The following is a 54,553-nucleotide window of genomic DNA, read 5'->3' on the forward strand; positions in this document are numbered from 1 at the left end:
TCATCACGTAGCATTAGCCGAGGCATAGATCACCGAAAAATGCTGATATTCTAAATCAGCCCGATCTCCATCAGCAATTGTTAACGCACCCTAGGTCACTGGCGTTGGCTTAGCCATTCATAAAGCCCCAGCAACCGCCAGCGCCTGGACTAGTCGGCAGCAGAGGGGTCAGGCCCCGTGGTAGCCATCCTCTTCGGGGTTCTCGTGGGCGCCGGTGGGCAGCTCGGCGGCCCAGGCCATGGCGGCGGCGTGGTCGCGCAGGGGAAAGGTGCGGATCTCCACCGCCTTGAAGAGACGCTCCTCGAGATGGGCAATATGCTCGATCCACGCCTGGTCGGTGACCACGGCAGCGCGGTGGTAGCGCTCGAGGTCGCCGAGCTGGGTCAGGCCGTAGCCGACGTCCTTGAGCAGGGCGGTCAGGGTCAGGAAGCGCAGGTTGTCGATCTCGACCACCAGGCTGATCACCGGATGGTCGCGTTTGGCGACCTCGATGGCATCGATGGCGCGCTGCAGCTCGGGGCCTGTCACCACGCCCCCCACCTTTATCGCCACGACGTGCTCGGCCGAGTGAGGGATCAGATCCAGCATGGGCACTCTCCTTGGGTCCGTGGAGCCACAACGGCTCGTTCGCCTTCAGCATAGCGTGCCTCTCTTCCCGCCGATGCTTCAACGCGAGGAAGGCATCATGGGATCGTCACAATGGCACGCCAGCATGGGTGAAATGCTCAGGAGAGTCCCACCGCATGCCTCGAAAAGCGCGCAAGCCGCTCAGCGAAGCGGAGATCGATCAGCTGATGTTGCTGGCTCGCGGCAACGCCATGGCCCGTCAGCTCCGTGCCGAGCGTGCCGCGGCGCCCACGTCGCGCCACCTGGCCTGCCACCGAGGGGGCGACGCCACCCTGAAGATACTGATGATCTCGGACGTCTACTTCCCTCGGGTCAACGGTGTCTCCACCTCCGTCGCCAGCTTTCGGGATGCCCTGGAGCGCCTGGGCCATGCGGTGGTGGTGCTCTGTCCGGACTATCCGGTCGGCCAGTTGGAGGAGCCGGGCGTGCTGCGGATCGCGTCCCGCGGCGTGCCGGGAGATCCCGAGGATCGCATGATGCGCCTCGGGGAGCTGCTCGCCCTGGGGCCGGAGCTGGAAGAGGCGGGGTTCGACCTCATTCACGTGCAGACGCCCTTCGTGGCTCATGTGGCAGGCATTCGGCTGGGGCGGCGCCTGGGCATTCCGGTGGTGGCTACCTACCACACCCTCTTCGAGGAGTACCTGCACCACTACGTGCGCTGGCTGCCGCAGCGCTGGCTGCGCTTTCTCGCCCGGCGCCTGGCGGTTCACCAGTGCCATCAGCTCGATGCCCTGGTGACACCGTCCCACGCCATGCGCGAGGCGCTTCTCCGCTACGGCGTCACCGCGCCGATGACGGTCATTCCCACCGGCCTGGCCCTGGAGTCCTTCGCTCAACCGGCGGAGGCATGCGACTTTCGCAGCCGCTACGACCTGCCCGCCAACGCTCGCCTGCTGCTCTACGTGGGTCGTACGGCCTTCGAGAAGAACATCGGCTTTCTGATCGAGATGCTGCCCCGGGTGCTGGCAAGGCACCCGGAGGCTCGCCTGGTCATTACCGGCGAAGGCCCGGCACGGGAGGCCCTGGCCCGCCAGGCCCGGGAGGCCGGACTGGCCGATGCCGTGATCTTCCTCGGCTACCTGGGCCGCGACGGCCCCCTGCAGGCGGCTTACCGCGCCGCGGACCTGTTTGTCTTCGCCTCGCGCACCGAGACCCAGGGGCTGGTGCTGCTGGAGGCCATGGCCCTGGGCACGCCGGTGGTCTCGACCGCGGTGATGGGCACCCGGGAGGTGCTCGTCGAGGGCGAAGGCTGCCTGATCGCCGAGGAGAGCCACCCCGACTTCGCCGCCAAGGTGAATCGGGTGCTGGCCGACGACACCCTGCGCCGCCGACTGGCCGAGCGGGGCCGCGTCCATGCGGCGGGCTGGCACGAGGATGCTAAGGCGGCAGAACTCGTCATGCTCTACCGGAGGCAGAGCCTTTCTGTACCGGAATAGCGGGGCAAGGCGGCTCCCTACCAGGCCCCACTGCCCCTGGCCTCAGCGAGCGCGGGCGGCTACCACTTCGATTTCGACCAGCCATTCGGGGTTGGCCAAGTCGGCCACCCCCACCACGGAGCGAGTCGGCAAGTTAGGCTGCTCATCCGTGCCGAAATACTGGGTGTAGCCATCCATGAACCCCGAAAAATCGATGCGGCCCGTCTCCTCGGTCGGCACCAGGAAGACTGTCATCTTGACCACGTCACCGAGGTCAAGTCCCCGGCTCTCCACGGTGGCCTTGATACGCTCCAGCACGGAAACGGTCTGGGCCTCGGTATCGCCGAACTCGCCATCCTCACCGGCCCGCGGCACAGTCCCACTGAAGTAGGTCAACTCGACATTTTCCAGGGTAACCGCCTGCAGGATGGGAAAGTCAGAATCGGGAATTGGGTGACGCTCGATATTGCTGTCGTGAGCCATGCTACTCAGCGCAGTCATCATCAGGGCAGCGCCCGCAAGGTAACGAATTTTCATGTCAGTCCTCTCGTGCCATTCTGGCGGTAGATGCCACCTTGACGGCGGCAATGTCATCGGCCGTCAGCCGGGTGGGTGTCGCGTTGAAGTGCTCGCGTATGTAGGTAACGATGGCAGCCAGGGCATCTGGAGATAGCTCGTCGCCAAAGGCCGGCATGCCGGCCCGACCATAGACCACGATTCGCAGTACCTCAGCGGCATCTCCTGCCACAAGGCCGTTACCAGCCAAGGCGGGAAAAGCACCGGGAATTCCCTGGCCGTTGGCCATGTGGCAAGCCGAACAGTTCTGCTGATAGCCGGCTTCCCCGGAGATATCGGCCAGGGCGGTGGCGGCAGTACCGGCCGCCATGAGTCCGGCGGTGAGCAGCACCGCTCTCAGTGCTGCCCGCGGGCAGATGCCAAGAGATTCACGAATCATGCGGCCTCCATCGCCAACTCGTGGAGCTTCTCGATCTGCAGCCAGGAAGATTCGATGGCGCCCGCCATCCAGCCCGTCATGTAGCTGAGATGCTCGCCGGCCAGCAGCACGCGCCCCTGGGGCTGATTGAGGAGCGGATAGCTTTCCTCCCGCGCCTCGCTGGACCAGCTGGCCCAGCCGCCCAGGTTTTCCGGCACTAGATGCCAGGCCGTGCTGAAGGCGGTCTCGAAGTCCCGGCGATAGCCGGCATGGATCCTCTCACCCACGCTCAGGGCCTTCTCGATACGCTGTGCCTTATCGAGGGCGCTGAACTGGGCGGCATTGGAGCCGAAGTTGTAGACACCCTGAAGTATGCCCTTCTGCCCCTGCCATCCGGTGGAGGGGTAGCTAATGTTGCCGGTCTCGCTGTTATGGGTGAAGGAGTGGCCGCCGAAGACATGGTCCTCGACTTCCCAGAAGCGGCTTCTCATCTGCAGTGCCAACTTGCAGGTCGGTGTGTAGCTGACAGCCTCCATGGCCCCCTTGAACTCGGGCGTAAAGTCATTCTCGATGCCACGCAGCACCGACAGCGGAATAGTACAGAGGCAGTAGTCGGCCTCCACCTGGTGGCTTTCACCGGTCGTCCGGCTGCGGTAGTCGACCAGAACCCGCTCCTCGTTCTGCTGCAGGCGGGTGACCTGGGCCCCATAGGTGATGACCTCCCCCAGCACCTTCTCGAAGGCTTTGGGAATCCTGTCCATCCCTCCAATGGGCTGGAACATGGTCTTCTGCTGGGTGAAGCCACTGACGGAGCTTACGATGCCATGAAGATCGGACTGCAGGAGTGCCGACAGGCCATGAGGGAGGGAGGCCTCACCGGGGTTGAGCCCTGCGCCGGGCTCCCGAAGGTAGCCCCTTCCCCCCGTGCCAAGATAGTCCAGGCTGCTGCGCTCCAACTGCCCCTCCCCCACGAGAAACTCGAGAAACTTCTCGCGTTCCTCCTGGGTCAGGGGCAGTTCCAGGGCATCCTGGTCGACGTGCTTGGCCAGGATTTCCGCCGCATGCCCGCGCATGTCGGCAATGATCTCCTTCTGCCGCACGGCCTTCCCGCTCAGCGGCCCGGCCGCCTCCCGATAGACGAACGCCGCCTCGTTGTGGTTGACGAAGATTTCCAGGGGAATCCCGAACTCTCGGGTGTAGTGCAGGGTGGAGCGATGGTGGTAGGGGATGCGCCAAGGGCCATGGTTGAAATATTCGCCCTCGTCGAAGTCACAGACCTCATCTTCCTGGCCCAGCTGCGGCAACACAAACCCGGAACGCGCAGTCTGCACCCGTCCCCCAGCATGACTTCTCGCCTCGAGAACCTGACACCGATACCCCTTCTTGCCCAGCTCATAGGCCGCGACCAGTCCGGCCAGCCCTGCGCCGAGAATGATCACGCTTTTACCATTGCCCTCTCCTCTCAAGGTGGGCGGCACATCCTGGGCAGAGGCGATACCAATGCCGAATGCCGAAAGACCCGACATCATCATGCCAGCGCCTCCGACTGCACCTAGCGCCTGCAGGAAGTGGCGCCGCGTCAATGGTAGCGAGGAACCCGAATCGTGCACATCCATGAATGTCTCTCCCGTGGTTGACGGGAGAGACACTGCATTCACCATGCCTAATTCAGACTATTCCCAGATAAACCAGAGAGTTGGCCCCACCAGCTACCCATGGCCTCGAGGCCTCAGCGGCAGCCGGCATCGGATCACGCCCGCCTACGGTGCAGCGCAGGCCGACTCATCCCGGCCCAGGCGCCCGGTCGGTGCAACGCTGATCGACTACCAGGGCAGCGGCTCGCCGTTGCTGTGCCAGAAGGTGCCGGTGGTCGCGAGGCTCAGGGCCGCGATGCGCTCGGCGATGCCGGCGGCGGCCTCCTCGGGGGTGATCAGGCCCCCGAAGTTGACCATGCGGGTCTGCACGTAGCCCGGGTGGAGCTGGGCGACGGCGATGCCGCGGGGCTTGAGGTCCATGGCCAGGGACTTGCCGAAGGCGTTGAGTGCCGCCTTGGAAGCGCGGTAGCCGTAGCGACCGCCGGAGTCGTTGTCGGCGATGGAACCCATGCGGCTGGTGATGTTGGCCACCTTGCTGCCCTCCCCCAGGCAGCCGAGCAGCGCCTCGGTGACGCGCAGGGGCGCATAGGCGTTGACCTCCATCTGGGCGCGGATGGCGTCGAAGTCGAGCTCGCCCAGACGCTCGTCCTTGAGCAGGCCGGCGTTGTTGATCAGCAGGTCGAGGCGCCGACCCTCCAGTTCCACGGCGAGCCGGGCGACGTCCTCGGCGCGGGTCACGTCGATACCCTCGATGACCCGGGCGGCCACCTGCTTGAGCTCGGCGGTGTCATCGCCGCTGCCGCGGCAGACGCCGATCACCTCCCAGCCCGCAGCGTGGTAGTGGCGGGCCAGGGCGAGGCCTACGCCGCGGTTGGCGCCGGTGATCAGTACGGTGGAAGCCATGCGATCTCCTGTTCGGGAAGGTACCTGCCAAGACAGTGCCCCAGGGGGGAGGCGACATCAACCCGACAGCGTTGCGTGAAAGTGGACCCTTTCGGTACTATTTTGCATTGCAGCGGCTCCGCCGGGGCCGCTGCCCTAGCCCATCGACCACGCCGCCCGAGGCCTGGCACCATGTCGAGCACCGAACACAGCCCTGCCCTTCATAAGGCTCAGGAAGCCCGCCGCGTCACCCTGCTGGCCATCTGGGTCGATGCCATCGTCGGCCTGGTCAAGCTGATCACCGGCATCATCGTCGGCTCTGCGGCCCTGGTGGCCGATGGCATCCACTCCTTCTCCGACCTGGTCACCGACGGCTTCGTGCTGGCGGCCACCCACTATGGCAGCCAGGACCCGGACCATGACCACCCCTACGGCCATGGGCGCATCGAGACCCTGGCCACCCTCTTCCTGGGCAGCGTACTGATCTTCGTGGCCGGCGCCATCGCCTGGTCGAGCATCGAGCGGCTGGTGGCCGGCGCCGAGATCCCGCCGCCGGGCCTCTGGGCGATGCTCATCGCGCTGCTGGCGCTGCTGGCCAAGGAGGCGCTCTTCCGCCTCACCATGCGGGTGGCGCGCCGGCTGCGCTCGAAGCTGCTGGAGGCCAACGCCTGGCACTCGCGCTCCGACGTGCTCTCCACCGGCGTGGTGCTGGTGGGCCTGGTGGGCACCCAACTGGGCCACGGCTGGCTCGACACCATCGCCGCCGTGATCGTCGGCCTGCTGGTGGGCAAGGTGGGCTGGGACCTGCTGTGGGAGTCGGGCCGCGAACTGGTGGACACCGCCCTGCCGGTTCCCCAGCAGGAGGCGATGCGCGAGGTGGCGCTCTCGGTGCCCGGGGTGGCGGGGGTCCACGACCTGCGCACCCGCCAGTCGGCCGGGCACACCATGCTCGACCTCCACGTGGTGGTCCCGCCGCGCATCAGCGTCTCCGAGGGCCACGAGATCGGCAACGAGGTGAGCCGACGCCTGCGCCAGGCGTTTCCGGCGCTCACCGACCTGACCTTCCACATCGACCCCGAGGACGACGCCGGCGAGGGCGACCCCAGCCGCCTGCCGGGCCTGCCGCTGCGCCCTGCAGTGGAGGCGGCGCTGACCGAGCGCTGGGCCGGGCTTCCCGAGTGGCCCTGGATCCTCGACCTGGAGCTGCACTACCTGGAGGGAGCGGTGACCGTGGTGGCCTGCCTCGACGAGCACTCGCCGCTGGAGAGTGCCGCGACGGCCCGGCGGCTGGCGCGCGCCGCCGACGACCTCGAGTGGTTCGCCCAGGTGGAGATCCGCCGCCTGGCCGCCCTCCCCTCGCCGACCCGCTGAGCCCAGACCCCATGGGTGACATCGCCGCCCCGGGCGGCGACAATGGCCGCCCCTTTCTCCACGACCCTGGCGGCGACCTGACCGGCATGAGCGACCCCTTGCGGATACTCCATCGCGACGAGCACCTGGTGGCCGTGCACAAGCCCTCGGGGCTGCTGGTGCACCGCACCGCCCTGGCTCGCGGCGAGCGCGAGTTCCTGCTGCAGCGGCTGCGCGACCAGCTCGGCCAGCGGGTCTACCCGGTACATCGGCTCGACCGCCCCACCTCCGGGGTGATGGTGCTGGCGCTCTCTCCAGGCGTCGCCACCCGGCTCACCGAGGCCTTCACCGAGCGCCGGGTGGCCAAGCGCTACCTGGCGGTAGTGCGTGGCATCGGCCCCGAGGCCGAGCGGCTCGAATACCCGCTGCGCGAGGAGGACGGCAGCCGTCCCAAGGCCGAGATGCCCGCCCTGGAGGCGGTGACCGATATCCGCCGCCTGGACAGCGTGGAGCTGCCGGTGCAGGTGGACCGCTACCCGAGCAGCCGCTATTCGCTGATGGAGGCGCGCCCGCTGACCGGGCGCCGTCACCAGATCCGCCGCCACCTGTCGCAGCGGGGCTATCCGATCATCGGCGACGCCAAGCACGGCAAGGGCAACCACAACCGCTTCTTCGCCGAGCACCTCGACGCCCCGCGCCTGCTGCTGGCCGCCACCGAGCTTTCCTTCGTGCACCCGGTCACCGGGCAGCCGCTGCGCCTGACCTGCGCCCTGGATGCCACCATGAGCGCGCTCTTCCGGCGCTTCGGCTGGGCCGGCCACCTGTCGGTGGACGCCGTGGACGCTACCCGCACGCCCCTCCAACCCGCCGCCATCGACTGACCGACACCTGCCATGACCGACCTGCCCTTCTCCTCCCCCGCCGTCGTTCCCCAGGAGAGCGTCGATACCGACGACCACGCCCTGCGCTTCGGCGGCATCCGCCGGCTCTACGGCACCCGCGCCGTCGAGCGCTTCCGCACCGCGCATGTGGTGGTGGTGGGCGTCGGCGGCGTGGGCAGCTGGACGGTGGAGGCGCTGGCGCGCTCGGGCATCGGCAAGCTGACCCTGATCGACCTGGACGACGTCTGCGTCTCCAACGTCAACCGCCAGCTCCACGCCCTGGACGGCACCATCGGCCGCCCCAAGGTGGAGGTGCTGGCCGAGCGCTGTCGGGCCATCCAGCCGGGCATCGAGGTGGTGGAAGATATCGCCTTCGCGACCCCTACCAACCTGGCCGAGCGGATCCCCGAGGACGCCGACCACCTGGTGGACGCCATCGACAGCGTGGTGGCCAAGGCGGCGCTGATCAGCTGGTGCAAGCGGCGCAAGCTGCCGATCACCGTGACCGGGGCCGCCGGGGGCCAGACCGACCCCACCCGCATCCGGGTGGCGGATCTTGCCCGCACCGAGCACGACCCGCTGCTCGCCAAGGTGCGCGCGCGGCTGCGGCGCGACTTCGGCTTCTCACGCAACCCCAAGCGGCGCTTCTCGGTGGAGTGCGTCTACTCTGACGAACAGCTGGTCTACCCGGGCAGCGACGGCGAGGTCTGCTTCGCCAAGCCCGCCAGCGGCGAGTCGACGCGGCTCGACTGCGCCTCGGGCTTCGGCGCCGCCACCTTTGTCACCGGCAGCTTCGGCTTCGTGGCCGCCTCCCGGGTGCTGGCACGGCTGGCCAAGAAGGCCGCGGCCGAGACGACGCCCTGAGCGGGGCCCCGCGCCCTGACACCCCAACCCCCGACACCTGCCTTCGGAGCCCGCCATGACCCACTCCCTTCCCGTCCCCGGCATCTACGCGCACTACAAGGGCAACCGCTACGAGGTGCTGGGCGTGGCCCACCACAGCGAGACCGAGGAGCCCCTGGTGGTCTACCGTGCCCTCTACGGCGAATACGGCCTCTGGGTAAGGCCCCTTGCGATGTTCACCGAACTGGTCGAGGTCCAGGGCGAGCCGGTCCCTCGCTTCGAACTCGAAAAGGCGTTCTGAGGCACGCTATCGGCCAAGGGAAGGCCGCTTAGCGCTGCCCGCGGTGGGCCCAGGCCGTCATGCGCTTCTCGAGCAGCGCGAAGAGCTCGTACATCACCATGGCCATGGCGCTGATCACGATCAGTCCGGCGAACACCAGCGACATGCGCATCTGGGAGCCGGCGCTCATCATCAGGTAGCCGATGCCCTGGTTGGAGGCCACCGTCTCCGACACCACGGTGCCCACGAAGGCGAGCGTGATGGCGATCTTCAGCGAGGCGAAGAAGTAGGGCAGCGAGCGCGGCAGCCCCACCTTGAGCAGCACGTCCAGGCGCCGCGCCCCCAGCACCCGCAGCACGTCCTCCATCTCCGGCTCCAGGGTGGCGAGCCCGGTGGCCACATTGACCACGATGGGGAAGAAGCAGATCAGGAAGGCGGTGAGGATCGCCGGCACCGAGCCGATGCCGAACCACACCACCAGGATCGGCACGAAGGCCACCTTGGGAATGGCGTTGAAGCCCACCAGCAGTGGGTAGCAGGCGTGGTAGAGGAAGCGCGAGGAGCCGATGATAAAGCCCAGCAGCAGGCCCACCGCCACCCCCAGGCCGAAGCCCGCCATGGTAGTCCAGAAGGTCTGCCAGGAGTGCACCCCGATGGGGCCGGCGAAGGTGACCAGGGCCTGAGCGGTGGCCGAGGCGCTGGGGAAGATGAAGGGCGGCACGTTGAAGAGCCTGACCGTGGCTTCCCAGATCAGGATCAGCGCCAGCACGGCGATCCAGGGGGCCAGGCGTTCGAGCAGCCGATTGTGCTTGGACATGGGGACTCCTCAGCTGCCGCGGATCGTGCCGATCCGCGCGCGCAGTTCCTGCACCAGGCCGGTGAAGGCGGGTTCGAAGGTCATTTCCAGCGACCGCGGGCGCGGGAAGTCGATCTGGCGCCGCTCCAGGATGCGCCCGGGACGGCGGCTCATGACGTAGACGGTGTCGGCCAGGAAGGCCGCCTCGCGCAGGTCGTGGGTGACCAGCACCACCGTGAAGCGCTGCGCCTCCCAGAGGTCGCGCAGCACGCACCAGAGCTCCTCCCGGGTGAAAGCGTCCAGGGCCCCGAAGGGCTCGTCGAGCATCAGCAGCCGCGGTCGATGGATCAGGGCGCGGCAGATGGAGGCGCGCTGCTGCATCCCGCCGGAGAGCTGCCAGGGGTACTGCTCCTCGTAACCCTCGAGCCCCACGGTGCGCAAAAGCTCCCGGGCCCAGCCCTCGAACTCGGCCCGGCGCTTGCGGAACTGGGCGCGGTAGGGCTTCACGATCTCCAGGGGCAGCAGCACGTTGTCCAGGGTGGTGCGCCAGGGCAGCAGGTTGGCGCTCTGGAAGGCCATGCCGCAGATCTTCAGCGGCCCGCCCACCGGCTGGCCATCGACCCGCACGCTCCCCGCGGTGGGGGCGTGCAGGCCGGTGCAGAGCTTCATGAAGGTGGACTTGCCGCAGCCCGAGGGGCCCACGAAGGCGACGAACTCCCCCTCCTCGATGGTCAGCGATACCTCCTCGATGGCGTTACCCGTCTCGTCATAGGCCAGGCTGACCTGGTCGAAGGCCACGAAGGGGGCCGCCCCGGCGCGCGTAGCGCCCTCCGGGGTCAGGGTGGCGGGTGCCGTCATGCTCAGTCTCCCTGCGCCGGGAAGATCATCCGCGCCTCCTCCGCGGGGAGGTAGCGGGAGGTGAAGACCCGCTCCGTCGCCGGCACCTCGGGCAGGTCGTAGGCGTCGGCCACCAACTGGATAGCGTTGGCCAGACGCGCCTCGTCCACCGCGCCGGCCCCGTGGGCGCGGGCATCCGGGGTGTCGATCACGCTCTCGATGGCGAGCTTGAGGCGGCGCGTCTCCAGCTCCACGTCGATCAGACCGTCCCGGGCCAGCACGTAGTCGATGGCCCCCTCGGGGTCGGCCAGGGTCTCGGCCAGGGCCCGGTTGAAGGCGCGCAGGAAGCCCTCCACCGCCTCAGGGTTGGCCTCGGCGAAGGCCTCGCTTGCAATGATGGCGTTGCCGTAGAGCGGCACCCCATACTCCGGGAAGGGCAGGATGGTCAGCTCCTCCTCGCCCATGCCGCGCCCTTCAAGGTTGAGCAGGCTGGTGAAGTAGAAGCCGGTGATGGCGTCCACGTCGCCGCGCACCAGCAGGGTCTCGCGCAGGGTCGGGTCGACGTTCTGCCACTCGACGCCGTCGGCGTCGAGGTCATTGGCGGCGGCGAAGATTCCCCAGGCGCGGTAGCCGGTGTCGAAGGCGGGCGCGGCCAGCGACTTGCCGACCAGGTCGGCGGGGGACTCGATGCCGCGATCCTTGCGGGCGAAGACCGCCGCCGGGGAGCCGTCATAGACCACGTAGACCCCCTGAATGCCGGGGCCGTCGGGGTTCTCGGCCAGGAACTCCACCAGGGCGTTGAGATCGCCGAAGCCCATCTCGTAGGCCCCGGAGGCGACCCGGTTGATGGCGCCGGCGGAACCGCTGCCGGAGTCGACCTGGACGTCGAGCCCCTCCTCGGCGAAGTAGCCGCGCTCCACGGCCATCAGGAAGGGGGCCGAGGGGCCCTCGAAGCGCCAGTCGAGCTGGAAGCGGATGCGGGTCTCGTCGGCCAGGGTGGCACTGGAGAGGGTGGCGCCGGCCAGCAGCAGGCCCATCATGCCGAGCGGCAGCCCGGCCCTGGAGAGGAGGTGACGACTCATGAAGTTGCCCTCGCGCGGATCGTGTTGTGGTCCACCGACCTGAAGGGTGGTGGCATTGTTCTTCTTTGCTTTGCAGGAAGCCTGCCAGATTGGCGGCCTGACCTGTCGGTCAAGGCAGGCGCGCCATGGCAGGGCATCCCCGCCGCCGGCATAAGCACCGCGATGGCGCACCGCCCCGCGCCGCGGCGGGGGCTATGCACCAGCGTAGAACATCGCGTCGCTCAGGAGGGGGGCTGCCCCAAAACGCCACCGGCGCCACGAGGGCGCCGGTGAGGGGAAGCAGACAGAAGGAGGGAAGGCGAGTTACTCCTCGCCGGCCATCTGCATCTGCTTGAGCATGTAGTTCTCGATGCCGACCTTGTCGATCAGGCCGAGCTCGGTCTCGATATGGTCGATGTGATCTTCCTCGTCGGCGAGGATGTCACGGAAGAGGTCGCGGCTGACGTAGTCCTTGACCTGCTCGCAGTAGGTGATCGCCTCGATGTAGTCGGCGCGCCCCTCGTGCTCGATCTTGAGGTCGCACTCCAGCATCTCACGGACGTTCTGGCCGATATTGAGCTTGCCGAGGTCCTGCAGGTTGGGGATACCCTCGAGGAAGAGGATGCGCTCGATCAGCTTGTCGGCGTGCTGCATCTCCTCGATGGACTCGTCGTACTCCCACTTGGCCAGCTTCTGCAGGCCCCAATCCTTGTACATCTTGGCATGCAGGAAGTACTGGTTGATCGCCACCAGCTCGTTGCCCAGCGCCTTGTTGAGATGCTCGATGACCTTGCTGTCGCCTTTCATGGATTCACCTTGTGGCTGTCGTCAGGGAAATGTGACTGCAGCTTGGCATGCCAGGGGCGACATTGCCAGGCGCTGCTTGCCAGTCTAGCGAATTCTGGCGAAAAACCAATGAAATCAAGAGGATGATAACGAAAGCGAGAATGATCTCGATTCCGTCAGACGGCGTAGGCAAGGTCCTCGGCACCCACCATCAGCTCGGCCTTCACCGCCTCGCGGGTGATGACCTTGCCCTGGCAGGCGCACTTGCCGCACTGGGTGCCGCAGCCCGTCTCGCGCTGGACGTCGCGCCAGCTGCGGGCGCCGTCCTCGACGGTCTGGCGGATCTGGTGGTCGGAGACCCCCTTGCAGAGACATACGTACATCGACATCACCTCGCTGACGACTGCTGAGGTAAATGTAAATGATTCGCATAGCCCCCTGCAAGCGGGAATCGACAAATGTCTGATCCGGATCAACCCCGCGCGGCTCGCCCCCTACTTCGCCGGCTTGGGCAGTGCCACCACCCGGGTGCCAGAGGCGATATCGGACCAGCTGCGCCGCTCGGCATCGAACAGGATCCACAGGTAGCCGAGGCCGAAGGCGGCGATCGAGAGGCAGGCCACCACGAAGCGCACCGCCGCCTGGGCCAGGGTGATGGAGCGGCCGTCAGGGGTCTGCACCCGCAGCCGCCAGGCCTGCATGCCGAGCGTCACGCCGCCGCGGGTCCAGAAGAAGGCAAAGAAGGCAAAGGCCGAGAGCAGCAGCAGCAGCTGCAGCGACAGCACCCAGAACGGCCCGTCCCCCACCTGCTCGGCGGAGATCCCCAGCAGCTGGCGTCCGATCGTCAGGTGCAGGCCGGCCACCAGGATCCAGATGGCGGCCACCAGGAAGCTGTCATAGACCATGGCGCCCAGCCGGCGGGCGAACCCCGCCGGCCAGACGTCATCGAGGTTGCCGAAACGTCGTTGCATGGAAGTTCCTTGCTCAGGCGGTTCGCCGCAGCAGGTAGAGTCCCACCGCGGCACAGATCAGGGTCGGCGCCAGCACGGCCCAGGCGGGCGAGAAGCCGAACACCATGGAGGCCGGCGCCAGCAGGTCCTGCAGGTACTTGAAGACCAGGCCGGTGACCACCCCGTAGAAGACTCGGGTACCCGCCGCCACGGTGCGCAGCGGGCCGAACACGAAGGAGGCGGCCACCAGCACCAGGGAGCCCATGGTCAAGGGCATCAGCATCTTCTGCCAGAAGTGCAGCAGCGGCTGGGTGGCCGCCTGCCCCTGGGCCTGCAGGTAGCGGGCATAGGCCCAGAGCTCGCTGGGCGCCTGGCTGTTGATGGGGCGCAGCAGGCGGTTGAGCTGCTCCGGCGTCAGGCGGGTCTCCCAGGGCAGGGTCTCGTGCTGCTCCGCCTCGGTGTACTCGTCATGGAAGCGGGTGACCTCCACGCCCTCGAGCCGCCAGCTGCCGTCGCGCCAGGCGGCGCGCTCGGCGCTGGCGGCCTCCACCAGCCGCTGCCCCTCGAAGCGGTAGCGGGTCAGGTCGAGCACGGTGTCGTCGGCGCGGATGGCACCGAAGCGGTAGAAGCTGTCGCCCTCGCGCTGCCAGCCGCCCCGCTCGGTCACCACGGCGCCGGCCCCCTGGATCTGCTCCAGTCGCCAGGCATTGGCGAACTGCTCGGTGCGCGGCGCCACGTACTCGGCCACCAGCAGCACCGCCACGATCACCACGATGATCGGCTTCATCGCCCCCCAGAGGATCCGCGTCAGCGAGCGCCCCGCGGCGCGAATCACGGTGAGCTCGTTGCTCGAGGCCATGCTGCCCAGGCCAATCAGCGCGCCGATCAGCACCCCCACCGGGGCATACTGGTAGAAGCGCCAGGGCAGGCGCATCACCAGGTAGAGCAGCACCTGGAAGGCGCCATAGTCGCCCTCTACGTCGTCCAGGTCGTTGATGTAGGTGATCACCAGGTCCAGGCCCAGCAGCACCACCTGCACCACGATGATGGCCCCCAGCACGTTGCGCGCCAGGTAGCGGTCGAAGCGATCGGCAATCATCCGCTCATCCCCTTGCGTTGGGCGCGCATCATCATCACCAGGCCCAGGGCCAGAAAGGCGCCGTGGATCGGCCACATGCCCACCACGGCCGGCAGGGCGCCGCGGCCGATGGCATCCAGCGCCGCCAGCAGCAGGCTCAGGTAGGCCACGTGCAGGAAGATCGCCGGCAACAGCTTGGCGAAGCGACCCTGGCGCGGATTGACCCGGGAGAGCGGCATCGCCAGCAGGGTCAGGATGAAGACCATCAGCGGCAGCCCCAGGCGCCACTGCAGTTGGGCCTGGGCGCGGGTCGAATCGTCGCCGAACAGCGCCGCGGTGGTGGCGTACTCGGGCGAATCGAGCTCCCGCATGTCGTCGGCCTGGGAGAGGCGCACCGCATAGGTGTCGAACTCGAGCCGTTCCGCCTCGAAGCGCCCAGGATCGACGCTGTAGCGTTCGCCATCGGCCAGCACCAGAAAGCGGCTGCCGGTCTCCCTATCGAGGGTCTGGTAGCCGCCCTCGGCACGGGTCACCGCCGTCTCCGGGGTGCCGTCCCGGCGCCGCTGGCGCTCGCTGATGAAGACGCTACGCATCTCGCTGCCGTCATCGCTGAGCCCCTCCATGTAGGCGGTGCGGCCGCTGCCGAACTCCTGGAAGCGCCCCGGCGCCAGGGCCGAGAAATCGATGCGGCTGGGCTGCTCCTCGAGCATCACGGCGTTGTGCAGGGCGCCGGCCGGGGTCAGCCACAGGCTGCACAGTCCTACCAGGATGGCGACCAGGGTGGCCGGCACCAGGCTCACCTTGAGCAGCTTGTTGGGGCTGGTGCCGCAGGCCACCAGCACGGTGATCTCGCTGTTGAGGTAGAGCTGGCCGTAGGCGAGCAGGATGCCGAGGAAGAAGGCCAGCGGCAGGATCAGCTCGAGGAACCCCGGCAGGTGGAACAGCATCAGGGTGCCGAGGATGCTGGCCGGGATGTCCCCCTCGGCGGCGTCGGCGAAGTAGCGGATGAAGCGACTGCCCATGATCACCAGCAGCAGCACGCCGGCGACGGCGGCCATGGTCAGCAGGATTTCGCGGGTCAGATAACGGAAGATGATCATGCGGCGTCTGCCATGCAATGGGGCCATGCCTTGGGTACACTGGTGCGACACGGCGACGTGCCGGCATTATCCAGAATCCCCCTGCACTTGTAACCCTAACGCCTGCAACCAATACGCTTGTCTGTGGAGACGCCATGGAATTTCCTGTCAAGACGGGTAACCCCGCCAAGGTCGAGACCGCCTGCCTCGTGATCCCGGTGTACCAGGGGGGCGAGCTCTTGCCCGCCGCCGCCCGCCTGGACGACGCCAGCGAGAAGCTGATCGGCCAGCTCATCGAGCGCGGCGACTTCGACGCCAAGCTGGGCCGTGTGCAGCTGATTCCCTTCGCCCCGGGCCTCTCCGCCGAGCGCCTGCTGCTCGTGGGCCTGGGCAAGCGCGAAAAGTGCCAGGAGGCCGCCTTCCAGAAGGCCCTGGAGGCCGCCTTCACGGCGCTGGCCGAGCTGCCGGTGGACGACTGTGCGGTGGCCTTCACCGACGTGCCCCTGGCGGAGCGCGGCACCGACTGGAAGGCGCGCATGGTGGCCGAGGCGACCCATCGCGCCCTCTATCGCTTCGACGAGTTCAAGTCGGAGAAGGCGCCCGCCTCGCGCCTCGCCCAGGTGACCCTGCTGGTCAGCGAGGATGGCGAGGCCGGCGCCGCCCGCGAGGGCGCGCGCATCGGCGATGCCGTGGGCCAGGGCATGAGCTTCACCCGCACCCTGGGCAACCTGCCGGGCAACATCTGCACCCCGAGCTACCTGGCCGAGCAGGCCGAGGCGCTGGGCAAGGCCTCCGGCGGTGCGCTAGCCGTGGAGATCCTCGACGAGGAGGCCCTGGAGGCGCTGGGCGCCCACAGCCTGCTCTCGGTGGGCCGCGGCAGCGAGCAGCCCTCGCGGCTGATCGTGATGACGTACCAGGGCGCCGAGAATCCCGAGGAGGCCCCCCACGTGCTGGTGGGCAAGGGAATCACCTTCGACACCGGCGGCATCTCGCTCAAGCCCGGCGAGGCCATGGACGAGATGAAGTTCGACATGTGCGGCGCGGCCAGCGTGTTCGGCACCGTCAAGGCCGTGCTCAGCATTCGCCCGAAGGTCAACCTGGTGGCCATCGTCGCCGCCGCCGAGAACATGCCCGACGGCCGCGCCACCAAGCCCGGCGACATCATCAAAACGCTGAAGGGCCTCTCCGTGGAGGTGCTCAACACCGACGCCGAAGGCCGCCTGGTGCTGTGCGACGCCCTCACCTACGCCGAGCGCTTCGAACCGGCCAGCGTGGTGGATATCGCCACCCTCACCGGCGCCTGCATCATCGCCCTCGGCCACCACGCCACCGGGCTGCTGTCCAACGACGACGACCTGGCCCTCGACCTGCTCGACGCCGGCGAGGCGGCCTGGGACCGCGCCTGGCACCTGCCGCTGTGGGACGAGTACCAGGAGCAGCTCGACTCCAACTTCGCCGACCTGGCTAATATCGGCGGCCGCCCGGCGGGCACCATCACCGCCGCCTGCTTCCTCTCGCGCTTCGCCGACAAGTTCCCCTGGGCGCACCTGGACATCGCCGGCACCGCCTGGACCTCGGGCAAGCAGAAGGGGGCCAGCGGCCGTCCGGTAGGCCTGCTGACCCAGTACCTGCTGGATCGCGAGAGCGACGCCATCGTGGAAACCTGAGTGGAAACCGAGGCGGAATAGCGGCGCGGGCTTGCGTTTTTTCCGCGTCGCCTTTCTCATGTGGGACTGACGATAAATCCACGACCCGGGCCGGCCCTTGCCGGCCCGAGCTTCCAGTATCACCCCGGGGCTGGCACGCCCCGGGCGTAGCGGAGACCCCTTGCCGTGTCGACTGCCAGCTTCGAACTGCTTCCCAACGCCACCCCCACCGCCGACACCATCCGGGCAGGGATCCTCGAGAACCCCGGCTTCGGTGGCTACTTCACCGACCACATGGCCCACATCCGCTGGACCCTGGATGCCGGCTGGCACGGCCGCGAGGTGCGTCCCTACGGCCCCCTGACCCTGGATCCCGCCGCCGCCGTGCTGCACTACGGTCAGGAGATCTTCGAGGGCATCAAGGCCTACCGCCACGCCGACGGCTCGGTATGGACCTTCCGCCCGGAGAAGAACGCCGAGCGCTTCCGCCGCAGCGCCCGCCGCCTGGCCCTGCCGGAGCTCTCCGACGAGGACTTCATCGGCTCGCTCAAGGCGCTGCTGGCCCAGGACCACGGCTGGGTGCCGACGCCGAACAGCGAGGCCGACGAGTGCAGCCTCTACCTGCGCCCCTTCATGATCGCCAGCGAAAGCTTCCTCGGCGTGCGCCCGGCCCATGAGGTGGACTACTACGTGATCGCCTCGCCGGCCGCCGCCTACTTCAAGGGCGGCGTCGAGCCGGTCTCCATCTGGCTCTCCAGCCACTACAAGCGCGCCGCCCCCGGCGGCACCGGCTTCGCCAAGTGCGGCGGCAACTACGCCGCCTCCCTGGCTGCCCAGAAGGAGGCCAGCGCCCACGGCTGCAGCCAGGTGGCCTTCCTGGATGCCGTCGAGAACAAGTGGATCGAGGAGCTGGGCGGCATGAACCTGTTCTTCGTCTTCAAGGACGGCCGCATCGCCACCCCGCGCCTGACCGACACCATCCTCGAGGGCGTGACCCGCGACTCGGTGCTGACCCTGGCCCGCGACGAGGGCCTCACCCCCGAGGAGCGCCCGATCAGCATCGACGAGTGGCGCGAGGCCGCCGCCTCCGGCGAGCTGACCGAGGTGTTCGCCTGCGGCACCGCGGCGGTCATCACCCCGGTGGGCGAGCTGGTCACCGAGGAGGGCGCCATCTGCCTGAAGGAGGAGAGCGGCAACCCCATCGCCAAGCGCCTGCGCAGCAAGCTGCTCGACCTGCAGTATGGCCGCGCCGAGGATACCCACGGCTGGCTGACGCGGCTGGTGTAATCGCTTCGCCGGCAAACCGGGCTCCCACAAAGGCCGATGAGTGGCGCCATTGGCAACTGTGGGAGCCCAGCTCTGCTGGGCGAAGGTGCCGCAGGCACCCCGGCGGCGCTGCTGGAGTCGGCTCTTGCTACCCGGGAGCCCTGCGGTCTCCATTCGCCGGGCGTAGCCCAGCTCCCACAGAGCCCCAGGCGACATGCCCTCCCGCAGGAGCGCAGTCCAGTTTGGACAGAGTCTCATGACCCAGATCGATTTCTACGTCCTCCCCGATACCACCCTGGAGGCGCGTCTCGACTTCGCCTGCCGGCTGGCCGAGACCATCCAGCGCAAGGGCTATCGGCTGCACCTGCACGCCGAGGACGAGGCCATGGCCCGGGCGCTCGACGACCGGCTCTGGACCTTCCGCCCCGACGCCTACGTGCCCCACGCCCTGCTGGACACGCAGGCGGCGGCCGAGCTGGATGAACGGGTGCCGGTGACCATCGGCTGGGCCACCCCGCCCTCCCCCGACCTGGCCGTCCAGGCGCTGCTCAACCTCGCCCCGGACATTCCGGAGTGGTTCTCCCGCTTCGAACGGGTCGCCGAGATCATCAACCAGCACCAGGAGGTGCTCACCGCCAAGCGCGAGTGCTGGCAGACCTACAAGAAGCGCGGCTACCCCGTGAAGGCCCACCAGCTGCGCGGCCAGTCCGGCTGACGCCGCGTGCCTCCCCGGGCTATAATCAGCCCCATTTTCATCGCCCTCTCCTGCCGTCCGACCCCCGGGTCGGCGGTGCTCATTTCTGGACCCGGAACGCCCATGGACAAGACCTACCAACCCGAGCAGATCGAATCCCGCTGGTACGAGCGCTGGGAGGCCGATGGCCGCTTCGCCCCCTCCGGTGAGGGCGAGCCCTACTCCATCATGATCCCGCCGCCCAACGTCACCGGCAGCCTGCACATGGGCCACGCCTTCCAGGACACCATCATGGACACCCTGATCCGCTGGCGGCGGATGCAGGGCCGCAACACCCTGTGGCAGGTGGGCACCGACCATGCCGGCATCGCCACCCAGATGCTGGTGGAGCGCAAGATCGCCGCCGAGGAGGGCAAGAGCCGCCACGATCTCGGCCGCGACGCCTTCATCGACAAGGTGTGGGAGTGGAAGCACGAGTCCGGCGGCCATATCACCCGCCAGCTGCGCCGCATGGGGGCCAGCGTCGACTGGTCCCGCGAGCGCTTCACCATGGACGACGGCTTCTACAAGGCGGTCCAGGAGGTCTTCGTGCGCCTCCATAAGGAGGGGCTGATCTACCGCGGCAAGCGTCTGGTCAACTGGGACCCCACCCTGCACACCGCCATCTCGGATCTCGAGGTGGAGAACCGCGACCAGCAGGGCCAGTTCTGGCACTTCCGCTATCCGCTCGCCGACGGCGTTACCACCGACGCGGGCCTCGACCACCTGGTGGTCGCCACCACCCGTCCGGAGACCCTGCTGGGCGATACCGGCGTGGCGGTGAACCCCGAGGATCCTCGCTACGCCTCCCTGGTGGGCAAGTTCGTTACGCTTCCGCTGGTCGGCCGTCGCATCCCCATCGTTGCCGACGAGCACGCCGACATGGAGAAGGGCTCCGGCTGCGTGAAGATCACCCCGGCCCACGACTTCAACGACTACGAGGTGGGCAAGCGCCAGGGGCTGCCGCTGATCAATGTCTTTACCCAGGACGCCGCCATCCTGTCCGAGGCCGAGGCCTTCGACATTCAGGGCCGGCCGCTGCCCGATATCGACACGAGCCTGCCCGAAACCTACGCCGGGCTGGACCGTTTCGAGGCGCGCAAGCGGATCGTCGCCGACATGGAGGCCGCGGGGCTCCTCGAGCAGATCGAGACCGTCAGCAACACCCTCCCCTACGGCGACCGCTCCGGTGACGTCATCGAGCCGCTGCTCACGGACCAGTGGTTCGTCGCCGTGGAGAGCCTCGCCAAGCCCGCCATCGAGGCCGTCGAGAAGGGCGATATCCAGTTCGTGCCGAAGAACTACGAGAACATGTACTTCGCCTGGATGCGCGACCTGCAGGACTGGTGCATCTCCCGCCAGCTGTGGTGGGGCCACCGCATTCCTGCCTGGTACGACGCGGACGGCAACGTCTTCGTGGCTCGCAACGAGGTGGAGGCCACCCGCGACTACCTGGTCGAGCTGGCAGGCTTCATCGAGCACGAGCAGGGCGACTTCGACACCGCCATGCGCCTGCGCGGCTTCAACCAGCTGCTGGGTGGCACCACCGAACTGACCCCCGACGCCCTCAAGACCATGGAGAAGCTGGGCGTGCCGCGCCTGACCCAGGACGAGGACGTGCTCGACACCTGGTTCAGCTCGGGCCTCTGGACCTTCGGCACCCTGGGCTGGCCGGAGCGCACCCCGGAGCTCAAGACTTTCCATCCCTCGAGCGTGCTGGTCACCGGCTTCGACATCATCTTCTTCTGGGTCGCCCGGATGATCATGCTGACCCTGAAGTTCACCGGCGAGGTGCCCTTCAAGCAGGTCTACGTCCACGGCCTGGTGCGCGACGGCCAGGGCCAGAAGATGTCCAAGTCCAAGGGCAACGTGCTCGACCCCATCGACCTGATCGACGGCATCGCGCTGGATACGCTGGTGGAGAAGCGTACCGGCAACATGATGCAGCCCCAGAAGGCCAGGGCGATCGAGAAGGCCACCCGCGGCGAGTTCCCCGAGGGGATCGAGCCCCACGGCACCGATGCGCTGCGTTTCACCTTCCTCTCCCAGGCCACCACCGGGCGCGACATCAAGTTCGACATGGGGCGCCTGGACGGCTACCGCAACTTCTGCAACAAGCTGTGGAACGCCTCGCGCTACGTGCTGATGAACGCCGAGGGTGAGGATTGCGGGGCGGCCGGTGGCGACGTCGAGCTGTCGCTGGCCGACCGCTGGATCCTTTCGCGGCTGCAGCAGACCGCGGCCCAGGTGACGAAGGCGATGGAGGAGTTCCGCTTCGACCACGCGTCGCAGGCGCTCTACGAGTTCGTCTGGAACGAGTACTGCGACTGGTATCTGGAGCTCTCCAAGCCGGTGCTGTGGGACGAGGACGCAAGCCGGGAAGCCAAGCGCGGCACCCGCCGCACCCTGGTGCGGGTGCTGGAGGCGATCCTGCGCCTGGCCCACCCGATGATGCCCTACATCTCCGAGGAGATCTGGCAGCGCGTGGCGCCGCTGGCCGGCACCCGCCAGGGCGAGGGCGACTCCATCATGGCCCAGCCCTGGCCCACCGCCGATGACGCGCTGCTCGACGACCAGGCGACCCGCGACATCGAGTGGCTGAAGGGCGTGATCGTGGCGGTGCGCAACATCCGCGCCGAGATGAACATCGCCCCGGGCAAGCCGCTGGAGGTGCTGCTCACCAAGGGCGGCGCCGCCGACCGCGAGCGCCTCGAGGCCAACCGCCGCTTCCTGGCCAAGCTGGCCAAGCTCGAGAGCGTCACCTGGCTCGACGACCCGGCCGCGGCACCGCTCTCGGCCACCCAGCTGGTGGGCGAGATGGAGGTGCTGGTGCCCATGGCCGACCTGATCGACAAGGACGCGGAGCTCGCGCGCCTGGCCCGCGAGATCGAGAAGCAGGAGAAGCTGATCGGCGGCATCGAGAAGAAACTCTCCAACGAGGGCTTCGTGGCCAAGGCCCCGGAAGCGGTGGTGGAGAAGGAGCGCGCCAAGCTAGCCGAGTTCCAGTCCGCTCACCGCCTGCTGGTGGAGCAACGCGACAAGATCGCCGCGCTCTGAATCGGCTGCGTCACCTCACGCAAGCGGCCCGCCATCGGCGGGCCGCTTGCGTAGGGTCAGCGGCGGCACCTAGGGCCACCCCTGACCCATCGGTGTGACGCCCCTGTTAAGGAACACTGTTCTACCAAAACCTCATCGCCTAGAATGGGCCGGGACACTTACCGACTCGCGACGCTGCCATGCCTCAGACCCACCCCTCCCTCGCCATCGGGCGCCTGCTGCTGTTCAACCTGCTGGGTGCGCTGCTGATCTTCTCCTGGCTCTCGCCGGACCTGCTGTTCTGGACGGAGATCGACGACGCCGTCTTCTTTACCACCAACGGCTGGCTTACCGAGGAGAACGACGCCTGGGTGTGGCTGGTAGCGGCCACCAACGCGCGACTCTTCGACGTGGTAAGCCTGCTGATCCTGCTGGTGATCTACCTGTGGGCCATCTCCCGGGATCCGCTGCGCGAGCAGCGCATGCTGCGCTGGGGCGGTATCGGCGTCACCATGCTGCTGGTGGCGGTGTTCATGGCCCAGGGCGTACGCATGGTGATCGACTACTCTCACCCCAGCCCCACCCTGGTCTACCAGGAGGTCAACCTGATCACCGAGATGGTCGACTTCTCCACCAAGGACAGCTCGGGCTCGAGCTTTCCCGGCGACCACGGGGTCAACCTCTTCCTCTTCGCCGCCTTCATGTGGCGCTTCGCCGGGCTGAAGGTGATGCTGGTGAGCCTGGTGGCCGCGGTTATTCTCAGCGCACCCCGCATCCTGAGCGGAGCCCACTGGTTCAGCGACGTCTACTTTGGCGCCATCGCCATCAACCTGATCATTGCCCCCTGGTTCCTGCTCACCCCGGTGGGGCCGGCCATGGCCCGCGGCATCACCGCGGGCATGGCCAGGATTCAGGCGCTGCTGCCGGTGAGATAACAGCCTTCCGCGAAGAAAGCGCGTAGTCGCGTCACGAGCGAAGATAGGCTGGCCGCCGCCGGAACGGAGCAACCGGAGTTGACTAGCTGCTCAATGAGGATTGTGAGTACCGCCGGCGGCCAGGATATCGAGCGCAGTAGCGAATCCGCGCTTTCATCAGTTGGCCTTGCGCCAGCCGCCCAACACTCGCTGATCGGGGCCGAAGAAGACCAGCCGGTCATGGTCGATCAGGTAGCGGTAGGCGGTCTCCAGCATCCCCTTCACCCGCGCCGCGTCCTCGCCCTGAGGGCAGGCGCGCCGGGTCGTGGCCAGCTGCGAGAACTCGATGCGCTGGTTCTCGCCGAGATTGGCGCGTCCCATCAGCTGGTTGCAGCCGTCGCTGCCGGTGACACTCCCGTCCGCCGCGATGCGAAACCAGGCGGGCTCGGGCAGGGAGAGCCGCTCGTCGGTGCCGACCAGCAGCAGGTTCCAGCGCTGTTCCACCACCGGCCCCGAGAGGCCCACCTCGCGCTCCGGCGGCGCATCGGGGCGGCTGCCACAGGCCGCCAGCAGGACAGCGGCGGCCATCACCAGGCCCAGGCGGGCCACAACTGTCATCTTCATGGGTCGTCGTTCTTCCTTGTCGCGTGGCCGGCCGCCTACCAGCTGCCGGTGTTGTCCATGGAGGCCCAGGGCTCCCGGGCGGGGAGCGGGTCACCCTTCTGCAGCAGCTCCACCGAGATGCCGTCGGGGCTTCGCACGAAGGCCATGTGGCCGTCCCGGGGCGGGCGGTTGATGGTCACGCCATTCGCCTGGAGCTTCTCGCACAGGGCATAGATGTCGTCGACCCGATAGGCCAGGTGGCCGAAGTTGCGCTCGCCGGTGTACTCCTCGGGGTCCCAGTTGTAGGTAAGCTCGAGCTCCGGGGCCTTGAGCTCGGCGGAGCGCGCCTCGTCCTCGGGGGCGGCCAGGAAGACCAGGGTGAAGCGCCCCTTGTCGTTCTCCTTGCGGCGCACCTCCTTGAGGCCCAGCAGGTCGCAGTAGAAGCGCAGCGAGGCATCGAGGTCGCTGACGCGCACCATGGTGTGCAGGTACTGCATAGCCAACTCCTTGTCATTGATAACGAAACCACCCAGCAACACGGGGCTTTACTGGCGACAAGCCTTTCCGGAGGCGCTGTGAATACGTCCCTATACGCTACCGACGCCATCCATGGCGTAGGACCTCCTCCAAGACTTGCCCCCAGCGCCCCTGATTGGTGTCGCTGACGGTGTTCTGGCTCAGTGAGTGTACTCGTTGAAGATCTCCGGCGTACGGTCGTCACGGTGCCAGCCCAGCACCCGGTAGTCGTCATAGCGGCCGGTCTCCATGCCCGGCGAGCCGTGGGGCATCCCCGGCACCGCCAGGCCCGCCACGTCGGGGCGCTCCTCCAGCAGGCGGTGGATGTCCGCCGCCGGCACGTGGCCCTCGATCACGTAGCCATCGACCATGGCGGTATGGCAGGAGGCGAGCTCAGGCGTGAGGCCCTGTTCGATCTTGATGGCGCGCATCTCGCGGGTCTTGTGGCGCTCCACCGTGAAGCCCTCGGCCTCCAGATGGTCGGCCCAGGCGCCGCAGCAGCCACAGTTGGGGTCCTGGTACATCTCGACCACAGGGCGCTCGGCCCAGGCGGGGGCGGCCAGCAGTGCCAGCAGGGCACCGGCGGCCAGGGGGCGAAGGGTTCTCTTCATCGCAGGATCTCCGCGGTGTAGGGTGATGGGACGATTGTCGGCATCGACGAGGCCCTTGCCAAGGGCCTGGATCAAGTCAGCGCGCCACGGGGAGCCCCAGCATGAGCCACTACTGTGACCTGGCCCCGGGCCATCCGTTTCACGGCCCCTACCATGACCACGAATATGGCTTCCCGGTGGCCGACGACGAGGCCCTGTTCGAGCGCCTGGCCCTGGAGATCAACCAGGCGGGGCTCTCCTGGCTCACCGTACTGAAGAAGCGCACCGCCTTCCGGGCGGCCTTCGAGGGCTTCTCCATCGACCGGGTGGCCGCCTATGGCGAGGCCGAGCAGGCCCGGCTGCTGGCCGACGCCGGCATCATCCGCAACCGCCTGAAGGTCGAGGCCGTGATCCACAACGCTCGGGTGCTCCAGGCCCTTCGCGAAGCGCACGGCAGCCTCGCCGCCTGGCTCGACCACCACCACCCGCTCTCCCATGCGGAGTGGGTCCGGCTCTTCAAGCGCACCTTCCGCTTCACCGGGCCGGAGATCACCGGGGAGTTCCTGATGAGCACCGGCTACCTCCCCGGCGCCCACCGCGACGACTGCCCGGTGCAGGCACGCATCCTCGCCGGCGGGCCCCGCTGGGCGGAGGCGTAAGGGAACCCGGCCCCCGCCCGTGGCATCATAGCCGGGCACCCTCAGCGAGGAACGCCTCCCGATGGACTCGATTACCCAGGCTGCCCTGGGCGCCGCCGTGGGCGGTGCCGTGCTCGGCCGCCGACTGGGCCGCAAGGCGGTGCTGATCGGCGCCGTGCTCGGCACCCTCCCCGATCTCGACGTGATGATCGACTACGGCGATGCGGTGGCCAATGTCACCGAGCACCGCGGCTTCTCCCACTCGCTCTTCGTGCTCACCGGGCTCGGCACCCTGCTGGCCCTGCTCACCTCGCGTCTGAAATCCGCCAGGGACATTCCCCTCGGGCACTGGTGGCTCTTCTACGTGCTCTGCCTGACCACCCACCCGCTGCTCGACGCCCTGACCACCTACGGTACCCAACTGTGGTGGCCACTGGACGTGCCGCCCGCGGCCTACCCCATCGTCTTCATCATCGACCCGCTCTACACCCTGCCGCTGCTGGTGGGCATCGGCGTGGCGCTGGCCACCGGCAACGGGCGGCGCGGCCCCGCCTGGGGGCTGGCGCTCTCGTCCGCCTACCTGGTGTTCGCCTTCGGCGCCAAGCAGCTGGTGGAGCATCGCCTGGAGCCGGTGCTGGCCGAACGGGGGCTTGCCGAGGCCCCACGCCTGGTCCAGCCCACCCCCTTCAACACCCTGCTGTGGCGCGTCACGGTGGTGGACGGTGACGATCATCATGAGCTGCTCATGGGGGTACTCGACGGCGACACCCCGCCCCAGGTGGAGACCTACCGGCGCGGGGCCGAGCTGGAGGAAGCGGCCCTGGCCAGCGAGCGGGGCGCACGGCTCGACTGGTTCGCCGGCCCCTTCCTGCGCTACGAGACCCGAGTGCTCGACGGGCAAGAGACCCTGGTGGCCACCGACCTGCGCCTGGGCTTTCCCGGCTTCCACCCCTTCGCCTTCACCCTGGCCATCCGGGAGGGCGGCGACTGGCAGCCGGTGGCGGTATCGGAGCAGCTCGAGCCGACCTCCCGGGGGAATCGCGAGGCGCTCTCCCGGCTGGCGGGACGCGCCCTCTCCCCGCGGTCCGCGCTCTGCACCAGCGAGTTCGTCGCCGCCGGCTGGGTCCGCGAGGGATCCGAGCGCTGCTGACCCTCGACACCCTCGAACGCAGCGGGGCGACCAACTGGCCGCCCCGCTGCGTTTCGGTGCTTGCGCTCTCAGGCGCCGAGCCCGGAGGGTGCCGCCTTACAGACGCTCCACCAGGCCGTCGATGGCCTGACGGGCCTCCTTGAGCGCCGCATCACGCTTGCCCTCGCCCATGTTGAGCCCTTCGGCGAAGACGCTATCCACCTCCTTGATGCCGATCATGCCGAGCATCAGCTTGAGGTGCGGGGTCTGGGTATCCATCTCGGTGCCGGCGTACTGGCCACCGCGGGCCGCCAGGATCACCGCACGCTTGCCCTCCACCAGGCCCTGGGGACCGTTCTCGGTGTAGCGGAAGGTCACTCCGGCGCGCATCACGCGGTCGAACCAGGCCTTGAGCTGGCTCGGGATGCCGAAGTTGTACATCGGTACCGCCAGTACCACCACGTCATGGGCCTTGAGCTCCTCGATCAGCGAGTCGGAGCGGGCAGCCAGCTCGCGCTGCTCGGCGCTGCGCTCCTCCTCGGCGACCTGCCAGCTGCCGAGCTCGGCCAGGTTGAGGTGGGGCAGCTCGCTGGCCACCAGGTCGCGATGGGTCACCTCGACGCCGTCGCGGCTCTTAGCCTGGGCGATGAAGTGCTCGGCCAGGGCCTTGGACTGGCCGTTCTCGCCGAGGATGGAAGCGGTAATCACGAGGGTACGAGTGGTCATGGCGACCTCCTGGAAGTGGTCATCTGAATGATGGCCACCATGATAGGTGGTTTTTTTGCCATAAAAAGCGCAAAAATCTGCGCCCCACGTTCGATAAAAACGAAAGCACGACTAAGCGAGCCTGAAGCCCATTGGCGCGTCGCGAGCGAACACGGGTCGCGTGCGGCCGGAGCGCAGTTTCCGGAGTTGACTGTGTGCTCAATGAGGATAACGAGCACCGCCCGCGCGCGAGCTGTGGAGCGCAGCAGCGCCCATGGTGCTTCAGGGAGCGATGCCCTGGCCGCAGCCCCTGTACTGCTCCCCGTCCACGGTCAGGGTGACCCGCGCCGGGAAGGGCTCGCCGCTCATGTCGTCCAGGCAGGCGCCGGCCTCGATGCGCAGCTCGAAGGGGGTATCGCCGCGGCCGCTCTGCAGGATCACCCGCCCCGCGCCGTTGTCCAGGGTGGTCACCCGATAGGGCAGCGTCTGCTCCCGGGTACCGTAATCCAGGCTCAGGGTCGCCTCGGGCCGGTCGTGGGCCAGGTGCACCATCCAGCCCGGCTCGTTGCCGCGCCCCTGGAACATCACCCCGGGCCGCTGCTGCCGGGTCAGGGCCTGGCGCTGCACGTAGGCCTGGCACTCGAGCCGCCCCCGGGGCGTCTCCACCACCGCCTCGGAGCCCTTGTTCCAGAAGCTGACGTCGCCCTGCTCGTAGCGGGCGCCGCTGGCCACCACGGCGGGCGCAAGCCGCCAGGCGCCGTGAGCCGACCACAGCCGCAGCTCGCTTTCCGCCCCCTCCGGGACGGCGGTGACCAGGGCCTGGTCGGGGGTGCAGCGCCAGGCGGTGAAGCTCTCGGCGCCACCGGGGAAGAGCACCGAGGGCAGCAGCGGGGCGTGATGACCGGAGGTGATCGGCGCCGGCGCCGGGGCGGTGGCACAGCCCCCCAACAGCAGGGCCGCCCCGAGGGCGGCGGGAACGAGCAGGCGGGACATGGCATCTCCTTGCGAGGGTTACGATTCCTTGACCCGCCGAGCATAGCAGCCGCCGGGGCCGGCGGCCGCTCCCGCCGGCTCAACGCTGGAGGCGCCTAGCCGAAGCGCCGGCGCAGCTGGCGCGCCGCCTCCACCATGTTGGCCAGGGCCGGCTCCACCTCCTCCCAGCGGCGGGTCTTGAGGCCGCAGTCGGGGTTGACCCACAGACGCTCCAGCGGGATGCGCTCGGCGGCCTTCTCCATCAGCGCCACCATCCACGCCACGTCCGGCACATTGGGCGAGTGGATGTCGTAGACGCCGGGGCCGATCTCGTTGGGATAGGCGAAGTCCTGGAAGGCGTCGAGCAGCACCATGTTCGAGCGTGAGGTCTCGATGGTAATGACGTCGGCATCCAGAGCGGCAATCGACTCGATGATGTCGTTGAACTCCGAATAGCACATGTGGGTGTGGATCTGGGTCTCGTCGCGCACCCCGGCCGCAGTCAGCCGGAAGCCATCCACCGCCCAGGCCAGATAGCCCGGCCACTCGCTCCGGCGCAGCGGCAGCCCCTCGCGCAGCGCCGGCTCGTCGATCTGGATGGCGCGGATGCCGGCCGCCTCCAGGTCCCGGACCTCGTCGCGCAGGGCCAGGGCGATCTGGCGGCAGGTGGTCTCGCGGGGCTGGTCGTCGCGCACGAAGGCCCACTGCAGCATGGTGACGGGGCCGGTCAGCATCCCCTTCATGGGCCGGTCGGTGAGCGACTGGGCGTACCGGCTCCAGCGCACCGTCATCGGGCCCGGGCGGCTGACGTCACCCACGATCACCGGTGGCTTCACGCAGCGCGAACCGTAGCTCTGCACCCAGCCGAAGCGGGTGAAGGCGTAGCCATCGAGCTGCTCGCCGAAGTACTCCACCATGTCGTTGCGTTCCGGCTCGCCGTGCACCGGCATGTCGAGGCCGAGCGCCTCCTGACGCGCCACGGCGTAGGCGATCTCCTCCTCCATGCGCGCCTCGTAGGCCTCCCGGGCGAGCTCACCGGCCCTGAAGGCGCGGCGCGCGGCGCGGATGGCGTCGGTCTGCGGGAAGGAGCCGATGGTGGTGGTGGGGAAGAGCGGCAGCTCCAGCGCCCGGCGCTGGGCGAGGGCGCGCTGCGGATAGGGGCTCGCGCGCTCGAGGTCTGCCGGCTCGATACCCGCCAGGCGGTCGGCCACCTCGGGGCGGTGGATGCGCGGCGAGTCGCGCCTGGCCTGCAGGGCGAGGGTGGCGGCCTCCAGTCGCTCGCGGTCGGCCTCGGTGGCGCGGCCATCGAGCAGGCGCGCCAGGGTCACCGTCTCGTCGAGCTTCTGGCGGGCAAAGGCCAGCCAGCTTCTGAGCTCGGGGTCGAGCTCGGTCTCGCGCGCAAGGTCCACCGGCACATGCAGCAGCGAGCAGGAGGGGGCGATCCACAGCCGCCTGCCGAGGCGGATGCGCGCCTGGGCCAGACGTTCGCGCAGCAGCGCCAGGTCGGCGCGCCAGACGTTGCGCCCATCGATGGCGCCCACCGAGAGCACCTTGTAGGCGGGCAGCCGGTCGAGCACCGCCGCCAGCTGCTCGGGGGCACGCACCGCATCGATATGCAGCCCCGCCACCGGCAGGCCGAGAGCGAGGCCGAGGTTATCGCCGAGGCCACCGAAGTAGCTCGCCAGCAGCAGCTTCACCGGGCCCCGGCCGAGCACGCTGTAGGCGGCCTCATAGGCCTGCTGCCACTCACGGGGCAGGTCCTGCACCAGCGCCGGCTCCTCGAGCTGCACCCACTCCACCCCCTGATCGGCGAGGCGCACCAGCAGCTCGCCATAGACCGGCAGCAGGGACTCGAGCAGGCTCAGGCGGTCGAGCCCCTCGTCGCGGGCCTTGCCCAGCCACAGCCAGGTCAGGGGGCCGAGCAGGGTCACCTTCACCGCATGGCCCAGCGCCTGGGCCTCGGCCACCTGCTCGAAGAGGCGGGAGCTGGCCAGCCGGAAGGACTGGCCGGCGTGGAGCTCGGGCACCAGGTAGTGATAGTTGGTATCGAAGTACTTGGTCATCTCGCAGGCGGCGGCGGGCTCGCCGCTGGGCGCCCGGCCGCGGGCCATGCGGAAGGCGGTGTCCAGCGACACCTCGCCGGCCGCCAGCTCGGCCTCGGCGCCGAAGCGTGCCGGCACCGCCCCCAGGGTCACGGAGAGGTCCAGGACCTGGTCGTAGAAGGCGAAGTCACCCACCGTGACCAGGTCGAGCCCCGCCTCGCGCTGCTCGGCCCAGTGCCGGGCGCGCAGCTCGCGCCCTGCCCGCTCCAGCCCCTCGCGATCGAGCTCGCCCTGCCAGTAGGCCTCCACCGCACGCTTGAGTTCGCGATCGGCGCCGATGCGCGGATAACCGATAACATGAGAGATACTCATTGAAAAAACCTCCATGGATGAATAATCCAGCAGAGTCTGGCTGGCCACGCAGGGTGAATCAAACTAAACTTCCTAATCTTGAAAATGAAAATGGCTCACTCGGCATGCTCGAACTGCGACACCTCCGCACCCTGGTCGCACTGCGCGACGCCGGCTCCCTCGTCGAGGCGGCCGAGCGGGTCCACCTGACCCAGTCCGCCCTCTCCCACCAGATCAAGGACCTCGAGGAGCGGCTCGACAATCCGCTGTTCGTGCGCAAGACCCGGCCGGTGGAGTTCACCCGCGCCGGCCAGCGGCTGCTGACCCTGGCCGAACAGGTGCTGCCGCTGGTGCGCATGGCCGAGCGCGACCTGGCGCGGCTGGCCGGCAACGAACAGGGCCGGCTGCACATGGCCATCGAGTGCCACAGCTGTTTCCAGTGGCTGATGCCCACCGTCGACCACTTCCGCGACCACTGGCCCGAGGTGGAGATCGACATCCCCGGCGGCCACCACTTCGACCCGCTGCCGGCCCTGGCCCGCGAGCAGCTCGACCTCGTGATCACCGCCGACCCCCAGCCGCTGGCCGGCATCCACTACGAGCCGCTGTTCCGCTACGAGGGGCTCTTGGCGGTGGCCCGCCAGCATCGCCTGGCCGGCAAGGCGTTCGTCAGCCCCCGGGAGCTGGCCGAGGAGACCCTGATCACCTATCCGGTGGAGCACGCGCGGCTGGATGTCTTCACCCAGTTCCTGGACCCGGCCGGGGTGCGCCCGAAGGAGCTGCGCACCGCCGAGCTGACCATCATGATGATGCAGCTGGTGGCCAGCGGCCGCGGGGTCTGCGCGCTGCCCAACTGGGCCCTGACCGAGTACCTGGAGCGCGACTACGTGAAGGCCGTGGCGCTGGGGGAGAAGGGCGTGTGGAGCACCCTGTTCGCGGCGATCCGCGAGGAGACCCGCCAGGCGCCCTGGATGGAGGACTTCCTGCGCACCGCCCGGGAGACCTCCTTCGCGGTGCTGGAGGGGATCAAGCCCGCCTAGCGGGCGCCGGCGGCTAGGGTCGCTGGGGCAGCAGCAGGGTGAAGCGGGCCCCGCCCAGGGCGGGGCTGGCGTCCACCCCCACGCTGCCGCCGTGCCAGGTCATCACCTTCTGCACGATGGAGAGCCCCAGCCCATAGCCGCCGGAGCTGCGGGTGCGGCTGTCGTCGAGCCGCGCGAAGGGCTTGAAGATCGCCTGGCGCTCGCCGACCGGCACCCCGGGGCCATCATCCTCCACGTCGATGCGCACCAGGCGGGGCTCCGCCTGCACCTGGATCACCACCCGACTGCGCGCATGGCGGCAGGCGTTGGCCACCAGGTTCTGCAGCGCCCGCTGCAGGTAGCGCGCCTCGGCCAGGGCCTCCACCTCGGGTCCCTCGGCGAGCACGATGGCCAGGTGGCCGTGCAGCGGGCTCAGCGCGTCGATCACCCGCTCCGCCATGGCCCGGCAGTCCACCAGGGTCGCCTCCATCTCGCGGCCGTTGACCGCGTCGCTGCCCAGGCGCGCATAGGTGAGGATCTCGTCGACCAGGCCATCGAGCTCCTCGATGTCGCCATCGATCCCCTGCAGCTGACGCCGGATCGCCGCGTCGTCGGTCATGTCCTCGACCATCTGCACCGCGAAGCGGATGCGGGCCACCGGCGTGCGCAGCTCATGGGAGACCGCGCGGATCATCTCCTGCTGGGCGCGCAGCAGCGCCTGGACCTGGGCCACCATGCCGTTGAAGGCCATCCCCAGCCGGCCCAGGAAATCGCTGCTTTCGACTTTGACCCGGGTATCCAGATGGCCACCGGCGATGCGCGTGGCAGCGAGCTCGAGTCGTGCCATGCGCGCTTCGACGCCGCGCACGATCAGGTAGATGATGCCCGCCAGCACGCCGAGCATCAGTACCAGCAGCAGCAGCGACAGCGATAGCGGCATCGGTGCGAAGGCATGTATCGGCCCGACCTGCAGCCACTGTATCGACTGCAGCGACGTCTCGCTGTCAAGCTGCAAGAACAGCGTCAGGCCCCAGGCCTCGGGGGTCAGGTGCAGGATTACCTCACCGGCGCCCAGTTGTGTCAGCTGTGCGCTGTCGAGGCGACGCGGCGGTGCATCGTTGAGGCTGATCGGGAGTGCTTCGCTGGACAGTTCGGTGACCCGCTGATGGCGCTGCAAGGGATCGGCCAGCCACTCGCCGAGCAGGCTCGTCAAGCCACGCAGCTGGGCCTCGCTGATCCCATTGAGCCGCGCCTCGAGGACGCTTTCCTGGTTGGGTAGACGCTTGAAAAGATGCCAGTCCGTTTCACCGCGGGTCTCGATCAGTACCCTGCCAGCATCGAGCCGGGCACGCTGGAAATAACCGAGATCACGGCTCTCGGCGTCATCGTGCAGGTGGAATTCGACGTCGAGTTCGGTGCCGCGCCGTGCCAGCCACTGGCTGCGCTGATCGTCGGACTCGGCGCTCAGTTGCTGGACCAGCAGTCGCATCGGCACCTCGGCGAGCTGCTCGCGATGGTGCTCGCGGCGCACCTGGTCGACCATGGCCACGCCCAGCAGGGCCAGGCCGAAGGTCAGCAGCAGGGCGAGCGCCAGCAGCACATAGACGCGCAGGAAGGTGCTGTCGGCCAGGACCCGCCGCATGGCTCAGCTCTCCTTGACGAAGAGATAGCCCTTGCTGCGCACCGTCTTGATGCGATGCGGCTGGTTGGGGTCGTCACCGACCTTGGGCCGGATGCGCGAGACCCGTACGTCGATGGAGCGGTCCTGCCCGTCGTACTTGATGCCGCGCAGCTGGGCGAAGATCTCCTCCCGGGTCAGCACCCGACCAGCGTTGCTGGCCAGCAGCCACAGCAGGTCGAACTCGGCACTGGTGAGATCGATGCGCTCGCCGTCCAGCCAGGCCTCGCGGGTGGCGCTGTCGATCTCCAGGTTGCCGAAGGTGAGCCGCGGCTCCGTCGCGGCCTCGGCGCTCTCGGCCCGGCGCAGCAGGGCGCGCATGCGCGCCAGCAGGACCCGGGGCTGAACGGGCTTCGGTACGTAGTCGTCGGCGCCCATCTCCAGGCCCAGCACCTGGTCCATGTCGTCGGTGCGCGCGGTCAGCATCAGGATCGGGCCCGGGTAGTCACCGCGCACGCGCCGGCAGATCGACAGGCCGTCCTCGCCGGGCAGCATCAGATCGAGTATCACCAGGTCCGGCTGCAGCGCCAGGATCCGCTCCACGCCGCGAGCGCCGTCGGCCTCCAGGGTGACGCGGAAGCCATTGGCCTGCAGGTAGTCGCGGGTCAGGTCGGCCAGGCGCTCATCATCCTCGATGATCAGCACATGATCCTGCTCCCGGGGGTCCAAGCTCTCGTCCATCCTCAAGTTCCATCCTGACTGGCAGGTGATCGGGGCAGCGGCGCCCAGGGGCATACCGCCATTGGCTAAAGGATACCCGAAATCCCCGGATACGCCTGCCTGTCGCCACTCGACGACGGCATAGCGCCCGGCGGGGGCCCACGGCTCCCCAGGAAGATCACAAGCCGTCCACAGGGTTATCCACTTGAAGCCTGCCGAAACACACACTATCTTGTGCCTCCATACGAGGCATAACACTACATCCTGTGAAAAGACCCTCTCCGCCGCGGTTCCTTCACAGACGCCCCCGAGCGTTTTTCATCACCGCCTCTCGTTCACCTGACAGGGACTCCATCGACATGTCATCCACGACCTCTCCGGACGCGCCGTCCGTCACCGTCACCGCCCCGCAGACCCTGCGCGTCATCAAGCGCACCGGCGACGTGGTGCCCTTCGATGCCGGCAAGATCGCCGTGGCCATGCGCAAGGCGTTCCTGGCCGTGGAGGGCGACAACGCCGACGCCTCCTCCCGGGTACGCGATCTCGTGCGTGACGCCAGCGAGGCCATCGCCCAGGCCTTCCTGCGCCGCATGCCCGACGGCGGCACCGTGCATATCGAGGACATCCAGGACCAGGTCGAGCTGGCGCTGATGCGCGCCGGCGAGCAGAAGGTGGCGCGCGCCTACGTGCTCTACCGGGAGGCCCACGCCCGGGCCCGCGCCGCCGCCGGCGGCGATATCCAGAAGCCTCACCCCACTCTCAACGTGACCCTGCTCGACGGCACCACCCGCCCGCTGGACCTGGGCCGGGTCGAGACCCTGGTGCAGGATGCCTGCGCGGGCCTCGACAGCGTCGAGCCCGGTCGCATCGTCGAGGACTCCCTGAAGAACCTCTACGACGGCGTCAGCGTCGATGGCGTCTCTCAGGCGCTGATGATGACCGCCCGCACCCTGGTGGAGAAGGAGCCCAACTACACCTACGTCACCGCCCGCCTGCTGCAGGACAACCTGCGCCGCGAGGCGCTCGCCTTCCTCGGCGTGGCGGATGAGGCCACCTATCAGGAGATGGCCGAGCTCTACCGGCCGGCCTTCAAGGCCTACATCGAGCGCGGCATCGGCTTCGAGCAGCTCGATGAGCGGCTCGCCGAGTTCGACCTCGAGCGCCTCGGCAACGCGCTGGATCACACGCGCGACATGGCCTTCACCTATCTCGGCCTGCAGACCCTCTACGACCGCTACTTCATTCACAAGGACGACGTACGCTACGAACTGCCCCAGGTGATGTTCATGCGCGTGGCGATGGGCCTGGCGCTCAACGAGGACGATCGCGAAGCGCGCGCCATCGAGTTCTACGAACTGCTCTCCAGCTTCGACTACATGGCCTCGACGCCGACCCTGTTCAACGCCGGCACGGTGAGAAGCCAGCTCTCCAGCTGCTACCTCACCACCGTGCCCGACGAGCTCGACGGCATCTACAGCGCCATCCGCGACAACGCCCTGCTCTCCAAGTGGGCCGGCGGGCTCGGCAACGACTGGACCCCGGTGCGCGCCCTGGGCTCCTGGATCAAGGGGACCAACGGCAAGAGCCAGGGCGTGGTGCCCTTCCTCAAGGTGGTCAACGACACCGCGGTGGCGGTCAACCAGGGCGGCAAGCGCAAGGGCGCGGTCTGCGCCTACCTGGAGACCTGGCACCTGGACATCGAGGAGTTCCTGGAGCTGCGCAAGAACACCGGCGACGACCGCCGCCGCACCCACGACATGAACACCGCCAACTGGGTGCCGGACCTGTTCATGAAGCGGGTCTTCGACGACAAGGAGTGGACGCTCTTCTCGCCTTCCACCTGCCCGGATCTCCACGATCTCTATGGCGCCGCCTTCGAGACGCGCTACGAGGAGTACGAGGCGATGACCCGCACCGGCGAGCTCAAGCTCTTCAAGCGGGTGCGCGCCAAGGACCTGTGGCGCCGGATGCTCTCGATGCTGTTCGAGACCGGCCACCCCTGGATCACCTTCAAGGATCCCTGCAACCTGAGAAGCCCCCAGCAGCACGCCGGCGTGGTGCACTCCTCCAACCTGTGCACCGAGATCACGCTGAACACCAGCGTGGACGAGATCGCCGTGTGCAACCTGGGCTCGGTGAACCTGGCCCAGCACGTGGTCGACGGCGAGCTCGACGACGCCAAGCTGCGCAAGACCGTGAGGACCGCGGTGCGCATGCTCGATAACGTCATCGACATCAACTATTACGCGGTGCCCCAGGCGCGCAACTCCAACCTCAAGCACCGCCCGGTGGGGCTCGGCATCATGGGCTTCCAGGACGCCCTCTATGCCCTGGACATCGCCTACGCCAGCCAGGCTGCCGTCGCCTTCGCCGACCGCTCCATGGAGCTGGTGAGCTACCACGCCATCGAGGCCTCCTCGGATCTCGCCGCCGAGCGCGGCCGCTACGAGAGCTTCGAGGGCTCGCTGTGGAGCCAGGGCGTGCTGCCCATCGACTCCATCCAGAAGCTCAAGACCGAACGCGGCGAGAAGTACATCGAGCTCGACGAGAGCGCCACCCAGGCGTGGGGCGTCCTGCGCGACAAGATCGCCCAGCAGGGCATGCGCAACTCCAACGTGATGGCCATCGCCCCCACCGCGACCATCTCCAACATCTGCGGTGTGACCCAGTCGATCGAGCCGACCTACCAGAACCTCTACGTGAAATCGAACCTCTCCGGCGAGTTCACCGTGGTCAACGCCTACATGGTCAACGATCTCAAGGCGCGCGGGCTGTGGGACGAGGTGATGATCAACGACCTCAAGTACTACGACGGCTCGGCCCAGCCCATCGAGCGCATCCCGGCGGACCTCAAGGCCAAGTACGCCACCGCCTTCGAGGTGGAGCCGAAATGGCTGGTGGAGGCCGCGGCACGCCGCCAGAAGTGGATCGACCAGGCGCAGTCGCTGAACCTCTACATCAAGGGGGTCTCCGGCAAGAAGCTCGACGTGACCTACCGCATGGCCTGGTTCCGCGGCCTCAAGACCACCTACTACCTGCGCGCCTTGGGCGCCACCGCGGTGGAGAAGTCCACGGTGGAGCGCGGCAACCTCAACGCGGTGAGCAATGCCGCACCGGGCCAGCCACCGGCCGCCGACCCGGCACCGAAGGCTACCGAGCCCCGCGGCGTGGAGGACTTCCTGACCGGCAAGGCGGGCGCCGGCTCGCGTGCCCCCAGCGCCGCCGAGATCGATGAACTGGGCTGCGAGGCCTGCCAATAAGCGCCTAGCGCCTAGCGAGAGGGAAGGCCCCGCCTCCCTCTCGTCAACCCCGAATTCATCCGGAGTGTCACCGGGAGAGAGACAGATGCTGAACTGGGACGAGTTCCACGAAGACGAAAATGCCGTTGCCGAGGCGCCGAAGGCCGAACCCACCCCGGCCCCTGCCGCCAAGCCGCAGCCGGCGCCCGCCAAGCCCGAGAGCGTTGCCGAGAGCCGCGGCAACTATCAGGTGGCCGATGGCGACCGTCTGGCGCGCGCCCGCCAGTCCCTGGAGGCACTCGACGTGGCCGCCGGCCTCGAGGAACTCGAGATGGGCGCGGCACGCATCGAGGTCGACGACAAGCAGATGATCAACGCTCGCGCCGATCTCAATCAGCTGGTGCCCTTCAAGTACGAGTGGGCCTGGCAGAAGTACCTGGATGGCAGCGCCAACCACTGGATGCCCCAGGAAGTGAACATGAACGCCGACATCGCCCTGTGGAAGAGCCAGGACGGCCTGACCGCGGACGAGCGGCGCATCGTCGAGCGCAGCCTGGGCTACTTCTCCACCGCCGATTCGCTGGTGGCCAACAACCTGGTGCTGGCGCTCTACCGGCTGATCACCAACCCCGAGTGCCGCCAGTACCTGCTGCGCCAGGCATTCGAGGAGGCGATCCACACCCACGCCTACCAGTACTGCGTGGAGTCGCTGAGCATGGACGAGGGCGAGGTCTTCAACATGTACCGCGAGGTGCCCTCGGTGGCCGCCAAGTCCGCCTGGAGCCTCAAGCACACCCAGTCCCTGGCCCGCCCGGACTTCCAGACCGGCACCCCGGAGACCGACCAGGAGCTGTTGCGCAACCTGGTGGCCTTCTACTGCGTCACCGAAGGCATCTTCTTCTATTGCGGCTTCAGCCAGATCCTCTCCATGGGTCGGCGCAACAAGATGACCGGCGTCGCCGAGCAGTTCCAGTACATCCTGCGCGACGAGTCCATGCACCTTAACTTCGGCGTGGACATGATCAACCAGATCAAGATCGAGAACCCGCACCTCTGGACCCCCGAGTTCCAGGACGAGGTGACCCAGATGATCCTCGAGGGCACCGAGCTCGAGATCGCCTACGCCCGGGACACCATGCCCCGCGGCGTGCTGGGCATGAACGCGGCGATCATGGAGGAGTACCTGCACTTCATCTGCAACCGTCGCCTGGCCCAGATCGGCCTCAAGGAGCAGTTCCCCGGCGCCCAGAACCCCTTCCCGTGGATGAGCGAGATCATCGACCTGCGCAAGGAGAAGAACTTCTTCGAGACCCGGGTCACCGAGTACCAGGTGGGCGGCGCACTGAGCTGGGATTGAACCCCGGCTTGGACACGCCATGCCTGGCGCACCACTACGAAAGGGCCGCCCGAGGGCGGCCCGCTGCTCTTGCATCGCCATGGTGAGGCATGGCGGCTACCCCTTTGGCCCCAGCAGGAACCAGATGATCAGCCCGAGCAGCGGGAAGAACAGCAGGATCAGGATCCACAGCAGCTTGGCCACGGGCCCGGCCGAGCTCTTGGCCACCTTGACGACGGCCCAGATCACGATGATCAGCCAGATCAGGCCCAGCAGGCCGGTCACTTCGATTCCCATTCGACGTCTCCTTGTCCATTCGGCGAATTGCCCCTTTCATGGGTAGCACAGCGCACCACCGGGAGACAAAGGAAGCCGGGTAGCGAAATGTGACGGGGCGTTCGCGCGCTCAGTCCGGCAGCAGGTGGCCCACCTTCACGTAGATCAGCGCGCCCTCCTCGCCCGTGAAGGGCGTGTGCTGGCTGCGATGGGGGCTGCGCAGCCAGCTGCCGGCGGGATAGGCCCCGTGCTCGTCGTGGAAGACGCCCTCCAGCACCAGGATCTCCTCGCCGCCCCAGTGGGCGTGGGGCTGGAAGCGGGTGTTGGGCGCCCAGCGCACCAGCGCCACGTGCTCGCCCTCGAAGTCATGCAGGGGCATCACGGAAAGCCCCTCCACCAGCCCCGGGCGCCACTCGGCCGAGCGGGTATCGATCACCTTCTGCTCGGTATCCTCGGGCGAGAACTGGTGCAGCTTGACGAAGATCGTCGCGCCCTGCTCCCCCACCCGGGGGGCATGGGCGGTGCCGATGGGGTTGCGCAGGTAGCTGCCCGCCGGGTAGCGGCCGTGCTCGTCGGCGAACTCGCCCTCCAGCACCAGGATCTCCTCGCCGCCGCCATGCTCATGGGACGGGAAGGTGCTGTTGGGCGCATAGCGCACCAGGGAGGTGGCCCGAGCCACCTCCTCGCCGATGCGATCGAGCATCATCCGCTCGACCCCCGCCATGGGCGAGTCGACCCAGCGGTAGGCCTCGGGGGTGACCACCACCCGCTGGTCGAAGTCGGCATTGAGTCGCATGGCACTCTCCTCAGTGTTGGCTTGCAGGGCCGGACGAGGGCCCCGCCGTGTGGGTCGGACCGCCGGCATCGCCCAGCGTTCCCGGCAGCTGCCACCACACCGGCAGCCGAGCGCGCACCTCGGGCCGGGCGAAGCGGTCGTCCATCAGCACCACGGTACCGCGGTCCTCGGGGCCGCGGATCACCCGGCCGGCGGCCTGCACCACCTTGATCAGCCCCGGCACCCGGTAGGCGTAGTCGTCGCCGCGGCCGAAGCGGGCCTGAAGCCGCGCCTTCAGGGCCTCGTTGAAGTCGTCGAAGGGGGGCAAGCCGAGGGTGGCGACGAAGGCGCCGATCAGCCGTTCCCCCGGCAGATCGATCCCCTCGGAAAAGGCGCCGCCCAGCACCGCGAAGCCGATGCCCTGCCCCTCCGGCGTGAAGCGGGCCAGGAAGGCGTCGCGCTCGGGCTCCCCATCCCGCGCACCTGGGTCCAGATGGGAATCGTCGGATGCGCCTCGGCGAAGGCCACACGCGCCTGCTCCAGGTAGGCGAAGCTGCTGAAGAAGGCCAGGTAGTTGCCGGGGCGGCGGTGGTACTGGCCGGCCAGCTCGGCGACGATGGGCGACAGCGAGGCCTCGCGATCCCGCAGCCGGGTGGAGATATCGGCGCGGATGCGCACCTCGAGCTGCCCGGCGGCGAAGGGCGAGGCCACCGACTGCCAGACCGTCTGTGCCGGTAGCCCCAGCAGATCGCGATGGTAGCCGGGCGGGGCCAGGGTCGCCGAGAAGAGCACCGCGGCGTGAGCCGCCGCAAAGCGCGGGGCGAGGAAGTCCGCCGGCACCAGATTGCGCAGCCCCAGCAGGGCCCTGCCGCGGCCGTGGCGGGCCAGGTCGCAGAGCGAGTGGTCGCCGAAGGCCTCCGCCAGGCGGGTGAAGGCCAGCGCCTCGAAGAGCAGCTCCTGGAGCTCGACGCTGCCCCCCTCGGGGTGCTCGCCCAGGTAGTCGGTGATGGCGCTGGCCGCCCCCTGCAGGGCGCCCACCATGGCCTCGGGCACGCCCTCCAACACCCGATAGGCCGGCCGCCCCGGCTCGCCGGCCTCGGCCAGCCCCGCCTCCTTCACCACGCCCTGCCACTGGCGGGCCAGGTGCGCCAGCGGCCGGGAGAGCGCCGGCGGCGCGCTGCGGCGCAGGCGGGCGAGCCGGCGCTGGTCGAGCTCGGCGCTGTACATGCCCCGGGCCCGCTCCACCAGGTTATGGGCCTCGTCCACCAGCAGACCCACCCGCCAGCGGTTGGCCGTCGCCAGGCCGTGGAGCAGTGCGTTGGCGTCGAACCAGTGGTTGACGTCCCCCACCACCACATCGCACCAGCGCGCCAGCTCCTGGCCCAGGTAGTAGGGGCAGACGCCTTGCTCGCGGGCCACCTCGCGCAGCGCCTCGCGATCCAGCCAGCCGCGCTCGACCGCTGCCTGGCGCGCCGCCGGCAGGCGATCGTAGAAGCCCGCCGCCAGCGGGCAGGCCTCGCCGTGGCAGGCTCGGCCGGGGTACTCGCAGGCCTTCTCCCGGGCGGTAAGCTCCAGCACCCGCAGCGGCAGTCGCTCGGGCCCCGCTTCCGAGGGTCCGCCGCCCGGCTCCGCTGTGGTTCCCGCCTCACCCTTCGCCTCCAGCTGGCGAAGCGCCGACAGCGCCAGGGCGCGCCCCGGGGTCTTCATGGTCAGAAACAGCACTCGGTCGAGGTCGTGGCGGGGCATCGCCTTGAGCAGGGGAAAGAGGGTGCCAAGGGTCTTGCCGATGCCGGTGGGGGCCTGGGCCAGCAGGCAGCGGCCGGTGGCCGCGGCCTTGTAGGCGCCCTCGGCCAGCGCCCGCTGCCCGGGGCGGAAGTCGGCATGGGGAAAGGCGAGCCCCTGCAGGGCGGCATCCCGCCGCGCGCGATGCGCCGCCTCCTGCTCGGCCCAGACGCGATAGCGCCGGCACAGCGCGGCGAGAAAGGCGGTAAGCTCGGCGGCCTCAAAGCGCTGCTCGAGGCGGGTCTCCCGACCGCTGCCCACCTCCAGGTAGACCAGCGCCAGGGTGATCTCGGCCAGGCCCCGCTCGACGCAGAGCAGGGCGCCGTAGGCCTTCGCCTGGGCCCAGTGCAGGGCGCGCTGGTTGGCCGCCATGCGCGAGAGGTCGCCGCGATGGGTCTTCACCTCCTCCAGGCAGCGGGCGGCCGGGTCATAGCCGTCGGCGCGCCCGCGCACCTCGAGCCCCTCGACCACGCCGGCGAGTGCCACCTCGCGCTGGTAGCCTTCGCCGCGGCGGCGGGCGATCTCGGCGTGGCCGGCGATGCCCTCCTCGGCGCTGGGCGCCGGGGTGAAGCGGTGGTCGAGGTCCCCCTCCCGGGCGGTGAAGTCGCACAGGGTGCGCACCGCCACCCGCAGGCGTCGCGCCTCACTTATGCAAGGTCCGCTCATGCGGGGTCCGCCCAGCGCACGTGGCAGACCGCGACGGGGATGCCGTGCTCCCGGAAGAAGGCGAGCCAGCGGCGCTGGTTGTCCTGCAGGCGGTCGCCGGGGCCCTTCACCTCGATCAGCCGGTAGCGGGGCTCCCCGGCGGGCGCCTCGGGGAAGAACTGGATCAGGTCCGGCAGGCCGGCGCGATTGGCCTTGAGGTCCCCCAGCAGCCGTTCGAAGCAGGCGCGCAGGTGCTCGGCGGGCAGGCAGTCGAGCGAGAGCGACAGCAGCGCCTCGTCCAGCGCCACCCAGTGCACGAAGGGGTTGGCGAGCCCCTGCTTCTCCCGCCAGGTGGCGAGGATCGCCGGGCGGTGGAGGCCGTCGTCGAGGCGCGCCAGGCAGGCGTTGAAGCGGTCGCGGCGGCGGGCCACGAACCCCTCCCGGTAGAGGTCCGCCGGGCCGCTGTGGAAGGGGTGAAAGAAGGCGCCGGGCAGGGGCGCGAAGAGCGCCTCCCAGCAGAGCAGGCCGAAGAGCCCGGTGAGCAGGGTGTTCTCCACGTAGGCCACCGGGGCGTCATCACGGGCCAGGTGCTCGCCCACCGCACGCTCGACGCTGGAAGCGCGCGGCAGACAGCACTCGAAGCGCTCGGGATCAGGCGCTGCCTCCCGGGGCAGCGGTGTGAGTCCCAGTCGGCGCCGCAGCCGGGGGAGCAGCCGCGCCAGGGCCTGGGCCTCCGCCTCCCCCGGTGACCCGCCGGCGAGGGCCTCGGCCAGGGCTTCCGACAGGGCATGGGCCTCGGCGTGCTCGCCCCGGCGCTCCAGCAGGCGCAGGTGGCGGATGCGCGCCTCGGCGCTGCCGGTCTCCGCCGGCCAACCCGCCTGGCGGTAGAGCCCAAGGGCCCGCTCGCCCTCTCCGTCACGCTCCGCCTGGCGCCCCAGGGCGAGCGCCAGGCGCCGTCGCCGCGCCGACAGCCAGGGGTTGTCCGCCGGCACCGGAGGCAGTTCGGCAGCCAGCATCGACGCGGGCTCGCCGGCGTCGAGCCGCTCGCGCAGCCGGTGCAGGGCCAGGTAGGCATCCACCTCCTCGCGCTGCCGGAAGGCGCGGGAGTCGGCGCTGAAGGGCACCCGCTCGAAGCGCTGCACCCCGAGCTCGGCGAGCACGAAGTCGGACCAGTCCTGGCGCAGGTTGCCGAAGAACATCAGCCGCAGCCGGTCGCAGGTGGCCATCACGGTGAGGTGCACCACCCGATCCGGCGCCGCCGGCCACCACTCTGCGAGCGGGCGCGCCTCGAGGCGCCGCGGGGCCAGTGCGTCGAAGAGCGCCCCCTTGCCCAGGGAGACCGGCAGGCCCGCGGCGCGAACCTCCTCGGCCAGAGCCACGCGCAGCTCGGGAAGGCGCAGCTGGGCAAAGAGGGTCTCCAGGGAGAGGGCGGGGGCCGCCTCGACCAGGCCGACGGCCACCAGGGGCGCCAGGGCCGCCTCGCCAGGGTCGCTCGCGGCACCCTTTTCGCTGTCGGCCCTCTCTTTGCTGTCGGCACCGGTCTCGGCACTGATCTCCGGATAGACGAGCTTCGAGGTGCGAAAGTACTCGCCACGGCGCATCACCATACGCACCAGCAGCGCCCGGGAGGCCCGGGGCAGCGCGGCGAAGTCGGCCAGGAACGCCTGCTCCTCGGCGCCGAGCAGGTCGCCATGGCGCTCGGCGACCCACGCCAGCACGAACTGGAAGTTCACCAGGTAGTAGAAGGGGTCCGCGAGGGAGGCGGCGGGCGAGTTACTGGTCATCCATCCATGATATCAGCCGCCACTGCCCGGCTCACAGCCCCTCCACCAGCGCGGCCACCACCTCGGCGGCAGGCACCTCACGGCAGCGGCTGGCGTTCTGGCCCGCCCAGAGCGGTGAAAAATCGCCGCTGCCGGAGGCCTCGGCGGCGGCACGCAGCGGGGCGATGGCGGCGGTGGCCAGGGGGAAGGCGGGGGCGGCGCTGCCCATCGGCCCCAGCTCGCGCATCAGGCGGGTGACGATGCCCCGGGCCGGACGGCCGCTGTAGAGGTTGGTCAGCGCCGTGTGGCGGGCCGCCTGGCTCATCAGCGCCCGGCGGTGGATCGCCGAGATGGTCGACTCGGGGCAGCACAGGAAGGCGGTGCCCACCTGCACCGCCTCGGCCCCCAGCGCCCGGGCCGCCGCCACGCCACGGGCATCGGCGATGCCGCCGGCGGCGATCAGCGGCAGGTCGACGGCCTCGCGCACCTGGGGCAGCAGCGCGAAGGTGCCCACCTGGGTGGTGATCGCCTCGGCCAGGAACATGCCGCGGTGGCCGCCCGCCTCCAGCCCCTGGACGATGATGGCATCGGCGCCGTGGGCCGCGAGCCACTCGGCCTCCGCCACCGTGGTGGCCGAGGCGAGCACCCTGGCGCCCCACGCCTTGACCCGCTCGAGCAGCGCGGCCTCGGGCAGGCCGAAATGGAAGCTCACCACCTCGGGGCGGAAGGGCGCGATGGCCTCGCAGGCCTCGTGGTCAAAGGGGCGCCGCCCCGGCCCAGCCGGCACCGCGCCGATGTCGAGACCGAACTCGGCGTAGTAGGGGGCAAGCGCCTCGTGCCAGCGAGTCTGGGCGGCGGCGTCCGGCGCGGGCGGCGCATGGCAGAAGAAGTTGACGTTGGCGGGGGCCGAGGTGGCGGCGCGAAAGGCGGCAAGCTCCTCGGCCATGGCCGAGGGCGCGAGCATGGCGCAGGGCAGCGCGCCGAGGCCGCCGGCTCGGGCCACGGCGATGGCCAACTCGCTGCCCTGGGCGCCGGCCATGGGGGCCTGGAGGATCGGCAGCGTGATGCCGAGGGTCTGGGTCAGGCTCATCGGGGCTCTCCTGGCTCGTGTGGAACGTCGGGTGTCACGTCGGGTGAATCATCGCCCTTGCCATCGCGGCGCCAGGGCCGACGGGGCCCCAGGGTGTCGGCCACGAAGGCGCCGCGCTCGCCCAGGGGCCGGGGCTCGCCGACAGTGGTGTCGCGGCGGGTCTGGCGCTCCATTTCACCGTTGATCTCGGCGCCCAGCAAGACGACGAAGGCCGATAGCCAGAACCACAGCATCAGCACCACCACGGCACCGAGGGAGCCGTAGAGCTGGCTCAGGGTGGCCATGCGCCCCACGTAGAGCGAGAGGCCGGCAGAGCCCAGGATCCACAGCAGGGTGGCGGTGACGCTGCCCACGCTGACCCACTGCCAGCGCGGCGAGCGGCGGTAGGGGGCGAAGCGGTAGAGCACCGCGATCACCGCCATCATTACCAGCAGCAGCACCGACCAGCGCGCCAGGCCGGCCAGCAGGGCCGGGGCACCCGTCAGGCCGAGCTGGCCGCTGGCCAGGGGAAAGAGCGCCACCACCACGAGGCTCACCAGGGTCAGGGCGATCAGCCCCAGGGTCAGGGCGGCCACCACCAGCTGGCGGCCCAGCGGACCGCGCCGCTCCTCCTCGCCGTAGACCAGGTTGAGGGCGATGATCAGCCCGCGCACTCCCTTGGAGGCCGCGAACAGGGCCACCGCCAGGCTGCCGAGGGCGGTCAGGCTGAGGCCGGTGGGGGTGTTGTCGCCGATCTCGCGGGCCTGCTCCTCGATCAGCCCCGCCGCTTCTGGCGGCACAAAGCGTGCCAGCTCGGCGATCTGGCGTGCCATGTCCTGGGGGTCGAGCACCAGGGCCCAGAGGGAGATCACCGCCGCGATGGCGGGAAACACCGAGAGCAGGGCATAGAAGGCGATGCCGGCGGCCAGCAGGCCGACGCGGTCGTCGGCCAGCTGCTCCTTGACGCGCCAGAGGATGTCGAGCCAGCCGGGACCGGGAATCTGTGCGGGCCTGGCGGCGCGCCGGCCGCGACGCGATAGGGTCATGACGTCCTCAGTTGGAACCGGCGGGGTGGAGGACCATGCGGGCGTCGCGGATCTCGATGTCGAAGCGGTTGAGGAAGCTCATGCCGAGCAGCGCCACCTCGCCTTCCATGCCGGGGCTGATGGAGCCGCGCACCTCGCGGGCCGCGAAGCCGCCGAGGCTCACCTCGTCGAGGGTGGTGAGCTCGCCGCGCACCCGGCCGTTGGCGGTATTGAACCAGGCGCTGCCGGTCGCCTCCAGGCCCAGCCGCTCGGCCAGCGCCGAGGAGACGGCCACGTAGGTGGCCCCGGTATCGAGCAGGAACTCCACCGGCTCGCCGTTGATGCGCCCGGTGGCCAGGAAGTGGCCGGCGCGGTTGCGCTCCAGCACCACCGAGCTCTCGCCATTCACGGCGTTGACCAGGTGGGCGTTGGGGTTGCGCTGGCTCTCCAGGAAGCCGTGGAACCACCAGGTCCCGGCCCCGATGAAGAGCATCCAGAACAGCAGCATCATGCCGAGCCCGGTGCGCCGAACCGCCCTGTTGTCATCGCTCATGGCACGCCTCCCGGGGCGTTGGTGGCCTGTGACACTCCCGCGTTGACACCTCACTCCTCCCTGACTGTACTGAATGCCGTCCGGCCGGACACCCGCTCAATCACAAGGATAACGCCCCATGCAGGACAGCACTCAGCTTTCGACTCCCCCGAGCGCCCATCATTCCCACTCTTCCTGTCACCACTCCTCTCACCACCCCTCTCCCGTTCCCCTTCAGGCCCTTGCCGCCGGCCTCTGCCTGGGGGCGGCGCTGCTGATGGCGGGCGCGGCCTACGCCTGGGATGGCGTTGTCGAGAAGCAGGTCTTCGAGATGGAGGAATACACCACCCGCGGCGGCGAGACCATCGCGGACCTGGCGGTGGGCTGGGAGGCCTACGGCACCCTCAACGAGGCCCGGGACAACGCCATCCTGATCACCCACTTCTTCTCGGGCACCAGCCACGCCGCCGGCCGCTACGAGGAGGAGGGCCCCGCCGGCTACTGGGACAGCATCATCGGTCCCGGCAAGCCGCTGGATACCGACGAGTACTACATCATCGCCTCGGACACCCTGGTCAACCTCAACGCCCATGACCCGAACGTGACCACCACCGGCCCGGCCTCGCCCCACCCCGAGACCGGCGAGCCCTGGGGCCTGGACTTCCCGGTGGTGACCATCGGCGACTTCGTCGATGTCCAGAAGGCGCTGCTGGAGAGCCAGGGCATCGAGCGGCTGCACGCCTTCCTGGCGGAGTGATGGCAGGGTCATGCAGCGCGACCCCGGCGCCCTGGCGGCTCAACCCGCCAGGGCCCGCACCAGCAGGTAGCTGCCCATGGCCAGCAGGCCGCTGAGGAAGGCGCGCCGGAAGGTCGCCTCCGAGAGGCGCCCGCGCAGCCACTGCCCCAGCCGCATGCCCACCAGCGCCGGCACCACCGCCGCCAGGGAGAGCAGGCCCAGCTCGATGCTGAGCAGGCGCTGGCCGCCCAGGGCGAGACCCAGCGCCAGGGTGGTGGCCACGAAGAGCACGCCCATGGTCTGGATCAGCATCTCCCGCGGCAGGCCCAGGGACTGCAGGTAGGCCACGCCCGGAAAGACCGAGGAGCCGGTCATGCCGGTCAGGAGGCCGGTCAGGGCCCCGTTGACCGGCGCGGCATGACGCCCGCCGCCGACCAGCCTCGCCAGGCCCAGGTTGAACAGCCCGGCGAGCGCGTAGAAGACGATCAGCCCCCCCAGGAGCCCCGAGAGCCAGCGCACCTCGACCCGCGCCAGAATGCTCACCCCCAGCCACACCGTCACCACCGAGGCCAGCAGGAAGGGCCAAAGTTGCCTGACGATGCGCCCCAGGTAACCGCCCACCAGCGCCTGCCAGACATTGGTGATCAGGGTGGGCGCCAGCAGCAGCGCCATGGCGGGCTGCAGCCCCAGGGTGGCGACCAGCAGCGCCAGCGACACCGTGGGCATGCCCATGCCGATGACGCCCTTGACGCCACCGGCCACCAGGAAGGTGGCAGCGACGAGCAGCAGGGTGAGCGGCTCTCCCATCACTCGCGCTCCTCAACGACCATTGCGCGCCTCCCACTCCGCCGCCGCCCGCTGGCCGCGGGCCTGGTCGACGCCCAGGCAGATCAGGATGGCGACGATGAAGAGCGCGGCGCAAAGCAGGATCGAGGCCTGCAGGCCCACTACCGTCTGCAGCAGGCCGAGAGCCACGATGCCGAAGACCCCGGCCAGCTTGTTGGCCAGGCCCCAGAAGCCGAAGAACTCGGCGGCCTTGCGGGTGGGCGAGAAGAGCCCCACCAGGGCGCGGCTGGCCGACTGGCTGGAACCCAGCGAGAGCCCGGCCAGGCAGCCGACGAAGAGAAACAGGTGCTGGGCCTCCCAATCGAGGGCGAAGCGCACATTGAGGAAGGCGGTGACCTCCGGGGTCGCCCAGATGGCCAGGATCGCCGCCACCCAGAGCCCCAGGGTGAAGAGGTAGGTGACCTTGGTGCCGATGCGATCCTGGAGGAAACCGAAGCCCAGGGCGCCTGCCGCCGCGGTGATCTGCACGATGATGAACATCAGGTTGCGGATCGACGCGTCCCAGCCGATCACCTGGGCGCCGTAGATGAAGGCGAAGGCAATGATGATGTAGACCCCTGCCATGGAGAAGAGCAGCGACACCAGGAAGGTAGCCAGGTCGCGGAAGCGCCTCAATTCGTGCAGGGTAGTGGAGACACGCTCGATGGCGATCTCCCGGTAGGGCTTCCCCGCCGGCTGTGGCGTGCCGCGCTCCTTCACCCATAGGAAGGTGGGGATGGCGCTGACCAGGAAGAAGCCCGCGGCGAAGGGCCCCACCCAGCGGATGCGCTCGAAGTTCTCCGCCGTGGCCTCGCCCAGCACCATCAGGGTGAAGCCCGCGGCGAAGAGCCCGCCCACGTAGCCCAACGCCCAGCCGAAGCCGGAGATCTTGCCGAGATCCTCCGGCGGCCCTAGGTCGGGCAGGAAGGCGGCGATGAAGGACTCCCCCATGGAGTAGGCGTAGTTGGAGACCACGATCAGCAGCAACCCCAGCACCACGTAGCCCGGCGCCACGAAGTAGAGCATAGCGGTGGTGGCTACGGTGGCCAGGTAGCTGGCGAACAGGAAGCGCTTCTTGGAGGCCTGGTAGTCCATCACCGCCCCGCACAGGGGGCCGGTGACCACCACCAGCAGGTAGCTCACCGCCAGCGCCAGGCTCCACAGGAAGTTGGCCAGCCGGTAGCCATCGCCGCGGTCGCCGACGATCACCGTGGTGAAGAGCTCGCCGAACACCACGGTGATGATCAGCAGGGTATAGGCCTGGTTGGCGAAGTCGAACATCGCCCAGCCGAGGATCTCCTTGCGCGAGGCGCGGGTCCGCGGCGGTGTGACGCTGGTCAGGGGTGACATGGGGCTGTCCTTGCGGGTCGAGACGGCAAGCCTAGCAGCATGGGCCAGAGGCGTACCATCTCGAACCGCCGAGGCGCATGGCGCCGGCCAGCAGGATAAGAAGCAGCAGGCCCCGCATGTCCTACCGGGTCACCAGGGTCAGGAGCAGGGCCGTGGCGCCCACCACCAGCGCCACGATCACGGCGATATCCACCAGACGGTCGAGCCAGCGATCAAATCCGGCCCCGCCGGTCAGGCCTGGGCCACGCCGCGGCTGGCGGCGCCGAGTAGCCCCGCGGCGGGGGCCGCGGGCAGTGGGCATCATCGACATGGTCGAAATCCGTTTTCACCATTTCCCTGAGCTTACGGCCTGGGCCGCCGCCAGGCCAGTGGCGACGGCCCAGGTCGATGGCGCTACGCCAGCCTTCGCGAGCGGCTAGATGCCTTCGCGACGGTTGATGCGGCGGTTGACCACGTTGGGGGCCCGACGCAGACGCTCCTCCTCCCCGAGCTGCTCGGCCTCGAAGGCGTCTGCCCCCACCGGGGTCTCGCCGTGGCGGCGGTAGAGCTGGGTCAGCATCGCGCGGCGGTCGGCGCGCAGCTCGCGCACCAGCACGATCACCATGCCGTAGAGGATCAAGGTGAAGGGCAGCGCCGCGAGTACCGAGGCCGACTGCAGGCCGGTCAGGCCGCCGGCGGCAATCAGCGTCAGGCAGATGGCGGCGATCAGCACGCCCCAGATCACCCGCTTGTAGAGGGGCGGGTTGATGGAACCGTTGTCGGTCATCTGGGCCACGATGTAGGAGGCGGAGTCCGCCGAGGTGACCAGGAAGGTGAAGATCAGCATCATGGCCACCACCGAGAGCAGGCCGCTGAAGGGCATCAGGGCGAACATCTCGAACAGCGCCACGGTGATGTTGGCCTGGGTGGCTGCGGCCAGCCCCACGTCGCCGGAGAGCTCCATGTTGAGCGCCGCGCCGCCGAACACGCCGATCCACAGGCAGGCCAGCAGCGGCGGTACGATCAGCACGCCGAACACGTACTGCTTGATGGTGCGGCCGCGGGAGACCCGTGCCACGAAGGTGCCCACGAAGGGCGACCAGGCGATGACCCAGGCCCAGTAGAAGATGGTCCAGCTGGCCGCCCAGGTGTTGTCCGAGTAGGGCGAGATGCGCAGGCTCATGCCGATGAAGTTCTGCAGGTAGTCGCCGATCCCCAGGGTGATGGTCTCGAGGATCGCCACCGTGGGGCCGGTCACCAGCACGTAGAGCATCAGGCCGATACAGAGCAGCATGTTGAGGTTGGAGAGGCGCTTGATCCCCTTGTCCAGGCCCGACCAGGTGGAGGCCATGTAGGCCAGGAACATCACGAAGAGGATCAGGAACTGCCAGAGCACCGACTCCGGCAGGCCGAAGACGACATTGAGCCCGCCGTTCATCTGCAGCACGCCGAGCCCCAGGGAGGTCGCCACCCCCATCACCGTGGCCACCACGGCGAAGATATCCAGCGCCGGCGCGTAGCGACGCGCACCGGGATACTTGGCGGTCACCGAGGAGAGCACCGAGGAGACGAGGCCGGCCTGCCCCTTGCGGAACTGGAAGTAGGCGATGATCAGCCCTACCACCGAGAAGGCCGCCCACTGGTGGATGCCCCAGTTGAAATAGGCGTACTGGATGGCGTAGCGGGCCGAGTCGGTGGTCTCGGCCGGCACGTCGCCGTAGGGCGGGTCGATGTAGTGGAACATCGGCTCGGCCATGCCGTAGAAGACCAGACCCACGCCGAAGCCGGCGGCCAGCAGCATGCTGACCCAGGAAAAGAAGCTGTAGCTCGGGGTGCTGTCCTGGGGGCCGAGGCGGATCTTGCCATACTTGCTGAAGGCCAGGCCCAGCAGGAAGATCACGAAGCCGAACACGGAAAAGAGGTAGAACCAGCCGAACAGCTGGGTGACGCCAGCCAGGGCGGCACTGGCCGCATTGCCGAAGCCCTCGGGGAAGGCGGCCCCGACCGCAACGAGCGCCAGGATGATGAGTGCAGAGACGGTGAAGACCGTCTTTCCTCCATGGTCTGCCATCAGAGAGTCCTTTTTGTGAAGGAGTTGTACAAGAAATACTCTACCAGCCTGGCCCAGCATTACCATGGCGACCCTCGTGGCCACCAGTGCCCTTCGGCCAGGCCGGCGGCGCGGCACCTTCGACCAGGAGGATTGCACGGCGATCCGCCGGCCCCCATGGTAGGCTTCATCAGCAGGCTAACATTCTGGAGGAACCATGCCCCGTCTCGCCGACACGCCTCTCTCCGTTCTCGACCTGGCCCCGATCCGCGAGGGGGGCAGCGCGGCGGACAGCTTCCGGGAGAGCGTCGCCCTGGCGCAGCTGGCCGAGCGGCTGGGCTACACCCGCTTCTGGCTCGCCGAGCACCACAGCATCGAGGGCATCGCCAGCGCCGCCACCGCCGTGCTGATCGGCCACGTGGCGGGCGCCACCCGGCGCATCCGGGTGGGCAGCGGCGGCATCATGCTGCCCAACCACCCGCCCCTGGTGATCGCCGAGCAGTTCGGCACCCTGGAGACCCTCTACCCCGGGCGCATCGACCTGGGCCTGGGTCGCGCACCGGGCTCCGACGGCGCCACCATGGCCGCCATGCGCCGGGATCCCTATGCCGGCGTCGAGGACTTCCCCCAGCGGCTCGAGGAGCTGCAGGGCTTCCTAGATGACGAGCGGCCCGGCCAGCGGGTGCGTGCGGTGCCCGGCCAGGGCACCAAGGTGCCGATCTGGCTGCTCGGCTCCAGCGACTACAGCGCCCGCCTGGCCGGACGCCTGGGGCTGCCCTTCGCCTTCGCCGCCCAGTTCGCCCCGGGCTACCTGTTCGAGGCCCTGCGCTGCTACCGGGAGGCCTTCCGGCCCTCGCCGCAGCTGGCGGCCCCCTATGCCCTGGTGGGGCTGCCGGTGATCGCCGCCGAAAACGATGCCCTGGCCCACTACCTGGCCACCAGCGCCCAGCAGAAGTTCCTCAACCTAATCCGCGGCCGGCGCACCTTCTCCCAGCCGCCGGTGGAAGAGCTCGACTGGACGCCGCTGGAGCGCGCCCAGGTGGAGCAGTTCCTGAGCGCCGCCATCATCGGCGGCCCCGAGACGGTGCGCGACGGGCTGGAGGCCTTCCTGGCGGCCACCGGCGCCGACGAGCTGATGATCACTACCGACGTCTACAGCGCCGAGGATCGCCTGACCAGCTACCGCCTGGTGGCCGAGGCCCGGGGACGGTGAGTGGGCGCCGTCTTGGCGCATTCGTCCCGAGCCGCGGCACCAGGAGGGCGCAACCCGTGACGAGCACCGAGCCGCCGGGCCCATGACTGCACCACTTTCACTCAACAAGCGATGACTCATGCACCAATTTGGCGCCCTCCGGCGGCACCTCGGTGTACTCGATCACCCCGTACCAGCCCAGGCCGGCATAGGTCTCGTAACCCGGGGTTCTGGCAAAGGCCACCAGGCGCGCCTTCTCCTGGCCATACCCCCGCTCGCGGCCCTCGGTGGCCAACGGGTAGCGCTCGCTGAGAGCGGCCTGGCCCCGGGAGTCGGCGAGGATGCGCGCCTCGGCGTCGAGCAGCATCACCCGGCTGCGCGCCCGTTCCTCCTCGCTAAGCCCCACCCCCTGCACCACCGCCTCAGCCTGGGGCGCCCAATCGAAGAAGATCCCCAGGGTGCCCAGCACCTCGCCGTCGTGGCGGCCCCCGCGGCGAATGGCGGTGGCATAGGTGGCCACGGGGGCATCGTCCAGCGCCGGCTCCCGGGCGATATCGGCGACGCTGTAGTCGTCGCCGTTGGTGGTGGCGAGGGCCTGGCGGAACCAGGCCTGGCCGGCGACGTCATGGCCCACGACTCCCGGGTAGCGGTCCGGGCGGCCGTTGGCGATCACCCGGCCCTGGCGGTCGGTGATCCACAAATCCAGGTAGACGGTATAGGAGCGCAGGATGGTGGCCAGGCGCGCGCTGGCATGGGCCCGGCGGTCCGCCGTCGGCGTCTCCACGGCGTCCACCACGGCACTGTCGGTGGCCCACCAGCGCACGTCGCAGGAGCGCTCGAAGAGGTTGCGGTCGATGATCTCCACCGCATTCAGCGCCAGGTCGGTGAAGCGCTGGCCACGCAGCTCGGTGAGCATCTCGGTGCCCGCCTCCTCGAGGCGCCGGGCCTGGGCCTCCACCTCGCCGCGGAAGCCTCGGGCGATGCCGCTGATGCTGCCGGAGACCCGCCCCATCTCCTCGGCCACCACCCCGAAGGCGGCCCCCGCCGCTCCGGCTCGGGCCGCCTCGATACGGGCATTGAGGGCGAGGATCTCGGTCTCGCGCATGATCGACTCGATGGCACCGACCTTGTCGCGGGTGGTCTCGGCGATGGCGTAGGCGAGTTCGAGGATACGGTTATCTTGCATGGCGGGCGTCCTTCTGCTGGGATGCGGGGACGAGGCCGGTACGGCGCTCATCCTAAATGAAGCAAGAAGCGGGCCAGACGAACGAAACCGCCGCCCCGGGTTCCAAGGGGGCAGTCACCGATAGGAGTTGTCATGAGCGATCCCCATGATCCGCGCCACAACCCGGCCTGGCAGGCCGCCCGCCAGTGGCAGGCCCGCGCTCGCCAGGCGCGCCCCCAAGGCCTGCTGGGCAGCCTGAAGATGCTGCTGGCCTGGCTGCTGTTCGGCGCCATGATGATCGTCGCCATGGTGCTGGGGCTCTTCTTTCTGCTGCTCGGCTGGGCGCTGATGCCGCTGCTGCGTTACCGGCTGAAGAAGCGCATGGAGAAGATGCGCGCCGACCAGGCCGAGGACATCGGCAGCGGTTTCCACTACCGGGAGACCCGCTACCGCGAGACCCGCGGCGCCGACGGCAGCTACCGCGAGCAGCAGGTGCTGGAAGGGGACTATGTGGTGAAGGGTGACGAGGCCAGGGGCGATGACCCGGCCCAGCGCGAGCCCCGCCGCGACTGACGCCCGGCCTCAGCCGGGCTGGCGCATCACCGCCTCCAGGGCGGCGCGATAGCCCTGGCTGCCGAGCCCCGCGATCACCCCGTCGGCGCGCAGCGAGACGTAGGAGTGGTGGCGAAAGCTCTCGCGCTGGTGGACGTTGGAGAGGTGCACCTCGATCACCCTCCCCTCGAAGGCGTTGAGGGCATCGAGGATCGCCACCGAGGTATGGGTGTAGGCCGCCGGATTGATGATGATGGCGGCGGTGCCATCCAGGCGTGCCGCCTGGATCCAGTCGATCAGCTCTCCCTCGTGATTGCTCTGCCGGCAGCTGACCTCCCAGCCCTCCAGCGCCGCCCGCTCATAGAGCCCG

At 68.9% G+C, this 54,553-nt stretch carries 53 protein-coding genes (1 of these 53 cut by a window edge); 18 read left to right on the top strand and 35 right to left on the bottom strand.

Annotated elements, in window-relative coordinates; all coding sequences use genetic code 11:
* Positions 1 to 168: 168 nt before the first annotated feature.
* Positions 169 to 588: an STAS/SEC14 domain-containing protein gene (locus tag DER72_RS11730; protein ID WP_110070175.1), complete on the bottom strand. Its 420-nt coding sequence runs from the start codon at positions 586 to 588 to the stop codon at positions 169 to 171.
* Positions 589 to 743: 155 nt separating this feature from the next.
* On the opposite strand from DER72_RS11730, the gene DER72_RS11735 reads away from it, so the two are divergent.
* Positions 744 to 2,063, top strand: coding sequence for a glycosyltransferase (locus tag DER72_RS11735; protein ID WP_110070176.1), 1,320 nt, complete (start codon positions 744 to 746; stop codon positions 2,061 to 2,063).
* Positions 2,064 to 2,105: 42 nt separating this feature from the next.
* Here the strand turns inward: DER72_RS11735 and DER72_RS11740 are convergent, their stop codons facing one another.
* The 4 genes from DER72_RS11740 to DER72_RS11755 form a co-directional block, all read right to left on the bottom strand.
* Complete coding sequence (locus DER72_RS11740; RefSeq protein ID WP_110070177.1) at positions 2,106 to 2,579, bottom strand: Rid family hydrolase; 474 nt, start codon at positions 2,577 to 2,579, stop codon at positions 2,106 to 2,108.
* A 1-nt stretch (position 2,580) separates the two neighbouring features.
* Positions 2,581 to 2,997 (bottom strand): cytochrome c, encoded by a 417-nt coding sequence (locus tag DER72_RS11745; RefSeq protein ID WP_110070178.1) that lies wholly within the window; start codon positions 2,995 to 2,997, stop codon positions 2,581 to 2,583.
* Positions 2,994 to 4,592, bottom strand: a complete 1,599-nt coding sequence (locus DER72_RS11750; RefSeq protein WP_110070179.1) for a flavin monoamine oxidase family protein — start codon at positions 4,590 to 4,592, stop codon at positions 2,994 to 2,996. Before DER72_RS11750 ends, DER72_RS11745 begins: the two co-directional genes overlap by 4 nt.
* Positions 4,593 to 4,799: 207 nt before the next feature.
* Entirely contained in the window at positions 4,800 to 5,474 is a 675-nt protein-coding gene (locus DER72_RS11755; RefSeq protein ID WP_110070180.1) for an SDR family oxidoreductase, read from the bottom strand.
* Positions 5,475 to 5,645: 171 nt separating this feature from the next.
* Between DER72_RS11755 and DER72_RS11760 the strand changes: the two genes are divergently transcribed.
* From DER72_RS11760 to DER72_RS11775, 4 genes are all read left to right on the top strand, one after another.
* Positions 5,646 to 6,824 carry a cation diffusion facilitator family transporter gene (locus tag DER72_RS11760; protein WP_110070181.1) on the top strand — a complete coding sequence of 393 codons (1,179 nt, stop codon included), beginning with the start codon at positions 5,646 to 5,648 and terminating at the stop codon, positions 6,822 to 6,824.
* 86 nt (positions 6,825 to 6,910) lie between these two features.
* Positions 6,911 to 7,684 carry a pseudouridine synthase gene (locus tag DER72_RS11765; protein WP_110070233.1) on the top strand — a complete coding sequence of 258 codons (774 nt, stop codon included), beginning with the start codon at positions 6,911 to 6,913 and terminating at the stop codon, positions 7,682 to 7,684.
* A 12-nt stretch (positions 7,685 to 7,696) separates the two neighbouring features.
* Positions 7,697 to 8,548, top strand: a complete 852-nt coding sequence (gene tcdA / locus DER72_RS11770; protein WP_110070182.1) for a tRNA cyclic N6-threonylcarbamoyladenosine(37) synthase TcdA — start codon at positions 7,697 to 7,699, stop codon at positions 8,546 to 8,548.
* 55 nt (positions 8,549 to 8,603) lie between these two features.
* Entirely contained in the window at positions 8,604 to 8,828 is a 225-nt protein-coding gene (locus DER72_RS11775; protein ID WP_110070183.1) for a DUF1653 domain-containing protein, read from the top strand.
* 28 nt (positions 8,829 to 8,856) lie between these two features.
* Here the strand turns inward: DER72_RS11775 and DER72_RS11780 are convergent, their stop codons facing one another.
* The 8 genes from DER72_RS11780 to lptF form a co-directional block, all read right to left on the bottom strand.
* Positions 8,857 to 9,624, bottom strand: a complete 768-nt coding sequence (locus DER72_RS11780; RefSeq protein WP_110070184.1) for an ABC transporter permease — start codon at positions 9,622 to 9,624, stop codon at positions 8,857 to 8,859.
* Positions 9,625 to 9,633: 9 nt separating this feature from the next.
* Entirely contained in the window at positions 9,634 to 10,461 is an 828-nt protein-coding gene (locus DER72_RS11785; protein WP_110070185.1) for an ABC transporter ATP-binding protein, read from the bottom strand.
* Positions 10,462 to 10,463: 2 nt separating this feature from the next.
* Positions 10,464 to 11,522, bottom strand: a complete 1,059-nt coding sequence (locus DER72_RS11790) for an ABC transporter substrate-binding protein (protein ID WP_110070186.1) — start codon at positions 11,520 to 11,522, stop codon at positions 10,464 to 10,466.
* A gap of 303 nt (positions 11,523 to 11,825) precedes the next feature.
* Positions 11,826 to 12,308 carry a bacterioferritin gene (gene bfr / locus DER72_RS11795; RefSeq protein WP_110070187.1) on the bottom strand — a complete coding sequence of 161 codons (483 nt, stop codon included), beginning with the start codon at positions 12,306 to 12,308 and terminating at the stop codon, positions 11,826 to 11,828.
* Between the two features lie 155 nt (positions 12,309 to 12,463).
* Entirely contained in the window at positions 12,464 to 12,670 is a 207-nt protein-coding gene (locus DER72_RS11800) for a (2Fe-2S)-binding protein (protein ID WP_110070188.1), read from the bottom strand.
* A 111-nt stretch (positions 12,671 to 12,781) separates the two neighbouring features.
* Entirely contained in the window at positions 12,782 to 13,258 is a 477-nt protein-coding gene (locus DER72_RS11805) for an RDD family protein (protein ID WP_110070189.1), read from the bottom strand.
* Between the two features lie 13 nt (positions 13,259 to 13,271).
* Entirely contained in the window at positions 13,272 to 14,336 is a 1,065-nt protein-coding gene (lptG, locus tag DER72_RS11810) for an LPS export ABC transporter permease LptG (RefSeq protein ID WP_110070190.1), read from the bottom strand.
* Positions 14,333 to 15,415 (bottom strand): LPS export ABC transporter permease LptF, encoded by a 1,083-nt coding sequence (lptF, locus tag DER72_RS11815; protein WP_110070191.1) that lies wholly within the window; start codon positions 15,413 to 15,415, stop codon positions 14,333 to 14,335. The genes lptG and lptF overlap by 4 nt, the downstream gene beginning before the upstream one ends.
* A 134-nt stretch (positions 15,416 to 15,549) precedes the next feature.
* On the opposite strand from lptF, the gene DER72_RS11820 reads away from it, so the two are divergent.
* The 5 genes from DER72_RS11820 to DER72_RS11840 all read left to right on the top strand — a co-directional run bounded on the left by DER72_RS11820 (position 15,550) and on the right by DER72_RS11840 (position 23,010).
* Complete coding sequence (locus DER72_RS11820; RefSeq protein WP_110070192.1) at positions 15,550 to 17,061, top strand: leucyl aminopeptidase; 1,512 nt, start codon at positions 15,550 to 15,552, stop codon at positions 17,059 to 17,061.
* A gap of 165 nt (positions 17,062 to 17,226) precedes the next feature.
* On the top strand, positions 17,227 to 18,327 hold the full coding sequence (locus tag DER72_RS11825; RefSeq protein ID WP_110070193.1) for a branched-chain amino acid aminotransferase: 1,101 nt from the start codon (positions 17,227 to 17,229) through the stop codon (positions 18,325 to 18,327).
* Positions 18,328 to 18,562: 235 nt separating this feature from the next.
* Positions 18,563 to 19,021 (top strand): DNA polymerase III subunit chi, encoded by a 459-nt coding sequence (locus DER72_RS11830; RefSeq protein WP_110070194.1) that lies wholly within the window; start codon positions 18,563 to 18,565, stop codon positions 19,019 to 19,021.
* A gap of 102 nt (positions 19,022 to 19,123) precedes the next feature.
* Positions 19,124 to 22,096 (top strand): valine--tRNA ligase, encoded by a 2,973-nt coding sequence (locus DER72_RS11835; protein ID WP_110070195.1) that lies wholly within the window; start codon positions 19,124 to 19,126, stop codon positions 22,094 to 22,096.
* A 179-nt stretch (positions 22,097 to 22,275) separates the two neighbouring features.
* Positions 22,276 to 23,010 carry a phosphatase PAP2 family protein gene (locus DER72_RS11840; RefSeq protein ID WP_110070196.1) on the top strand — a complete coding sequence of 245 codons (735 nt, stop codon included), beginning with the start codon at positions 22,276 to 22,278 and terminating at the stop codon, positions 23,008 to 23,010.
* Between the two features lie 156 nt (positions 23,011 to 23,166).
* Here DER72_RS11840 and DER72_RS11845 read toward each other — a convergent pair whose 3' ends face one another.
* The 3 genes from DER72_RS11845 to DER72_RS11855 all read right to left on the bottom strand — a co-directional run bounded on the left by DER72_RS11845 (position 23,167) and on the right by DER72_RS11855 (position 24,719).
* Positions 23,167 to 23,613 (bottom strand): META domain-containing protein, encoded by a 447-nt coding sequence (locus DER72_RS11845; RefSeq protein WP_375153275.1) that lies wholly within the window; start codon positions 23,611 to 23,613, stop codon positions 23,167 to 23,169.
* A gap of 35 nt (positions 23,614 to 23,648) precedes the next feature.
* Positions 23,649 to 24,089 carry a VOC family protein gene (locus DER72_RS11850; RefSeq protein ID WP_110070197.1) on the bottom strand — a complete coding sequence of 147 codons (441 nt, stop codon included), beginning with the start codon at positions 24,087 to 24,089 and terminating at the stop codon, positions 23,649 to 23,651.
* Between the two features lie 180 nt (positions 24,090 to 24,269).
* On the bottom strand, positions 24,270 to 24,719 hold the full coding sequence (locus DER72_RS11855) for a DUF411 domain-containing protein (RefSeq protein ID WP_110070198.1): 450 nt from the start codon (positions 24,717 to 24,719) through the stop codon (positions 24,270 to 24,272).
* Positions 24,720 to 24,820: 101 nt separating this feature from the next.
* On the opposite strand from DER72_RS11855, the gene DER72_RS11860 reads away from it, so the two are divergent.
* Positions 24,821 to 25,357: a DNA-3-methyladenine glycosylase I gene (locus DER72_RS11860; RefSeq protein WP_110070199.1), complete on the top strand. Its 537-nt coding sequence runs from the start codon at positions 24,821 to 24,823 to the stop codon at positions 25,355 to 25,357.
* A gap of 61 nt (positions 25,358 to 25,418) precedes the next feature.
* A complete protein-coding gene (locus DER72_RS11865; RefSeq protein WP_110070200.1) occupies positions 25,419 to 26,486 on the top strand; it encodes a metal-dependent hydrolase in 1,068 nt (355 codons plus the stop codon).
* 96 nt (positions 26,487 to 26,582) lie between these two features.
* Here the strand turns inward: DER72_RS11865 and DER72_RS11870 are convergent, their stop codons facing one another.
* From DER72_RS11870 to metE, 3 genes are all read right to left on the bottom strand, one after another.
* A complete protein-coding gene (locus DER72_RS11870; RefSeq protein WP_110070201.1) occupies positions 26,583 to 27,191 on the bottom strand; it encodes an FMN-dependent NADH-azoreductase in 609 nt (202 codons plus the stop codon).
* A 261-nt stretch (positions 27,192 to 27,452) separates the two neighbouring features.
* Positions 27,453 to 28,163: a COG3650 family protein gene (locus DER72_RS11875; RefSeq protein ID WP_110070202.1), complete on the bottom strand. Its 711-nt coding sequence runs from the start codon at positions 28,161 to 28,163 to the stop codon at positions 27,453 to 27,455.
* A gap of 95 nt (positions 28,164 to 28,258) precedes the next feature.
* On the bottom strand, positions 28,259 to 30,556 hold the full coding sequence (gene metE / locus DER72_RS11880) for a 5-methyltetrahydropteroyltriglutamate--homocysteine S-methyltransferase (protein ID WP_110070203.1): 2,298 nt from the start codon (positions 30,554 to 30,556) through the stop codon (positions 28,259 to 28,261).
* 104 nt (positions 30,557 to 30,660) lie between these two features.
* Between metE and DER72_RS11885 the strand changes: the two genes are divergently transcribed.
* Positions 30,661 to 31,575 (top strand): LysR family transcriptional regulator, encoded by a 915-nt coding sequence (locus DER72_RS11885; RefSeq protein ID WP_110070204.1) that lies wholly within the window; start codon positions 30,661 to 30,663, stop codon positions 31,573 to 31,575.
* Between the two features lie 13 nt (positions 31,576 to 31,588).
* Here the strand turns inward: DER72_RS11885 and DER72_RS11890 are convergent, their stop codons facing one another.
* Entirely contained in the window at positions 31,589 to 33,196 is a 1,608-nt protein-coding gene (locus DER72_RS11890) for an ATP-binding protein (RefSeq protein WP_110070205.1), read from the bottom strand.
* A 3-nt stretch (positions 33,197 to 33,199) separates the two neighbouring features.
* Positions 33,200 to 33,913 carry a winged helix-turn-helix domain-containing protein gene (locus DER72_RS11895; RefSeq protein ID WP_110070206.1) on the bottom strand — a complete coding sequence of 238 codons (714 nt, stop codon included), beginning with the start codon at positions 33,911 to 33,913 and terminating at the stop codon, positions 33,200 to 33,202.
* Between the two features lie 338 nt (positions 33,914 to 34,251).
* Here DER72_RS11895 and DER72_RS11900 point away from each other — a divergent pair, with 338 nt between their 5' ends.
* A complete protein-coding gene (locus DER72_RS11900) occupies positions 34,252 to 37,152 on the top strand; it encodes a ribonucleoside-diphosphate reductase subunit alpha (RefSeq protein WP_110070207.1) in 2,901 nt (966 codons plus the stop codon).
* An 85-nt stretch (positions 37,153 to 37,237) separates the two neighbouring features.
* Positions 37,238 to 38,488, top strand: coding sequence for a ribonucleotide-diphosphate reductase subunit beta (locus DER72_RS11905; protein WP_110070208.1), 1,251 nt, complete (start codon positions 37,238 to 37,240; stop codon positions 38,486 to 38,488).
* Between the two features lie 96 nt (positions 38,489 to 38,584).
* On the opposite strand, the gene DER72_RS11910 is transcribed toward DER72_RS11905, so the two are convergent.
* From DER72_RS11910 to DER72_RS11940, 8 genes are all read right to left on the bottom strand, one after another.
* On the bottom strand, positions 38,585 to 38,764 hold the full coding sequence (locus DER72_RS11910; protein WP_110070209.1) for a PLDc N-terminal domain-containing protein: 180 nt from the start codon (positions 38,762 to 38,764) through the stop codon (positions 38,585 to 38,587).
* Between the two features lie 109 nt (positions 38,765 to 38,873).
* Positions 38,874 to 39,539: a cupin domain-containing protein gene (locus DER72_RS11915; RefSeq protein ID WP_110070210.1), complete on the bottom strand. Its 666-nt coding sequence runs from the start codon at positions 39,537 to 39,539 to the stop codon at positions 38,874 to 38,876.
* Between the two features lie 10 nt (positions 39,540 to 39,549).
* Positions 39,550 to 39,966, bottom strand: a complete 417-nt coding sequence (locus tag DER72_RS16670; protein ID WP_375153277.1) for a helicase C-terminal domain-containing protein — start codon at positions 39,964 to 39,966, stop codon at positions 39,550 to 39,552.
* A complete protein-coding gene (locus tag DER72_RS11920; protein WP_375153276.1) occupies positions 39,873 to 41,966 on the bottom strand; it encodes an ATP-dependent DNA helicase in 2,094 nt (697 codons plus the stop codon). The genes DER72_RS16670 and DER72_RS11920 overlap by 94 nt, the downstream gene beginning before the upstream one ends.
* Positions 41,963 to 43,729, bottom strand: coding sequence for a VRR-NUC domain-containing protein (locus DER72_RS11925; protein WP_110070211.1), 1,767 nt, complete (start codon positions 43,727 to 43,729; stop codon positions 41,963 to 41,965). The genes DER72_RS11920 and DER72_RS11925 overlap by 4 nt, the downstream gene beginning before the upstream one ends.
* Positions 43,730 to 43,760: 31 nt before the next feature.
* Positions 43,761 to 44,798 (bottom strand): nitronate monooxygenase family protein, encoded by a 1,038-nt coding sequence (locus tag DER72_RS11930; RefSeq protein ID WP_110070212.1) that lies wholly within the window; start codon positions 44,796 to 44,798, stop codon positions 43,761 to 43,763.
* Positions 44,795 to 45,823: a YihY/virulence factor BrkB family protein gene (locus DER72_RS11935; protein ID WP_110070213.1), complete on the bottom strand. Its 1,029-nt coding sequence runs from the start codon at positions 45,821 to 45,823 to the stop codon at positions 44,795 to 44,797. The genes DER72_RS11930 and DER72_RS11935 overlap by 4 nt, the downstream gene beginning before the upstream one ends.
* 7 nt (positions 45,824 to 45,830) lie before the next feature.
* Positions 45,831 to 46,355, bottom strand: coding sequence for a TIGR02281 family clan AA aspartic protease (locus tag DER72_RS11940; RefSeq protein ID WP_110070214.1), 525 nt, complete (start codon positions 46,353 to 46,355; stop codon positions 45,831 to 45,833).
* 118 nt (positions 46,356 to 46,473) lie between these two features.
* On the opposite strand from DER72_RS11940, the gene DER72_RS11945 reads away from it, so the two are divergent.
* Positions 46,474 to 47,091 carry a hypothetical protein gene (locus DER72_RS11945; RefSeq protein WP_258306287.1) on the top strand — a complete coding sequence of 206 codons (618 nt, stop codon included), beginning with the start codon at positions 46,474 to 46,476 and terminating at the stop codon, positions 47,089 to 47,091.
* A gap of 39 nt (positions 47,092 to 47,130) precedes the next feature.
* Here the strand turns inward: DER72_RS11945 and DER72_RS11950 are convergent, their stop codons facing one another.
* The 4 genes from DER72_RS11950 to DER72_RS11965 all read right to left on the bottom strand — a co-directional run bounded on the left by DER72_RS11950 (position 47,131) and on the right by DER72_RS11965 (position 51,295).
* Positions 47,131 to 47,877, bottom strand: coding sequence for a sulfite exporter TauE/SafE family protein (locus DER72_RS11950; RefSeq protein ID WP_258306288.1), 747 nt, complete (start codon positions 47,875 to 47,877; stop codon positions 47,131 to 47,133).
* Between the two features lie 12 nt (positions 47,878 to 47,889).
* Positions 47,890 to 49,245 (bottom strand): MFS transporter, encoded by a 1,356-nt coding sequence (locus DER72_RS11955; protein ID WP_258306289.1) that lies wholly within the window; start codon positions 49,243 to 49,245, stop codon positions 47,890 to 47,892.
* A 121-nt stretch (positions 49,246 to 49,366) separates the two neighbouring features.
* Positions 49,367 to 49,555, bottom strand: coding sequence for a hypothetical protein (locus tag DER72_RS11960; protein ID WP_258306290.1), 189 nt, complete (start codon positions 49,553 to 49,555; stop codon positions 49,367 to 49,369).
* Positions 49,556 to 49,660: 105 nt separating this feature from the next.
* On the bottom strand, positions 49,661 to 51,295 hold the full coding sequence (locus tag DER72_RS11965; protein WP_110070216.1) for a BCCT family transporter: 1,635 nt from the start codon (positions 51,293 to 51,295) through the stop codon (positions 49,661 to 49,663).
* Between the two features lie 196 nt (positions 51,296 to 51,491).
* Here DER72_RS11965 and DER72_RS11970 point away from each other — a divergent pair, with 196 nt between their 5' ends.
* Positions 51,492 to 52,487, top strand: coding sequence for an LLM class flavin-dependent oxidoreductase (locus DER72_RS11970; protein WP_110070217.1), 996 nt, complete (start codon positions 51,492 to 51,494; stop codon positions 52,485 to 52,487).
* A gap of 97 nt (positions 52,488 to 52,584) precedes the next feature.
* Here the strand turns inward: DER72_RS11970 and DER72_RS16620 are convergent, their stop codons facing one another.
* Complete coding sequence (locus DER72_RS16620; RefSeq protein WP_110070218.1) at positions 52,585 to 53,652, bottom strand: cache domain-containing protein; 1,068 nt, start codon at positions 53,650 to 53,652, stop codon at positions 52,585 to 52,587.
* A gap of 132 nt (positions 53,653 to 53,784) precedes the next feature.
* On the opposite strand from DER72_RS16620, the gene DER72_RS11980 reads away from it, so the two are divergent.
* Entirely contained in the window at positions 53,785 to 54,204 is a 420-nt protein-coding gene (locus DER72_RS11980) for a hypothetical protein (protein WP_110070219.1), read from the top strand.
* Positions 54,205 to 54,213: 9 nt separating this feature from the next.
* Here DER72_RS11980 and aroQ read toward each other — a convergent pair whose 3' ends face one another.
* Positions 54,214 to 54,553, bottom strand: the 3' portion of a protein-coding gene (gene aroQ / locus DER72_RS11985; RefSeq protein WP_110070220.1) for a type II 3-dehydroquinate dehydratase. It continues 104 nt past the right edge of the window; 340 of the gene's 444 nt are visible here — the last part of the coding sequence; the start codon falls outside the window, past its right edge; the stop codon is at positions 54,214 to 54,216.

This window comes from Halomonas sp. A11-A (genome assembly GCF_003182195.1).
Taxonomy (GTDB): domain Bacteria; phylum Pseudomonadota; class Gammaproteobacteria; order Pseudomonadales; family Halomonadaceae; genus Halomonas; species Halomonas alkalicola.

Excerpts from the sequence above, each read along its gene's own strand:
- DER72_RS11730 (WP_110070175.1), bottom strand. The coding sequence starts at position 588 with ATGCTGGATCTGATCCCTCACTCGGCCGAGCACGTCGTGGCGATAAAG.
- DER72_RS11735 (WP_110070176.1), top strand. The coding sequence starts at position 744 with ATGCCTCGAAAAGCGCGCAAGCCGCTCAGCGAAGCGGAGATCGATCAG.
- DER72_RS11740 (WP_110070177.1), bottom strand. The coding sequence starts at position 2,579 with ATGAAAATTCGTTACCTTGCGGGCGCTGCCCTGATGATGACTGCGCTG.
- DER72_RS11745 (WP_110070178.1), bottom strand. The coding sequence starts at position 2,997 with ATGATTCGTGAATCTCTTGGCATCTGCCCGCGGGCAGCACTGAGAGCG.
- DER72_RS11750 (WP_110070179.1), bottom strand. The coding sequence starts at position 4,592 with ATGGATGTGCACGATTCGGGTTCCTCGCTACCATTGACGCGGCGCCAC.
- DER72_RS11755 (WP_110070180.1), bottom strand. The coding sequence starts at position 5,474 with ATGGCTTCCACCGTACTGATCACCGGCGCCAACCGCGGCGTAGGCCTC.
- DER72_RS11760 (WP_110070181.1), top strand. The coding sequence starts at position 5,646 with ATGTCGAGCACCGAACACAGCCCTGCCCTTCATAAGGCTCAGGAAGCC.
- DER72_RS11765 (WP_110070233.1), top strand. The coding sequence starts at position 6,911 with ATGAGCGACCCCTTGCGGATACTCCATCGCGACGAGCACCTGGTGGCC.
- tcdA (WP_110070182.1), top strand. The coding sequence starts at position 7,697 with ATGACCGACCTGCCCTTCTCCTCCCCCGCCGTCGTTCCCCAGGAGAGC.
- DER72_RS11775 (WP_110070183.1), top strand. The coding sequence starts at position 8,604 with ATGACCCACTCCCTTCCCGTCCCCGGCATCTACGCGCACTACAAGGGC.
- DER72_RS11780 (WP_110070184.1), bottom strand. The coding sequence starts at position 9,624 with ATGTCCAAGCACAATCGGCTGCTCGAACGCCTGGCCCCCTGGATCGCC.
- DER72_RS11785 (WP_110070185.1), bottom strand. The coding sequence starts at position 10,461 with ATGACGGCACCCGCCACCCTGACCCCGGAGGGCGCTACGCGCGCCGGG.
- DER72_RS11790 (WP_110070186.1), bottom strand. The coding sequence starts at position 11,522 with ATGAGTCGTCACCTCCTCTCCAGGGCCGGGCTGCCGCTCGGCATGATG.
- bfr (WP_110070187.1), bottom strand. The coding sequence starts at position 12,308 with ATGAAAGGCGACAGCAAGGTCATCGAGCATCTCAACAAGGCGCTGGGC.
- DER72_RS11800 (WP_110070188.1), bottom strand. The coding sequence starts at position 12,670 with ATGTACGTATGTCTCTGCAAGGGGGTCTCCGACCACCAGATCCGCCAG.
- DER72_RS11805 (WP_110070189.1), bottom strand. The coding sequence starts at position 13,258 with ATGCAACGACGTTTCGGCAACCTCGATGACGTCTGGCCGGCGGGGTTC.
- lptG (WP_110070190.1), bottom strand. The coding sequence starts at position 14,336 with ATGATTGCCGATCGCTTCGACCGCTACCTGGCGCGCAACGTGCTGGGG.
- lptF (WP_110070191.1), bottom strand. The coding sequence starts at position 15,415 with ATGATCATCTTCCGTTATCTGACCCGCGAAATCCTGCTGACCATGGCC.
- DER72_RS11820 (WP_110070192.1), top strand. The coding sequence starts at position 15,550 with ATGGAATTTCCTGTCAAGACGGGTAACCCCGCCAAGGTCGAGACCGCC.
- DER72_RS11830 (WP_110070194.1), top strand. The coding sequence starts at position 18,563 with ATGACCCAGATCGATTTCTACGTCCTCCCCGATACCACCCTGGAGGCG.
- DER72_RS11835 (WP_110070195.1), top strand. The coding sequence starts at position 19,124 with ATGGACAAGACCTACCAACCCGAGCAGATCGAATCCCGCTGGTACGAG.
- DER72_RS11840 (WP_110070196.1), top strand. The coding sequence starts at position 22,276 with ATGCCTCAGACCCACCCCTCCCTCGCCATCGGGCGCCTGCTGCTGTTC.
- DER72_RS11845 (WP_375153275.1), bottom strand. The coding sequence starts at position 23,613 with ATGAAGATGACAGTTGTGGCCCGCCTGGGCCTGGTGATGGCCGCCGCT.
- DER72_RS11850 (WP_110070197.1), bottom strand. The coding sequence starts at position 24,089 with ATGCAGTACCTGCACACCATGGTGCGCGTCAGCGACCTCGATGCCTCG.
- DER72_RS11855 (WP_110070198.1), bottom strand. The coding sequence starts at position 24,719 with ATGAAGAGAACCCTTCGCCCCCTGGCCGCCGGTGCCCTGCTGGCACTG.
- DER72_RS11860 (WP_110070199.1), top strand. The coding sequence starts at position 24,821 with ATGAGCCACTACTGTGACCTGGCCCCGGGCCATCCGTTTCACGGCCCC.
- DER72_RS11865 (WP_110070200.1), top strand. The coding sequence starts at position 25,419 with ATGGACTCGATTACCCAGGCTGCCCTGGGCGCCGCCGTGGGCGGTGCC.
- DER72_RS11870 (WP_110070201.1), bottom strand. The coding sequence starts at position 27,191 with ATGACCACTCGTACCCTCGTGATTACCGCTTCCATCCTCGGCGAGAAC.
- DER72_RS11875 (WP_110070202.1), bottom strand. The coding sequence starts at position 28,163 with ATGTCCCGCCTGCTCGTTCCCGCCGCCCTCGGGGCGGCCCTGCTGTTG.
- metE (WP_110070203.1), bottom strand. The coding sequence starts at position 30,556 with ATGAGTATCTCTCATGTTATCGGTTATCCGCGCATCGGCGCCGATCGC.
- DER72_RS11885 (WP_110070204.1), top strand. The coding sequence starts at position 30,661 with ATGCTCGAACTGCGACACCTCCGCACCCTGGTCGCACTGCGCGACGCC.
- DER72_RS11890 (WP_110070205.1), bottom strand. The coding sequence starts at position 33,196 with ATGCGGCGGGTCCTGGCCGACAGCACCTTCCTGCGCGTCTATGTGCTG.
- DER72_RS11895 (WP_110070206.1), bottom strand. The coding sequence starts at position 33,913 with ATGGACGAGAGCTTGGACCCCCGGGAGCAGGATCATGTGCTGATCATC.
- DER72_RS11900 (WP_110070207.1), top strand. The coding sequence starts at position 34,252 with ATGTCATCCACGACCTCTCCGGACGCGCCGTCCGTCACCGTCACCGCC.
- DER72_RS11905 (WP_110070208.1), top strand. The coding sequence starts at position 37,238 with ATGCTGAACTGGGACGAGTTCCACGAAGACGAAAATGCCGTTGCCGAG.
- DER72_RS11910 (WP_110070209.1), bottom strand. The coding sequence starts at position 38,764 with ATGGGAATCGAAGTGACCGGCCTGCTGGGCCTGATCTGGCTGATCATC.
- DER72_RS11915 (WP_110070210.1), bottom strand. The coding sequence starts at position 39,539 with ATGCGACTCAATGCCGACTTCGACCAGCGGGTGGTGGTCACCCCCGAG.
- DER72_RS11920 (WP_375153276.1), bottom strand. The coding sequence starts at position 41,966 with ATGAGCGGACCTTGCATAAGTGAGGCGCGACGCCTGCGGGTGGCGGTG.
- DER72_RS11925 (WP_110070211.1), bottom strand. The coding sequence starts at position 43,729 with ATGACCAGTAACTCGCCCGCCGCCTCCCTCGCGGACCCCTTCTACTAC.
- DER72_RS11930 (WP_110070212.1), bottom strand. The coding sequence starts at position 44,798 with ATGAGCCTGACCCAGACCCTCGGCATCACGCTGCCGATCCTCCAGGCC.
- DER72_RS11935 (WP_110070213.1), bottom strand. The coding sequence starts at position 45,823 with ATGACCCTATCGCGTCGCGGCCGGCGCGCCGCCAGGCCCGCACAGATT.
- DER72_RS11940 (WP_110070214.1), bottom strand. The coding sequence starts at position 46,355 with ATGAGCGATGACAACAGGGCGGTTCGGCGCACCGGGCTCGGCATGATG.
- DER72_RS11945 (WP_258306287.1), top strand. The coding sequence starts at position 46,474 with ATGCAGGACAGCACTCAGCTTTCGACTCCCCCGAGCGCCCATCATTCC.
- DER72_RS11950 (WP_258306288.1), bottom strand. The coding sequence starts at position 47,877 with ATGGGAGAGCCGCTCACCCTGCTGCTCGTCGCTGCCACCTTCCTGGTG.
- DER72_RS11955 (WP_258306289.1), bottom strand. The coding sequence starts at position 49,245 with ATGTCACCCCTGACCAGCGTCACACCGCCGCGGACCCGCGCCTCGCGC.
- DER72_RS11960 (WP_258306290.1), bottom strand. The coding sequence starts at position 49,555 with ATGTCGATGATGCCCACTGCCCGCGGCCCCCGCCGCGGGGCTACTCGG.
- DER72_RS11965 (WP_110070216.1), bottom strand. The coding sequence starts at position 51,295 with ATGGCAGACCATGGAGGAAAGACGGTCTTCACCGTCTCTGCACTCATC.
- DER72_RS11970 (WP_110070217.1), top strand. The coding sequence starts at position 51,492 with ATGCCCCGTCTCGCCGACACGCCTCTCTCCGTTCTCGACCTGGCCCCG.
- DER72_RS16620 (WP_110070218.1), bottom strand. The coding sequence starts at position 53,652 with ATGCAAGATAACCGTATCCTCGAACTCGCCTACGCCATCGCCGAGACC.
- DER72_RS11980 (WP_110070219.1), top strand. The coding sequence starts at position 53,785 with ATGAGCGATCCCCATGATCCGCGCCACAACCCGGCCTGGCAGGCCGCC.